The organism is Anaerobacillus sp. 1_MG-2023 (assembly GCF_030547345.1).
Taxonomy (GTDB): domain Bacteria; phylum Bacillota; class Bacilli; order Bacillales; family Guptibacillaceae; genus Guptibacillus; species Guptibacillus hwajinpoensis_B.
This window is the reverse complement of sequence record NZ_JAUORD010000008.1, coordinates 1-57,671: the sequence shown is the minus strand read 5'-3', so window position 1 is coordinate 57,671 and position 57,671 is coordinate 1. Positions and strand designations below refer to the sequence as shown.

Below are 57,671 nucleotides of genomic sequence, written 5' to 3'. Positions count from 1 at the left end.
AGAGCGGAATTAGTCCATTCCTCCCTCTCATCTCTTATACTTTATGTAAACGCATACATTGTACGGAAAGGGATGATTTCATGTATACATTTCTAGCAGGAATTGCACTTCTTATAATTGGTTATTTTACTTACGGAAAATTTGTTGAGAAAATTTTTGGCATTAAGGAAGCACGGCAAACCCCCGCCTATACGCATCAGGATGGCGTCGATTACCTTCCAATGAACACGAAGAAGAACTCCTTGATTCAATTATTGAACATTGCAGGAGTTGGTCCAATCTTCGGACCGATTCTTGGTGCACTCTACGGGCCAGTCGCTTTTCTCTGGATCGTGTTTGGCTGTATTTTCGCAGGAGCTGTTCACGATTACCTTACAGGAATGATCTCCATTCGTAACAGAGGCGCACACTTACCTGAACTTGCAGGAAAGTTTCTTGGAAAAGTGATGAAGCACGTTGTAAATGCATTCGCTGTGCTACTTCTCCTTCTAACAGGAACGGTGTTTGTCACAGCACCAGCTGGACTATTGAACAACTTAATGAACGGCTGGGCAACAATAGGTCTTATTCTAGGAGCAATTTTTGTTTACTATATCCTAGCTACATTGTTACCGATTGATAAAATCATTGGACGCTTTTATCCGATTTTTGGTGCACTTCTTCTTATTAGCGCACTCGGCGTTGGTGCTGGACTTGTGTTCACTGGCGCACCGATTCCTGAAATCACGCTAAGTAATTTCCACCCTGACAACGCACCAGTCTTTCCTTTACTATTCTTAACAATTTCTTGCGGCGCACTTTCTGGATTTCACGCTACACAAACGCCAATCATTTCACGTACTACGCAAAATGAAAAACAAGGTCGTAACATTTTCTACGGAATGATGATTGCAGAAGGTGTCATTGCGATGATTTGGGCTGCTGCTGCTATGAGCTTATTCAATGGACCGGTTGGGTTAAATGAACTCCTTGCTAATGGTGGACCGGCTGCGATTGTAAGTGAAGCTTCTACTCTCATGCTCGGTGCAATCGGCGGGACGCTTGCCATTCTTGGTGTCATTGTCCTTCCAATCACGTCCGGTGATACAGCCTTCAGAAGTGCTCGTATGATTATTGCAGACTACTTTAATTACTCACAGCGCAAAGTAACAAATCGCCTCTGGATCGCACTACCGCTTTTCGTTGTCGCATTTGGGCTTACGAAAATTGATTTCACCCTTCTGTGGAGATACTTCTCATGGGCTAACCAGTCTACAGCGATGATTGCCTTATGGGTTGGCGCGATGTACTTGTTTATTGCAAAGAAAAACTACTGGATTGCCATGATCCCAGCAATTTTTATCACAATGGCAACGACAACTTACATTCTCAATGCACCAATCGGCTTTCGCTTACCAATGAATGTCGCCTACATCGGCGCAACCATCATTACGATCGCCGTTATTGTAGCTTTCTTCTACTCTGCTCGTAAGCAACGCGCTGCCAACATTCCACTAGAAATCGATATCTCCGGTTGGGATAAGGATAGCGTCGCTTAGGGATACATTGAACAGAGAATCCCCTTTGACGGATAGCGTATTAAACCGAAAAGGTGTGATGATATGGGCTGCTGCCAATCGAAAGATAAAACGACTCTTGAAGAGGAAGAAGAACGTATTAATGAGAAGGGAAAAGAACAGCTCCCTCTCTTTGGAAAAGTGATTCTTAGCGTTTTGTTTCTTTGCGGAATTGCGCTAATCACCTATTTATGAAATTTTAAAAAGGGAGCGAGATCGAATCCATGATCTCGCTCCCTTTTTACTACTCAATCGAAAGATGCCGAACTCTTTCAGGGTTATACTCATTTAGCCAATCATTCGCTTCTTGAATAAGCCAACCCCCATACTGATCCAAAAAGTGAGTAATCTCTTCTCTTGAGGATGTAGGAAATACAGCGTATGTTAAGGCTTGTTTCATATAAGACTCTTTATGTGGATAAAAATTACTAAACAGCTTATAAGCTGGATAAAGGTCTCTTGTATACATTGGATCTTTCTCCATCACAAGCGCGAGACCGCTCCGGACAATAATTTTCATAATCCATCCGCAGCAATCCGCTATATCCTCACTATCTTCATTTCCAACAAGCTCGCTTTTTGCCTGAACGATGTGGTTTTCTAACTGAATCAGATGATCATTTGCAAGAGCTCTATCTGGCTTGAACCTAGGAATAGCTTTTGCCACATCTTTTCCATAAACACAGAGACTGGACGTTTTCAGCATGAATGGAATGATTGAAAAGGAAGTTAACCCCTCTAACTCTTTAGCTGAATGGAAACTTATCTCACACCCATTTAACCATGGAAATTCATCAACTAATTGTTGATTCAATAATTCTGCTACTTGCTCATTCCCGTTCTCTGTTAAAACAATGAGATCGAGATCAGACACACCTTCTATCCCTTTCCCCTTTGGCACTGATCCTCTTAAATAAATGCTGCTTAAAGGCATAGCTATAGTTAAATTCTCCACAGCACGATCGATCGCGTTTCGATAGTTTCTATTGATTTTCTCCCAAGACGTATCATTTACAAGGTACCCCTCATGATCGACTTGATAGAAAGACCCAATTTGTTTAATACCGTCCATTTCACCCCTCCTTCGTTCTATCCTTATCATAGCTACTTTATTTCTTTTATAAAAGAGCTGTTATTTTGTTTTATCTCCATTCCTGTCCAAACCTCACCTATTTGAATTTCATAAGGTAATAATGCACGATCTAAGAGTTTCCCGAATCTTACATTTAACAAGAAAAGAGGAATAACATGTCTTATCACGACGAATTTACTAAAAACGCTGGTAGGTGTGTAGCCATTCGATGTCATGATGGCAAAACGCATTACGGTTACATCGATCACTGTGACCGCGACAATGTCTACCTTCGCCCGATGGATGGCGAAAACGATGGGCCAGGCTTTGGTAGCCACTTCTTTTTCGGAGCGGCTCTCATTGCAGTCGGTCTTGCCTCCATCGCCGCTTATAGCTGGTCACCTTTCTTTTTCTGGTAAAAAACAAAGCGCTCAGATTTTGAGCGTTTTTTTACATAGACTTCTCATTTAATCATGTTTATTTTACCTTTTAAAATTAATTTTATATGTAAACCCTTCCATGTGATCTTTGTCACATATGAGCATTTTAATCCACGTTATATTAAGTATGTGAAAGACATCACATACAATAGATTGGTGGAATGAATATGAAAAACGAACGATATACAACGAGAGTGGCTGTCATTGGAACGGGATTTGTTGGAACAAGCTATGCCTTCGCCTTATTAAATCAAGAAGTTGTAAATGAAATGGTGCTCATTGACTTAAATAAAGAAAAAGCCGAAGGAGAAGCCAGAGATTTAAATCACGGGATGCCGTTTAGATCAGCTATGAGAATCTGGGCAGGGGATTACGAAGACTGCCGAGATGCTGATATTGTCGTGATTACAGCCGGCGCAAATCAGAAACCTGGGGAAACGAGACTTGATCTTGTTGAAAAGAATGTAAACATCTTTAGGGGAATTGTCACTGCTGTTATGGAGAGTGGTTTTGACGGACTATTTATCGTTGCAACCAATCCAGTAGATATCCTCTCTTATGCTACATGGAAATTCTCTGGACTACCGATGGAACGCGTTATTGGTTCTGGTACGATTCTCGATACCGCAAGACTTCGTTACTTAATCGGCGATCATTTCCAAGTCGATTCTAGAAATGTACATGCTTATATCCTCGGCGAGCATGGCGATACGGAGCTTCCAGTATGGAGCCACGCTACCATTAGTAGCCGCCCAGTAACGAAAATGATATCAGAAGAAGAGTTGCTAGTACTTGACGAGATTTTTACGAACGTCCGCGACGCAGCTTACCACATTATTAATCGGAAAGGCGCAACTTATTACGGTATTGCAATGGGACTTGTTCGTCTGACCAAAGCAATTCTAAGAAACGAAAGCTCTATTCTAACGATCTCTACGTTGATGCAAGGTGAATATGGCCTTAATGACATCTATATTGGCGCCCCAGCCATTATCGACAGAAACGGTATTCGAGAGATTGTAGAGCTTGATCTCACAGAAACCGAGATGAAACAACTGCATCATTCTGCAAGGACGTTACGCGAAGCAATGAAACCGTGTTTTGAGACGATGAAATGAATACCTACTATAACGCTTAAGAGGTGATCCCCTTGGAAACATGGACACAAGTATATGACCCATTTAATAACATCTGGCTATCCGCTTTTATTGCTCTTATTCCGATTATCTTTTTCTTTCTTGCTCTTACCGCTTTTCGAATGAAAGGGCATATCGCTGCTACAGTTACAGTGATGCTCGCTATCGTAATTGCGATCCTCTTCTATGATATGCCTATTACGATGGTTGCAGCAACTACTGGTTACGGATTTGCATTTGGCTTATGGCCAATCTCTTACATCGTTATTGGTGCTGTCTACCTTTATAAACTTTCTGTAAAAAGTGGGCAATTCGATATTATCAGAAGTTCCATTGTATCCATTACAGATGACAAACGAATCCAAATGTTGCTCGTCGCCTTTTCATTTAATGCGTTTCTTGAAGGCGCAGCTGGTTTTGGAGCACCGATTGCGATTACAGCTGCTCTTCTTGTAGGACTTGGATTCGAACCACTTAAAGCAGCGGGCCTTTGTTTAATCGCCAATACAGCTAGTGGAGCATTTGGGGCAATGGGCATCCCTGTCATTGTTGCTGGTCAAGTGAGCGGGCTCGCTCCAATGGAAATTGGTCAATTTCTTGGCACGTCTCTTCCATTTATCTCTTTCACAATTCCATTCCTACTCGTCGTCATTATGGATGGTTTGAAAGGTTTGAAAGAAGTATGGCCAGCAGCTCTTGTAGCCGGAAGTACTTATGCCATTACACAATGGGCAACAGTAACGTTTATTGGACCAGAGCTGCCTAACATCACGTCTTCAATCGTTAGTTTAGTAGCCGTAGCTGTATTCGTGAAGGTTTGGCATCCAAAAATGCAGCAAAACCATACGATTGACCCAGCTGAAGCACAGCTTGCTGTGTCTCTTGATCCAGAAGCTCAGCTAACAGCTGGACGAATTTTAAAAGCATGGTCTCCGTTCATTGCATTAACAGCAATGGTCACGATTTGGAGTCTAAAACCTTTCAAGAATTTATTTGTAGAAGGGGGATTACTTGAAGCAACAATCCTTCAAATTCCTGTACCCGGACTCCATAATCTCGTTATTAAAACAGCACCAATTGTAAGTGAACAAACACCCTACGGTGCGATGTTGAAACTTGATCTTCTTTCAGCAACAGGAACGGCTATCTTCATCGCTGCGATCCTATCCATCTTCATTCTTAGAATGAGTCCTAAAGCAGCGCTAGAAGCTTTTGTTGAAACAGTAAAAGAACTTCAAAAGCCCGTTCTTACAATTATGATGGTGCTAGGATTTGCCTTCATTGCGAATTATAGTGGCATGAGCTCCACATTAGGTCTAGCTCTTGCTGCTACCGGAGGTGTCTTCCCATTCCTGTCTCCACTTCTAGGATGGATTGGCGTATTCTTAACTGGTTCTGTTACGTCTAACAATGCTTTATTCGGAAACTTGCAACAAATTACTGCTCAACAAATTGCCGTTCTTCCGATTGTCCTCGTTGCTGCGAATACAGCAGGCGGTGTTATGGCTAAGATGCTCTCTCCACAGTCTATCGCTGTTGCAACAGGTGCGGTTGGCCTAGTAGGACGAGAAGGAGATCTCTTCCGGTTCACTCTCAAATATAGCTTCGTCTTTTTACTCATCACCGGGGGGATCACTTTTGCGCAAGCGATTTTCATAAGTTAACCATTTATTTTAGGAGTCAGGAAACTGACTTCTATTTTTTTGCTTAACTAAATTTAGACGATAATTTTAAAGACATGTCCACACCATTCAATCAGTTTGTCCATATACTGCTATCAGAAGATGGCTTTTGAGGAGTGAAATAAATGGGTTGTTTTATTAGAGGACCAGTGATCATTACAAACAACAGCGGAACGGTAGTTCAATGTGCACACACGATCTCCCCAATCTCCGTAAGTAATACGGTTAGCGGATCCGGTGGGGGCAATACAGGATCATTCATGATTGTAAATAATTTTTATAGCGTTGCAAAGGGAATAAAGTCCGGACAATAGGCATCATTATTCTTTTTATGAAGTAAAGCCAATCGATTAACGATTGGTTTTTTCAATTCCTAACGTAATGAAAGTTTCAGGAGATATGCGATAATGAAAAGGACTCTAATCCAATCTGAGAGGTGGTAAGTAACATGGAGAAATTTTTCTACGGAGAGAACGAAAATCAATTTGGCGAACTACGACTTCCAGAAGGAGAAGGACCTTTCCCCGTAGCAATCGTTATTCACGGCGGCTTTTGGAGAAAACCGTTCACACTCGAGATTATGAGAGAAGTGGCGGAAGATTTAACAGCGAGTGGATTTGCCACGTGGAACATTGAATACCGTCGAACGGGACAAGAAGGCGGAGGTTATCCAGGAACACTTACAGATGCTGCAGAAGCAACTGACTACATAAGGACACTTGCAGAATCCTTTCCGCTCGATCTAAACAAAGTGGTTACGATTGGACATTCAGCTGGGGGCCATCTTGCTACATGGATTGCTGCCCGTCACCGCATGGATAAAAATAGTGAGTTATTCATTACGGACACCCCTCTTCCTATTCACGGAGTGGTTAGCCTTGCAGGTGTGAACGACCTTGAGATGATGCATGGTGTGCATGAGTACAGAGATCAAGTCCTCTCTCTTAAACCAAATAATCCTACTGCAGAACTATTAGGTGGTTCGCCTAAAGAATATCCAGAGCGCTACAAAAATGCTTCCCCTGTGGAACTTCTTCCACTTGGTGTTCAACAGATTCTCGTTCATGGTGCGCTAGATATCAATGTTCCGATCGGGATTAGTGATTACTACCAGCGCGAAGCTGAGGGCGAAGGCGATTTTGTTAAATTGATCGAACTCCCCTCAGCAGAACACTTTGTGCTGACCAATACGACTTCATTTGCATGGGAAACGATTAAGGAAGAACTTTCACTATTAGTCGAATATTAAAATAAACGAAAAGCCGGGGAGCGCCCCGGCTTTTCGTTTATTTCTATACAGACTCTTTCGACTCAATCGGTTTGCCAAGGACGTTCTGATTGTAATTCTTACCCCACTCATACATGGAGTCGAGTATAGGCATCAATGTTTCACCTTGCTCGGTAAGGGAATACTCTACTTTCGGAGGGACAACAGGGTATACTTCTCGATGTACGATTTGGTCGTCTTCTAATTCTCGTAGCTGGTTGACTAGCATACGCTGTGTAATTCCCGGCATTAGTGACTTTAGCTCACCAAATCGCTTCGTTCCCTGCTTGCCTAAATGCCATAAGATAAGCATTTTCCATTTGCCTCCGATAACCGTAAGCGTTAATTCTTTTTCACAATAAAATGTTTTATCCTGGGTACGTGACATACGCATCACCTCCGTTTAAGCCTAGTATAACTCATAGTATACTTTTTGACACTATGTAAGTTTAATGTGCGTACTTACATTAATAGGTTGTAAGCAGTATACTTGCTACTACACCAACAGATCGATTATATTGGTGTCGGACAAGAGAGAGAGAAAGAAAATTATGGATTGGGAGTGAACGTATTATGAAATTACAGCTAGCATTAGACTTGGTAAACACAGAAGAAGGAATTGAACTTGTGAAAGAAGTTCAGGAACATATTGATATCGTTGAAATCGGTACGCCGATCGTCATCAATGAAGGTCTTCGTGCTGTCAAAGATATGAAAGCAGCATTCCCTAACCTTGAAGTCCTTGCAGACCTTAAAATTATGGATGCAGCAGGTTATGAAGTTATGAAAGCATCTGAATCTAACGCAGATATCATCACAATTCTTGGTGCTGCTGAAGATGAATCAATTAAAGGTGCTGTTGAAGAAGCGAAGAAACAAGGTAAGGAAATCCTTGTTGACATGATGGCAGTGAAAGATCTCGCAACTCGTGCGAAAGAAGTAGACGCACTTGGCGTTGACTATATTTGTGTCCACACTGGATACGATCTTCAAGCAAAAGGCCAGAATTCTTTCGAAGACCTTGAAACAATTAAAGGCGTCGTAAAGAACGCGAAAACAGCAATCGCTGGTGGCATTAAGCTTGATTCTCTTGAAGAAGTTGTAAAAGTACAACCAGACCTTGTCATCGTAGGTGGCGGTATTACTGGTGAAGACGACAAAAAAGCCGTTGCATCAAAAATGCAAGAGCTTATTAAAGGATAATCAATCATGCAGACTACTCACTATTTAGCTGAAATCATTGATGAGCTAAATCGTTCAGTAGATCTCATTGCTGACGAAGAAGCGGAACAGCTCGCTAACGAAATTCTCGAAGCGAACAAGGTTTTTGTTGCTGGCGGTGGTCGATCTGGCTTTATGGCAAAGTCTTTTGCGATGCGCATGATGCACATGGGAATTGATGCTTACGTTGTTGGCGAAACGGTTACACCAAACTTTGAAGAAGGTGATCTTATCATCATCGGATCAGGTTCTGGTGAAACGAAACAGCTCGTTTCCATTGCGAATAAGGCCGCCAATATCGGCGGAAAGATCGCTGCTGTAACAATTAATCCCGACTCAACAATTGGCGAGCTAGCAGACATCATCGTAACACTACCAGGTTCACCAAAGGATCAGTCAGGTGATTATGAAACGATTCAGCCAATGGGCTCTTTATTTGAACAGACTCTTTTACTTTTCTATGATGCGATCATTTTACGCTTTATGGATAAGAAAGGGTTGGATACGAATAAGATGTATGGAAAGCATGCGAACTTAGAATAGTGTTAAAATGCCTGTGAAACCTCTACTTTAGAGGTTTCACAGGCTTTTTTGTATGATAATCCACTCCACCTTCCTTTTATCCCCAACAAACCCATGACATTTATCATGGTTATGTCCTGACGTTTGTGTCTTACACCATGACACCAAATCCTCTATCATTAGGCTTAACGTTATTTCAACTATGCCTAACAAAGGGGTAACCATATGAATGAACAAAAACAAAAACAAAAAGAATTGAAAAAAAGTGTATCAACTTTCGCAAAACCCGACACGGTCGTAGGGGTACGACAGCTCTTGAACACCCTTCTTCCATTCTTATTGCTATGGTTTCTAGCTTATCAGAGCTTAAGCGTGTCTGCCTGGTTAGCCGTTCCACTTGCGATGATCGCAGGAGGATTTGTCGTTCGAATCTTTATTATTTTTCACGATTGCACACACGGCTCTTTCTTCAAGAGTCAAAAAGCAAACCGGATAGTTGGTACGATCTCTGGGATCATTACTCTCTTCCCGTTTGAAAAATGGAAACGCGAGCATAATATTCATCACGCAACAAGTGGAAACTTAGATAAGCGTGGAACAGGCGATATCTGGGTGATGACAGTTGAAGAGTATGCTGCGGCTACATTCTGGGGTAGACTCGCTTATCGGCTCTACCGTAACCCGATTGTGATGTTCGGGCTTGGTCCGATCTACCTTTTCCTTATCGCTAACCGTTTTAATCGCAAAGACGCGAAACGTAAAGAGCGTATGAGCACATACATTACCAACGCATCAATCGTTGCGATCTATTCCCTATTGATCCTGGCTATTGGATGGGAAGCGTTTCTAATCATTCAACTTCCAATTCTTTATGTTGCTGGGTCACTTGGAATCTGGTTGTTCTATGTTCAGCACCAATTCGAGGACTCTTATTATGAAGATGAAACAGAGTGGGACTTTGTAAAAGCAGCCGTGGATGGCAGTTCTTACTATAAACTTCCTAAACTTCTTCAGTGGGTATCCGGAAGCATCGGGTATCATCACGTGCATCACTTAAGTCCAAGAGTGCCAAACTATCATCTTGAAAAGGCGCATGAATCAACGCCTCCATTGCATAAGGCGACGACGATTACGTTATTATCAAGTCTTGAATCCATTCGATTCCGTCTATATGATACAAAGAACAAAACGTTCGTTACATTTAAAGAAGTAAAACCACTTCTTAAAAACCCTGCAAAGCTTGCGATGATGACTACGAAAAGACCAAGCTTCCAGGAAAAATAACATTACTGAAAAACCCATTCAGCCTGGATGGGTTTTTCAATATCTTTTAAGAGATTATACTAATGATAGATAAGTGACAGGCGAATACTGATGGTATATCCTGTAATTAAAGCACCTCGAAAGGAGATCCCTATGCAAAGCTGGTATCATATCATTCCTAAGAACACTGGGATCAGTTCTTACGTGTGGATTATTTTTTGTTTGCTACCCTTCTTTTTTATTTTCCGTTCTTCATCGGTTATAGAAATTACAATCGGCATCTTCGTCATTCTTTTATTTTTCTTATCCTATCGATTATCTTTCATATCAAATAGTAAATTAGTCTATTTATGGGTCAGCATTGAAATGGCCATAAGTATTGTGATGACGATCTTATTCGGTTATGTCTACTTCGCTCTGTTTTTAGCGTTTTTCATTGGTAGCATCGAAAATAAAGCAGGCTTTCTAACACTCTATATTGTTCATCTCACAACGACGATTGCAGCAACAGTGATTATATTCTTCACTCACGATGATACATTACTACCACAGCTCCCATTTATCTTCATCTGTGTGCTTGGAGTGGCTCTGCTTCCTTTTACCATTCGCTATCGAAACAAACAGCACCGCTTGGAGCAACAACTCCAAAACGCGAATGAGAAAATTTCGCAGCTGATGGTGATTGAAGAAAGAGAACGGATTGCGCGAGATTTACATGATACACTCGGGCAAAAACTATCGATGATCGGACTTAAAAGTGATTTAGCTAGAAAGCTAATTCCTGTTAAGCCTGATGCTGCTATTAATGAAATTCATGATATTCGACAAACAGCCAGAACCGCTCTAAAAGAAGTACGTGAAATGGTATCGAATATGCGTGGAGCAAGAGTTGAAGACGAGCTTTTACGCGTACAACAAATTTTACAGGCCGCAGAGATGGAATTTCATTTTGAAGGTAATCAACAACTTGAGAATACACCGTTACTCGTAGAAAATGTCTTAAGTATGTGTCTCAAAGAAGCTGTGACGAATATCGTCAAGCACAGTAACGCTTCATGGTGCAGAGTTCTGATTGAACAATCTCCAACAGATGTCCTCATTCAAGTCGAAGATAACGGTGATGGCATCCCAGAAGGAACAACTTCATTCAAAGGACACGGACTACAGGGGATGAGAGAGCGACTAGAATTCGTAAACGGCTCTCTTGATATTAATTCTTCAACAGGAACAACTTTAAATATTCGTGTACCAAATGTGATTCAACAAAAAGAACAGGAGGGATCGGTGTGATACGCATCGTGCTTGCGGAGGATCAGCGTATGCTACTTGGGGCGCTTGGCTCCTTACTCGATCTAGAAGAAGGAATGGAAGTTGTCGGTCAGTCGACGAATGGTGAAGAAGCGATTTCTTTAGTAAAAGAATTACAGCCAGACATTTGTATTATGGACATTGAAATGCCACTTAAAAGCGGACTTGATGCAGCTGAAGAACTAAGCAGTCATTCATGTAAAATCATTATACTAACAACCTTTGCTCGTGCTGGTTATTTCGAACGCGCTCGTAAAGCTGGCGTTAGTGGCTATCTTCTGAAGGATAGTCCGAGTGATGAGCTCGCAAACTCGATTCGAAAGATCATTGAGGGTCAGAGGATTTTCTCGCCTGAGTTAGTGGATCTAGCTTTCGGTAATGAAAATCCGCTAACAGAACGTGAGAAGCAAGTCATTCAGTTAATGGCTGATGGTAAAAACACAAAAGACATTTCAAGTGAACTTTACATCACCCCTGGAACGGTTCGTAATTATATTTCTGTGATTCTGGATAAATTAGAAGTAACAAATCGAATTGAAGCGATATCGCGATTTAAGGAAAAGGGCTGGTTCAAGTAATGAACCGGTCCTTTTTTTAGAAATGTTTTTTCATGTTAGTTACAAACTTTTCCTTCTCGATGACGAACAAGAGCAAGATACACCCTTTCATGATCCCCTTCTTCGATCTCTACCATGACGATATCACGTTCTCTTAGTTGCTAATTGTAGCGTCGTAATGGCTGATGAAGGGTATGCTTCATTTAAATAGAAATAACAAAATTCTACTTTAGTAAAGCAGAATTTTGTTATTGGTCTTATAAAGATCTACCTAACTTTCTTCTACCTAGTCCATCACCTAAGCACGATTCATATCTCCTTCATACACTAAAGAAGATCCTATGAAAGGAGATGATTTCATGAGTTATGGTTACGGATGTGGAAACCAGGTAGGCGGCGCTGGATACGGCGGCTGTGGAAACCAGGTAGGTGGCGCTCGTTACGGGAATGGCTTCGCGTTGATCGTTGTTTTGTTCATTCTTCTTATTATCGTTGGCGCTGCGTTTGTTAAAGGGCAAGATTGCTAATTTTTATATCACAACCATCAGGGAGAATTCCTGGTGGTTGTTTTTTTGTCCTTCTGTTCACATCCCCTTCAGAAATATTTGGAAAAAGAACGTTCATACTGGATCGTTTCTGATAAAATACACTTGTTAGTAACTACCATTTAAAAGGAGAGCACCTGATATCAGGTGCTCTCCTTTTAATCTATTCCTATCGCTTCATTCACTGACTTATCCCTTTCTCAATTACAGTGAACCAATTTCATCCTTAATTGAATTTGTTCCAGTTACAACCTGAAATTCTTTCCCAATGGTTGCATCATTTTCAAGAGTGGCCACAATGACACTTGCCACATCTTCTCGAGGAATTTCATTTCTCTCTACTTCGTAGGCTGCATTCACTTTGCCAATTCCATTATCATTTGTTAATAAACCTGGATGGATAATTGTATAATCCAGATCAGTTGCTCTTAACCATTTGTCTGCATAATGTTTAGCGACCACGTATGGTGAAAATGAAGAAGGTGCAGACTGGATGGCTTCACGAGATGTATCAAAAGAACTGATCATAATAAAACGCTTCACACCAGCTTGTTTTGTAGCCTCAATTGTTTTTACAGCACCGTCTAAATCAACAAGAACGGTTTTGTCTGCTCCAGTGTTTGGTCCAGAACCTGCTGTGAATACAACAGCATCTACGCCTTCAGCAGCTTTTGCTAGAGCGGGGATGTCTTCTTCCAAATCAACTACCGCTGTTTCAGCACCTAAATCTTTAAAGTAGGAAGCTTGCTCCTCTTTTCGAATCATAACTTTCGCTTCTAAGTCTTTATGATCTTGAATAAATGAAACAAGATGCTTTCCAACCTGACCGTTTGCTCCAACAATAAGTACTTTCATTCTTTACTACACCCTTTCTAAGTATATTAAGCTATCAAATGATCATTAGCACAATGTTATCCATTCTTATAAATGGTTTCGTAACATCACTTCTCTACACTAGTTATACCCGTTAACTCAATACGTAAAGCATAAGAGTTTAGTAAAATGGATAAATCTTTCTATTAAATTAGCTTATAAGTATTCTAAAAGTGTGGGGAAGTCTCACGGAATTGACCATGAGCAGCCCAATGAATTTAACTAGTTCTCTATTATATCGATTATGATTTAACCTTCTACTCGTAATTAATACATTAATTACTTTTTTCCATTTACTAATCCCTCCCCCTCTATCTCATGATTTCTAGTAAAATGGGAAAGGAAACTAGTAAGGAGATGAAAATCACATATGTCATATAAAATGATTGTATTAGATTTAGACGATACATTGCTCAATGCTGATCAAATGATTTCTGCTCGAAGTAAAGAAGCTCTTATGCAAGCTCAGCAAGAAGGAAACAAAGTCGTGCTTGCGTCTGGACGCCCAACATTCGGAATGGTTCCATATGCCGAGGAGCTCCTTCTTGCAGACTATGGGAGTTATATGCTTTCTTTTAATGGCGGAAAGATTATTAACTGTCATTCCAAAAAAGATTTCTTCAGTCAGACATTATCTGTCGAAGCTGTTCAACGACTTTATGAAATCAGTCTTCGAGAGAACGTCTATATCCATACTTATGTCGAGAATGAAATTATTACCTCCGAAGAAAATCCCTACACAACAATTGAGTCTGATCTAACAGGTCTACCAATCACTGTCGTCGATTCGTTTATCGATCGTGTTACAGAACCGGTGGTAAAAGTTCTGATGGTTGGTGAACCGGAGCACCTGAAGAAAGTGGAAACTAAACTTCAAGCTGAGTTAGGTGAAGAATTCAGCGTGATGCGTTCTAAGCCTTACTTTCTCGAGTTTACTGATAAAGGGATTACGAAAGGCACGAGCATCGAGAAGCTTATTAACGAACTCGGTGTTAAACGGGAAGAAGTCATTGCAGTTGGAGACAGCTATAATGATCAAGAAATGATTGAATTTGCAGGCCTCGGTGTTGCAATGGGTAATGCTCCCGATGACATCAAAAAGATTTCCGACTATATTGCAGATACGAACGAGAATGATGGTGTCGCAAAAGTGGTTGAAAAGTTTCTTTTGAAGGGTCAGCTTATAACAAAATAAGTTACTAAAAAGAGAGGCGGGGATTACCGCCTCTCTTTTCTATTATTTGATGTGCCATAAACTGTTTTTTGAAAGAGGTAAACTCGTAATGAAATCGAAAATATATAGTAAGTGGATAAATAAACCCGAAACAAGGGTGGCTCCTTCATTTTCATTAATTGTAACCGTTTTATAATACGCGGTATTAAAATTATTTTGTAAAAATTAGTGCATAACTCTTCCAAAATGATTATTAATTTATTATAATTATAATCTAATAGAGGTTATAATTAATTTTCTTAAATTCGGAAGGAGATTGAAATATGGATAAAAACGAAATGCATGACAGTCAAGCTGGGAAGTGCCCTGTCTCTCACGGCCAAACAAAGGAAGATAGCGCCATCACCACAACTAAAGTGAAGACTACAAATAAAGACTGGTGGCCGAACCAGTTAAACTTGCAACTACTTCAACAGCACGACCGCAAAAGCAACCCAATGGGTGAAGAATTCGATTATGCTGAAGAATTCAAAAAACTGGACTATTATGCACTGAAGCAGGATCTTCGTGACTTAATGACAGACAGCCAGGACTGGTGGCCAGCTGATTACGGACATTATGGCCCTCTCTTCATCCGTATGTCATGGCACGCAGCCGGTACATACCGTACTGGTGACGGACGTGGCGGCGGCGCTACAGGTTCACAGCGTTTTGCACCGCTCAACAGCTGGCCTGATAACGCAAGCCTTGATAAAGCACGTCGTCTCCTTTGGCCAATTAAGCAAAAGTACGGAAATAAGATCTCTTGGGCTGATTTACTCGTCATCACGGGTAACGTTGCTCTTGAATCAATGGGCTTGAACACATTTGGTTTTGCCGGAGGCCGCGAAGACGTGTGGCATCCAGAAGAGGATATCTATTGGGGTACCGAGAAAGAATGGCTCGGTGACAACCGTTATTCAGGCGACCGCGAGCTCGAAAGCCCGCTAGCTGCTGTTCAAATGGGACTTATCTATGTAAATCCAGAAGGACCAAACGGCGAACCAGATCCGCTAGGAAGCGCACGTGACATTCGTGAAACATTTGCCCGTATGGGAATGAATGATGAAGAAACAGTTGCCTTGATTGCTGGTGGTCACACGTTCGGTAAAGGGCACGGAGCAGGAGACGCTGAAGCTAACGTTGGAGCCTCACCGGAAGCTGCTGATATTGAAGAGCAGGGACTTGGTTGGAAGAACTCTTACGGAAGTGGTAAAGGTCGAGACACAATTACAAGTGGTGTAGACGGCGCATGGACCGCTAATCCAACAAAATGGGATAACGGATACTACGACTTACTATTCGGATATGAGTGGGAATTAACGAAAAGCCCTGCAGGAGCTCACCAATGGAAACCAGTGAATCCTAAACCAGAGCACCTTGCACCAGATGCTGAAGATCCTTCAATCAAAGTGAATACTATGATGACAACAGCAGATATGGCGCTTCGTGAAGATGAAATCTATGAAAAGATATCACGTCGCTTCCACGAGGATATCGAATATTTCGCTGATCAATTTGCACGTGCATGGTTCAAATTGCTTCACCGTGACATGGGACCGAAAGAAAGATACCTTGGCCCTGAAGTACCACAGGAAGATTTGATCTGGCAGGACCCGATCCCGAATGTGGATTACGAATTGACTGCTGCTGAAGTTGAAAACCTGAAAGCTAAAATCCTGGACTCCGGATTAAGTGTCAGCGAGCTTGTGACAACAGCTTGGGCTTCTGCAAGTACGTATCGCGGTTCTGATTATCGCGGTGGTGCTAATGGTGCACGTATCCGCTTAGAACCACAAAAGAACTGGGATGTAAATGAACCAGAACAATTATCAAAAGTCCTATCCGTATATGAGAAAATCCAAAGCAAACTTGATAAAAAAGTTAGCCTTGCTGACTTGATTGTTCTTGGTGGTAGTGCAGCTGTAGAAAAAGCGGCAAAAGATGCTGGTGTTGACGTTACTGTTCCATTCGCACCAGGACGCGGGGATGCAACGCAAGAGCAAACAGATGTTGAAAGCTTTGACGTATTAGAGCCAATGGCTGACGGATTCCGTAACTATCAGAAGAAGGAATACACGTTAAGTCCTGAGGAACTTCTAGTCGACAAGTCACAGCTTCTCGGTCTAACTGCTCCTGAAATGACCGTTCTTATTGGTGGTATGCGCGTACTCGGGACAAACCACAAGGGTACGAAGCATGGCGTGTTCACTGATCGCGTTGGTACACTAACAAACGACTTCTTTGTAAACCTACTCGACATGGGAATTCAATGGAAGCCAGCTGACTTTAATGAATACGAAGGACGCGACCGTAAAACAGGCGAACTCGTCCGCACTGCTTCACGCGTTGACCTCGTCTTCGGTTCAAACTCCATCCTCCGTGCTTACGCAGAAGTCTATGCACAAGAGGACAATAAAGAGAAATTCGTGCGCGACTTTGTGTCGGCATGGGTGAAGATTATGAATGCCGATCGTTTTGATCTGAAAACGAGTAAGGATAAGATGGCGTCTAACGCTTAATAAATCATAAAAGCACCATCTCAACCGCTTCTAAGCGTTTGAGATGGTGCTTTTTTTCGATCGTCTTTCTATTCCTGATGTTTTCACTCGTAAATCTAACTTATTTTTCTAATGGCAAACGAGAACTGAGAATCTCACTTTTGCTTTTTAACATATATGCATTTCTTTTACTAGAGTAGTCAATGATCATATCTTCTTTGAAAAAGGATTCGTGCTTAACTCCTAAAATCACAGGCTTATAATTAGTCTCTACCAACTTCTCACCTGTCTGTGCTTTATTGGATGACAAAGCTTTAAATGTAATCCAGTCGGCACCAATGCTACATCCACCTAAACTAGGATTAAGCTGAAAAGCTACGTAATCCTCTGTAGTTAACTGTTCAATTGCAGCGTCCGTAAACGTAATAGTCAAGGTCCTCACTCCTTCAAGAATACAATAATGCTTCACGCCTAAACCATATCACACCGCTATATCCGATTCAATTTAATTGCACTCTATTCGATTGCACAAAATATATTCTCAACAGTCATTACAATTATAAAGACGTATCTTCCTATAAATCGACCTCTTTATTGCAACTAATTAAAATCCCACCTTAACTCTGGAGTTAAGGTGGGATTTAGTGAAGTTTATTATAGCTCTAGTACGGCTACGCACTCCACGTGCGTCGTATGTGGGAACATATCAACAGGCTGAACTTCCTTCGTTTCAAACCCGCCATCTTCTAAGATGCGTAGATCACGAGCGAGCGTAGCCGGATTACAAGATACGTACACAACTTTCTCAGGCTTCATATCAATAATCGTTTGTAGCAGCGCTTCGTCGCAGCCTTTACGTGGTGGGTCAACGACAATCACGTCAGGCTTGATGCCCTGCTCTTTCCAGGCCGGGATGACGTTTTCTGCTTCGCCAACCGCAAATTCTGCGTTTGTGATGCCGTTTAGCTCGGCATTTCGCTTCGCATCTTCAATCGCTTCTGGTACGATTTCAACGCCGTATACCTGCTTTGCTTTTTGCGCGAGGAAAAGAGAAATCGTCCCGATGCCGCAATAAGCATCGATGACTGTTTCATTTCCAGTGAGTCCAGCGTATTCAAGCGCCTGATCGTAAAGGACTTTCGTTTGATCCGGGTTTACTTGATAAAACGAGCGTGCTGAAATCGCGAATTTAATGTCGCCGATCGTATCGTAAATGTATGGTGAGCCCCACAGGACGCGGGTTTCGTCACCGAAGATCACGTTTGTGCGCTTTGGATTTACGTTTTGAACGATCGATTTCACTTTTGGAAGTTGCTCAGTGATGTCTTTGATGATGTTTTTTCGATTCGGCAAGTCTTTATTCTTTGTGACAATAACGACCATGATGTCGTCCGTTTGCTTCCCGTATTTTGCAACAACGTGTCTAAGCGTTCCGCGATGAGAGCGCTCGTCGTAAGCGCGGATGCCGTACTTTTCAGCGATCTCTTTCACAACGCGAAGAACTTCGTCGTTTTCCTGCTCCTGGATCAAACACTGATCCATGTCGATAATCTGGTGGCTGCGCTGCTGGTAGAAGCCAGCGACGATTTTACCGTTCTGTTCACCAACAGGAACCTGCGCTTTGTTACGATAGCGCCATGGGTCTTCCATACCTATCACAGGATGAACGGGCACATCGATCTTCGCGATGCGTTCCATCACGTCTTGAACTTGCTTGTGCTTGAATCTTAGCTGACTATCATACGTAATATGCTGGGTCTGACAGCCGCCGCATTGATAGAAAATCGGGCATGGCGGCGTGTTACGGTCTTCGCTCTCAACTTTCACATCAAGAATCTTTCCGAAGCCGTAACCTTTCTTCGTTTTGATCACTTTCACGTTCGCTGTTTCGCCAGGGATACCGTACGGGACGAAAAGCGTGTAACCGTCTATTTTCGCAACCCCTGCTCCGTCATGGGAAAGGTCTCTGAACTTTACTTCAACAACGTCATTCTTTTTTACAGGTACTTCTTGATTACTCATTTGGTTTCCGTCCTTTTCCGTTCAATTTCATGTACAAAAATTGTACCACAGTGTGAATGGATCGCGAAATGTAACAGCGCGGTGCTTTTTGCACGTGAAGCGAGCTCGATTTCATGGTTTATTGGCCAAACCCAAATTTCCTCCTCCACTCCCAGATCCTCCACTACAACAGAAAAAGCCAGAGCTCTCAGTCTCTGACTTCTCCCATTCACTTCTACTCACCTGAAATCGCGCGCTTGTGCGCGGCTTCTTCTTCATTTGTATGTTTTTCGCTCGTTTCTTTCGGGACGATCATTGTGATGTGACGATATAAGTTCGTAAACTCTGCTGGAAGTGGGCCGCCGTACTCTCCGTCCAGGTTGAGCTGCATTTTATCGACTGATTCTACTTTGATGTGACTTGCTTTTTTGTAGACCACATTCGGATCATTAATATGATCACCACGTAGCGCACTGCTTGCGATCCGAATGAATTCTGCGATGTTCGTCTTTTTCAAAATCATGAGGTCGAACAGTCCATCATTCAATGACGCATGAGGGGCTAGCTTTTCAAATCCGCCGATGGAGTTTGAGTTAGAGACTAGAAAAAGCATAATTTCATCTTCAAAGAGTTTTCCATCATATTCAATCCGAGTCCTCGCCGGGCGAATGGATGGAAGCATTTCGATGCCTTTCATATAATAAGCTAGCTGGCCAAGCATTGTTTTAAGCTTACTAGGCACTTCATACGTTAATTCAGTCAGACGTCCGCCACCTGCGATGTTGATAAAGTAATGTTCGTTTACACGACCAATATCAATTGGCATTTCAAGGCCGTTGCATAGGACATCCATAGCACCTTCAACTGTGCGAGGAACGCCAATCGCTCGTGCGAAATCGTTCGTTGTACCAACTGGAATAATCCCCATTTTCGGACGATACGGCTGCTCAGCGATGCCATTGATTACTTCATAAATCGTTCCGTCTCCACCCGCAGCAATGACAAGATCAAATCGTCTTTCTACAGCGATGCGCGCTGCTTCCGTTGCATCCCCTTCACAAGTGGTTGCATGGGCAGACGTCTCGTATCCATTTACTTCAAGGCGTTCTAAAATATATGGCAGCGAGCGCTTCACTTGTTCTCTACCGGACGTTGGATTATAAATTAGTCTTGCACGTTTCATCCTTCATCATCCTATCTTCTCTATCTTAATTCTTTCATTCTGATTTGCATGTATGGTTACTTTTTTGATTTGGTTTGGACAACAATCGTACGCGTTCTCTTAAGTAATGTCTTCTTTTATTTATATGATAGTCGCAAACAAAAAACGCCCACATTCTCGTGACCGTTTTCCACCGCTTAACCTTCTGTTCTGATTATAGGCTTTTCCCTAAAAAAAAGCAAAGCCGAAAAAATGCGGATGAGTGGAACAAGCTTGCACTTCTATATAGACAATAAAAAAACCCTCCGCAATGGGAGGGTTTCACAATTTATCGCTTATCCATTTCTTCAACAATGAGTTTGTTTACCATTGGAGGATTTGCTTTTCCTTTGGTTGCCTTCATCACTTGACCAACGAGGAAGCCGAGTGCGCGGTCTTTCCCGTTTTTGTAGTCTTCGATGGATTGTTCGTTCTCGTCAAGAATACCTGAAACGATTGAACGAAGCTCGCCTTCGTCAGAAATCTGAACAAGGCCTTTGTCTTTAACGATCTGTTCAGGATCGCCGCCTTTTTCGATAAGATCTTTGAATACTTTCTTCGCGATCTTAGAAGAAATTGTTCCTTTCTCGATTAGAGAAATCAGTTTGCCTAATCCTTCCGGAGTTAGGGCAACTTCATCAATTTCTTTATAGTTCGCATTTAAGTATGCCGATACTTCCCCCATCAACCAGTTTGAGGCTTGTTTAGGATCAGCCCCCTGGTCAATCGCTACTTCGAAGAAATCAGACATTTTCTTAGACTGAGTGAGTACCATCGCATCGTACTCTGGAAGATCATATTTCTGCACATAGCGCTCACGACGAGCATCTGGAAGTTCAGGAATATCTTCGCGCACGCGGTCCATCCACTCTTTATTAATCGCTAGACGAACAAGGTCAGGCTCTGGGAAGTAACGGTAGTCGTCAGATCCTTCTTTCACACGCATCAGAATTGTTTTCTTGCCAGCTTCGTCATAACGACGCGTTTCCTGGCCGATCACGTTTCCTGCTAGAAGTTCTTTCTCCTGACGTACTTCTTCGAATTGAAGACCTTTTTGTACGTTAGCAAATGAGTTCAAGTTCTTAAGCTCAGTTTTTGTACCAAACTCTTCTTGTCCATATGGGCGAAGAGAAAGGTTCGCATCACAACGAAGAGATCCTTCTTCCATTTTACAGTCAGACACTTCCGTATATTGAAGAATCGCTTTTAGCTTCTCAAGGTAAGCATACGCTTCTTCAGGTGTACGAATATCCGGTTCAGATACGATCTCAACTAGAGGTGTACCCTGACGGTTGAAGTCAACAAGAGAGTGGTTCTCTCCATCAACGTGCGTGAGCTTACCAGCATCTTCTTCAAGGTGAAGACGCGTAATACCGATACGCTTTGTTTTGCCGTTTACTTCAATATCAATCCATCCGTTTTCACCGATTGGCTTATCATATTGTGAGATCTGATAAGCTTTCGGATTATCTGGGTAGAAATAGTTTTTACGGTCAAACTTCGTATCTTGTGCAATTTCACAGTTCAATGCCATTGCCGCACGCATCGCATAATCAACAGCTTGTTCGTTCATCACTGGAAGAACACCAGGATGACCTAGACAGATCGGGCAAACGTTCGTGTTAGGCGGCGCACCGAAATTCGTTGAACAATTACAGAAAATCTTTGTGTTTGTCTTCAGTTCTGAGTGAACTTCCAGACCAATAATAGTTTCAAAATTCATTTTCAGTCGTCACCCCTTACAGCTCTGGTTTAGCCTTATGATGATCCGTTGCTTGCTCAAATGCATGAGCTACGCGGTAAACGGTCTTCTCATCAAAGTGCTTTCCGATTATTTGAAGTCCAACAGGTAGGCCATTTGATAAACCACAAGGTACGGAAATCGCAGGAACGCCTGCAAGGTTAACCGGGATTGTGAGAATATCATTCGCATACATCGTTAGCGGGTTATCAATCTTCTCGCCTACTTTAAAGGCTGGTGTCGGCGTTGTAGGTCCGATAATCACATCGTAGTCCTCGAATACTTTTTCAAAGTCATTCTTGATGAGCGTACGAACTTTTTGTGCTTTCTTATAATAAGCATCGTAATAGCCAGAGCTAAGTGCAAATGTACCAAGCATAATACGTCGCTTCACTTCGTCACCAAAGCCTTCGCTTCTTGTTTTCTTATAAAGATCAAGAAGGTTCTCAGCTTCAGCACGAACGCCATAGCGGACGCCGTCAAAGCGAGCAAGGTTAGCTGATGCTTCTGAAGAAGAAAGAAGATAGTATGTCGCTACAGCATATTTAGAGTGAGGTAGAGATACTTCCTCCCAAGTTGCGCCAAGCTCTTCAAGCTTTTTAAGTGATTGAAGGACGCTGTTCTTCACGTCTTCATCTACACCTTCAGCAAGGTATTCTTTCGGTACAGCAATACGAAGACCTTTTACATCGCCAGTTAGGCTAGAAAGGTAATCTGGAACGTCAACGTTCGCTGATGTTGAATCCATCTTATCGTGACCTGCAATAGATTGAAGAAGATAGGCGTTATCTTCTACGGTGTTTGTGATTGGTCCAATTTGATCGAGTGATGATGCGAACGCGATCAAGCCAAATCGAGAAACGAGTCCGTAAGTAGGTTTTAATCCTACAACACCACAAAAAGCAGCTGGCTGACGGATTGAACCACCTGTATCAGAGCCAAGTGAGAAGAAAACTTCTCCAGCAGCAACAGATGCAGCTGAGCCGCCGCTTGAGCCACCAGGTACATAATCGGTGTTCCATGGGTTACGCGTGCCAAAGAAGCCAGAGTTCTCATTAGAAGAACCCATCGCGAACTCGTCCATATTCAATTTGCCCACAGTGATGGTTTCCGCTGCATTTAAACGTTCAACCACTGTTGCATTATGTAATGGGTCAAAGTTGCTTAGAAGCTGGCTTGACGCTGTTGTACGAAGTCCTTTTGTAACAATGTTATCTTTCACACCTACAGGGAGACCAAAAAGAAGCCCTCTTGCATCTTCTGTACCGAGCTTTTCATCAAGCGCTTTTGCTGATTGCATTGCTCCTTCTTCATTTAACGTCATGAATGCTTTTACCTTTTCATCGACCGTATGAATACGATCAAACGAGGTTTGAACAAGTTCACTGACGGATAATTCTTTCTTATGAAGCAAGCTGTGAAGCTCACTTATGCTTTTATCAAACAAGGACGTTGCCTCCCTTACTCAAATATTGATGGAACTTTTACTTGACCATTCTCTTTATCAGGTGCATTCTTCAATGCTTCCTCACGAGATAACCACGGCTGTACTTTGTCTTCACGAAGTACATTTTTTAAATCGAGAACATGCGTTGTAGGCTCAACGTTCTCTGTATCTAATTCATTCAGCTGCTCCGCCATTGAAATAATGTCATCAAGCTGAGTTGTAAACTTCTCGACCTCTGCCTCATCCATTTCTAGTCTAGCGAGGTTCGCTACATGCTTAACCTCTTCTTTGGTAATTCTGGACATCACTTTCACCTCCACAAATTTCGAACAACCTGCAATATATAGATGATACCAAAAACAAGCTTCATTAAGCAACAGAACGCCGTCTGTTCCAATTTTAAACAAACGTTTAATTAAGTCGAATTAATCAAACGTTTGTTTAACTTCTGTTTTAGGGCTTGCGTCTATAGCTTGTCCCATTCTTATTTCAAAAAAAGACTCACCCCTTATTGGGATGAGCCTCTTGAATAAAGCTGATTAAAATTCAGATGTCTTAGCTGCTTCAAATTCATCTTCAATCTCTTTACCAGGTTCTTTACCTACAAAGCTGAATGCCATAACAGCGATCCATGCAAGAATAAAGCCTGGAATCAATTCGTAAAGGTCGAATAGTCCGCCTGATAATTGAGCCCATAGAATAACGACTACTGCACCCGTGATGATACCAGCAAGGGCACCATTACGCGTCATACGTTTCCAGAATAGACTCAGTATAATAACAGGCCCAAATGCGGCACCAAAGCCGGCCCACGCATAACTTACAAGATCAAGAACACTGCTATCAGGGTTGTAAGCAAGTAGAATAGCAAGTAACGCAATCGCAAGAACCGCGATACGACCTACCCATACAAGCTCAGTCTGACTAGCATTCTTACGAAGGATCGCTTTATAGAAGTCCTCCGCAACAGCACTTGAAGATACAAGAAGCTGAGAGTCAATTGTACTCATAATCGCAGATAGGATTGCAGCAAGCAAGAAGCCGGAAACCCATGGATTAAAGAGCACTTGTGTAAATTCAATAAAGACTGTTTCCGAGTTCGGAAGGCCCGCATCGAAATAGGCAATACCGATGAAACCAGTAAAGATTGCACCAAACAGTGAAAGAACCATCCATGACATACCAACAAGGCGTGCTTTAGGAATCTCTTTCGAAGATTTAACTGCCATAAAACGAGTGATGATGTGAGGTTGGCCAAAGTAACCAAGTCCCCAACCAAGCAGGGAGATAATCCCCATAAAGCTCATACCAGTAAAGATATCGAGATAAGTTGTATCCGTTGCACCGACTTGATTAACTGTTTCGCTCCAGCCACCCATTTCATTTAGGGCAACAATTGGCACGACAACAAGTGCAAGGAACATAAGTATTCCCTGGAAGAAATCTGTCCAGCTTACCGCTAAGAAACCACCAAGGAACGTATAAGAAATAATAACAAGTGCACCGATCCACAATGCGCTTTCATAGCTCATTCCGAACGAGCTTTCAAACAGGATTGCGCCCCCAACAAGACCTGAAGACGTATAGAACGTAAAGAATACAAGAATGACAATTGCTGAAATCACGCGTAGTGCTTTCGAACTATCACGAAAACGGTTTTCAAGGTAATCAGGAACCGTAATCGAATCATTCGCCACTTCTGTATAACGGCGAAGACGCGATGCAACAAACTGCCAGTTCAGGTAAGCTCCGATTGCGAGCCCAATCCCAATCCAAATTTGACTCATACCACCTGCATACATTGCACCAGGTAGGCCTAGTAAGAGCCAGCTACTCATATCTGATGCTCCGGCACTAAGTGCGGCTACAGATCCACCTAATCTTCTTCCTCCAAGAACATAATCAGATAAGTTACTTGTCATTTTGTAAGCAATTAATCCAATTGCGAGCATACCGACAAGGTACACTATAAATGTGACTAACGTTGGCGTCTCAATACTCATCGAGTACTATTCTCTCCTTTCGGTAAAAAAAGTTATTATTGATAATACGACTAATAAAGGCATTGGTATAAGTAGCCAGAACCATGTTGCGGTAGTTAAGGTATATTCCACACTTTCACCCCCTCCAAAGTCAATATTCACAACTATGCATTTTTGCTGTGAATTCAAATTATTCCAGTAGACCATTAGTCCTTTACAAACCAATGATTACTATATCACAAAATATTTTTCTGAACAATGCAAATATTATAAGATAAACTTTTCAATGAATAAAAATACATAATGAAAGAGATTTCTCTTCTTTTAGCAACTTTTATGTCATAAGTATTCAAGAAAATTTATTTAAATTAATTGACCAATATTTCCCTCATCTACATACTCTAGTAACATTTACCCACTATTTTGTAATGTTAATCTTCAAATTGAAATATTTTTTTATAGATTGCCGCGTTCCCCTTCTTTTCATACCTCCATAATGCTAATTATCACAACTATTTTTTCCATGTAATTTTCACCCTTCCCACTCCAATACCTTTTTAAGACTTTTTACTATAATGAACAAAACAAATCGGAAAGATTACTGTTTGCAAAACGTAATCATTACGATATAATGAGTGGCAGAGAAACTTACGGAAGGGAAAATCACTTATGAATAATCGCTTTTTTAAATTAGCGTTATTATTATCTATTTCTACGTTTATCCTTGTCGCTTGTGGTCAAGATGAGTCAGACTCTAAAGCGGATGGAAAGCTTACCATTTATACAACACTTTATCCTCTTGAATACTTTGCCGAACGGATTGGAGGAGAAGATGTAACGGCTGAGTCAATCATTCCTCCAGGTAGCGATGCACATAGCTTCGAGCCAACAACTAGAACAATGGCCGAATTAGCTGAAGCAGATTTGTTTATATATAATGGTGCAGGTATGGAAGGGTTTGCTGATGCTGCACAAGATACGCTAAGCAATGAGGATGTCATGGTTCTTGAGTCTGCTAAAGACATCCATCTAGATGAATCCGAAGAAGAGCATGAAGAGCATGAGCACGAAGAGCACGCCGACCACGACCATGGTGATATGAATCCCCATATTTGGATCGATCCAATTCTTGCAATAGAGCAAGCTGAAAATATTAAAGATGCTCTAATCGCTCTCGATCCTGATCAGAAAGAAACATTCGAAACTAATTTTAGTTATTTGCAAGAAGAATTATTAGCCTTGGATCAATCCTTCCAAGAAATGGCTGATCGTGCAGATAAGAAAGAATTTCTCATCTCTCATGATGCTTATAGCTACTGGGAAAGTCGTTATGGCCTTGAACAATTAAGCGTCTCGGGTCTTTCTCCTTCTCAAGAACCTACTCAAAAACAATTAGAAGAAATTATCGAAACAGCAAAAAGCCACAATTTGAAGTATATGCTTTTCGAACAAAATGCTACCCCCAAGCCTGCTAAAGCAGTTCAAAAAGAGCTTGGACTCAATACGCTTCGCATCCATAATCTATCTGTTTTAACCGAAGAAGATATCGAAAATAACGAAACATATTTCACATTAATGGAAAAAAACATTCAAACACTCCAAAAAGCCTTGTCTGAATAACAAAAAACCTCCCAGTGTTTTTACACTGGGAGGTTTTTTGTTTATTGATAAATATGAACAAACGGTTCTTCTTCGTTAGGATCTTTCACAATCATACTTTCTGTTTCTCCGTTATTTGTGATGTAGATGGAGACCGGAAGCTCCTGAGGAAATGTATCATTTCGTTTCTTGACAAGACCGTTTACGAACTGTGTAAACGAAATGACCTCCGCTTTGCTATAGAATTGGATTGGTATTTCAACCTTCAATTGTGTAAGCTCATCCTGTTTGTAGAACCCGGTGCCAATGACACCTACAAAGTTTGGAAAGAAATCCTGGATTTCACGTGTGAAATCATCAAACTTCTCTGCTTCAGCAGGGTACTCGTCGGAGGCTGCAGAGGAAGGAAAAGCAACGTACTTCTCATTTAAATCCTTCCAAGAATCCGGGCTGGATTTCCCTTCTCCTACAATGGTGCTCGCCACAAAGTTTCCTGGGACAACTGATTGTCTTGGTTGCTCTAAAAACAGAGTGAACATGATAGGTACGTCATGCTCAGCACGAATTTTCTTCACAATTGGTTCAATCGATTCCTTCGCCTTAGAAATCACTTCTTCTTTCCCTAGTTCCACTGAACCAGTATATTTCAGGCCATTCTCATCAAGAACTGAATAAGGATATTCAGAATAAAGCGATAAGGCAATCGAGATTCCGCCTAGTTGTAACTCGTCATCTTTGTTTTGAACATAGTAATCTTGTTCATGTATATAAGATAAGAATTTAGGGTTTTTCTTCTCTGCTTCAATTACTTGCTCATAATTAGCAGGATTTTCTTCCACTCCGAGCTGTGGATTAAGTCCCTCATTTACTTCCTTCTCTTTATCTTTTTCAGCTTCTTCTTTCGTTACACCATTATCTCGATACAGCCAGCTATGAATTTGCTCTGTATCAAAAAGCTGACCTTCTTTAAAGAAATATTTCTCAGGATCAAATTGCTCTTGAGAAAGTCTGATTAAACCCATCTCAAGCGCATCAACATCGAGACGGTTATCAACGCCAGCCGTGATTAATCCCCTAACTTGTGAAGTATCAAGAGAATTTTTATCCCCATCCTTCTCAAGTACTGAACGATAATACGTTTCAGATGTTTTGATATCTTCACTAACAATCATTTCTTCGCTATCTTCGCCTTCTGAATCATTCACTTTCACTGTATCGTCCTGATCGCCCTTCATAAAACTTGGAACACAACCGGATAATACGAGCGAAAGGGCCATGATACTAACGATGAACGTTTGCTTCTTTGGCATTACTTCCCTCTCCTCATTCGTTTAACTCTTCAAGGAACCTGTTCTCACTCCACACGTCAATGCCAAGAGACTCTGCCTTTTCAAGCTTAGAACCAGCATCTTCCCCTGCAATGACAAGATCTGTGCTCTTACTTACACTACCTGTCACCTTTGCGCCTTGTTCTTCAAGCTTCTTCTTTGCTTCCCCGCGACTCAACTGTTCTAACTTACCAGTGAGTACAATTGTTTTGCCCGCAAACACGGAATCAATGTCTTCTACCGCAACTGGCTTAGGCCCTTTATAGGTCATATTAACGCCAGCTTCTTTTAATTCTTCAATTAGTTCATGCACTTCTTCGTTTTGAAAATATCGCACAACAGAATCAGCCATTTTCTGTCCCACTTCATTAATTGCTTCAAGATCTTCTATATTTGCTTGAACAATACTGTCCATAGAGCCAAATTGTTGTGCAAGAGTTTTCGCAGCTTTTGCACCGACATGGCGTATCCCAAGACCAAACAACAGTTTTTCTAATGAATTATTCCTTGAGACGCTTATCGCCTCAAGAAGGTTGGAGACTGACTTCTCACCCATTCGCTCTAACTCAATAAGTTGATCGTGTGTCAGCTGATAGATATCTGCTACATCATGAATTAATTCCTCTCGAAACAGCTGAGTAATCACCCGTTCACCTAGTCCATCAATATTCATTGCATTGCGTGAAACGAAATGAATGAGTCCTTCACGGAGCTGAGCTGGACATTTTGGATTAATGCATCGAAGTGCGACCTCTTCTTCTAATCGAACGAGATCACTATCACATTCAGGACATTTTTCAGGCATAGAAAATGCTTTTTCTTCACCTGAACGACGATCTTCAAGCACTGAAACGACTTCAGGAATAATGTCTCCTGCTTTTTTCACAACGACATAGTCTCCAATTTTAATATCCTTCTCACGAATCAGATCCTCATTATGAAGAGATGCACGCTGCACGGTTGTCCCAGCAACGAGTACTGGTTCTAAAACAGCAGTGGGAGTGACGACACCAGTTCTGCCCACATTAAGCTGAATATCCAAGAGCTGCGTTACAACCTCTTCAGCAGGAAACTTGTATGCAATGGCCCATCGTGGACTTTTCGCAGTAAATCCTAGCTCCTCTTGTTGATTGAGGGCATCTACTTTCACAACAATCCCATCGATCTCGTATGAAAGATCAGGACGTTTCTCTGACCAACCACCGATGTAATCAATAACATCATCAATCGTGTTACATCGCTTCCATTCTGGATTGGTTTTGAATCCTAGCTCTTTGAGAAAATCAAGGCCATTTGAATGTGAACTAATTTCCCTGCCTTCAACCGTACCTACACCGTATACAAAAATAGACAAGTTGCGGCTAGCAGCAATCTTTGGGTCAAGCTGGCGAAGAGAACCAGCCGCTGCATTTCGAGGATTTGCAAATAAATCCTGATCATTCTTCTCACGTGTTTCATTTAATTTCATGAAGGATGGCTTTGGCATGAACGCCTCACCACGCACCTCCATGCTAACATTTTCGCTTAAACGAAGTGGGATAGCTGGAATGGTTTTCAAATTCTGAGTAATGTCCTCTCCTACCGTGCCATCCCCACGTGTGGCTCCACGCACAAGAACTCCATCTTCATAAATAAGTGAAACGGCAAGACCGTCTATTTTTAACTCGCATACATACGAAAAGTTTTCGCCAATTCGATCACGTACACGTCGGTCGAAGTCCTTCAAGTCCTCTTCACCAAAAGCATTACCAAGGCTTAGCATTGGTACTCTGTGTTCAACTTTTTGAAAGCCTTCAAGCGGCGTGCCACCGACGCGCTGAGTTGGAGAATCTTCCGTTTTAAGTTCATGATTCTCTTCTTCCAGGTTAATTAATTCATTCATCATCCGATCATACTCGGCATCAGGAACGGTCGGCTGATCTAGAACGTGGTACTCGTAATTGTACTGATTTAAGAGCTGACGAAGCTCTTCGATGCGCTTTTGCTTTTCTTCCATCGTCAAACCTCACCTTCTAAAATGACTATTGCTTTTCAATAGGCGCAAACTTCGCTAACAAACGCTTAATTCCTACCGGGTTAGGGAAAGCAATATCAAGCTCAGTCGAGTCACCCTCACCCTTAACGCTAACGACCGTACCAACGCCCCATTTACGGTGACTTGCTTTATCTCCTACTTTCCAATCGAGTGAATCTCCACCTGTTGAAGTAAGTTGAGGACGTCTAGGCGTCTTAGGAGTAGCAGGTCTTGAAGAAGGTCGGGAACTAGTCCCACCAAACGGTGTAGCTGGCTTTTCTTGACCTTGCTTCTCAAGTAATTCTTCTGGTATCTCTCCTATGAAGCGGGACACAGGGTTCGCGTTTGTTTTTCCGTAGAGTGTTCTAAGACGAGAATTTGTCAAGAAAAGCTCTTCTTCTGCTCTTGTAATACCAACATATGCTAGACGACGCTCTTCTTCCATCTCCTCCTCCTCAAATAGGGAACGACTATGCGGGAATACTCCTTCTTCCATCCCAATGAGGAAAACAACGGGAAATTCCAAACCTTTAGCTGAATGGAGCGTCATAAGTGTAACAGCTTCCCTCTGCTCACCTTCATCCTCATCTAACTTATCGATATCCGCAACGAGCGCAAGGTCTGTTAGAAAAGCGATTAGGCTTTTATCTTCACTTGCTTTCTCAAATTCTTGTGTAACAGAAAGAAATTCATCAATGTTTTCAAGTCGTGTTTGTGATTCGATTGTATTCTCATTTCTTAACGCATCACGATACCCTGACTTATCAATTACTTCCTCAACAAGTTCAGATACGGCTAGATATTCCTGCATTTGTGACCAGTTTGCCATTTGATTACCAAATGATTTAAGAGTCTTAGTGAAACGAGCGCTTAACCCGATCTGCTCGACTTCTTGAAGAGCTGTAAAGATAGAAATATCCTGATTAGCCGCATATTGTGCTACCTTGTCCATTGTCGATGCACCAACACCACGCTTTGGAACATTTACAATTCGAAGTAAGCTAATATCATCATCTGGATTAGCAATGAGACGGAGGTATGCTAGAACATCTTTAATCTCTTTACGGTCGTAGAACTTTGTACCGCCGACAATGTTGTAATGGATGTTCGACTTATTTAAAATTTCCTCAATCACACGCGACTGGGCATTCGTACGATAAAGAATCGCTATTTGTGAATTCGTTCTCTGTCCGGTATTCACCATATCAAGGATTTTCCCTGTTACGAAACGACTCTCATCATGTTCATCGTTTGCCTGATAATAAGTAATATGTGGCCCATCATCATTATCCGTCCAAAGCTTTTTAGGCTTTCTATTCGTATTATTTTCAATAACCACATTGGCCGCTTGTAGAATTTTCTTAGTTGAACGATAGTTTTGCTCAAGGAATATCGCACGTGCACTTGGATAGTCCTTCTCAAAGGAAAGAATGTTCTGTATATCTGCACCACGCCAGCGGTAGATCGACTGATCAGAATCACCAACTACGCAAAGGTTCTGATATTTCTCAGCCATGAGTTTAACAAGGATATATTGTGCCTTGTTTGTATCTTGATACTCATCAACATGAATATACTGAAATTTACGCTGATAAAACTCGAGTACTTCCGGCACCTTTTTGAACAACGTGATCGTCCGCATAATCAAATCATCAAAATCAAGCGCCTGGTTTTTACGAAGCTGCTTCTGATATTGCTCATATGCATCAGCAACAACACTTTCGTAAGGCCCCTTTGCATTCGCTTTATAATCTTCAGGAGTTTCGAGTTCATTTTTTGCAGAGCTAATACTGCCAAGAATCCCTCTAGGCTCAAATTTCTTTGGATCTACGTTCTGCTCTTTCAAAATCTTCTTAATAACAGTCAGCTGGTCCCCAGAATCAAGAATGGTGAAGTTGCGGTTAATTCCAATCCGATCACCGTCTCTTCTTAAAATACGTACGCACATAGAGTGGAATGTCGAGATCCAAATATCTTCCGAGACTGGTCCCGTAATCGAATTTACTCGTTCTCTCATTTCTCGCGCCGCTTTATTCGTAAACGTAATCGCAAGAATATTCCAAGGAGATACCTGTTTCTCCACAAGAAGATACGCAATACGATACGTCAGCACTCTCGTTTTTCCACTACCTGCTCCAGCCATAATTAAAAGCGGTCCATCCGTGTGCTTGACCGCTTCTTGTTGTTCGGGATTTAGCCCGTTTAGTAACTTATCAACTATTCGTTGCATGTTTTCGCACTCCTCACAAACGTATGTTCTTGTTTCTTATTTTACCTGATCGACAGGAGAGAATCAATTTCCTTTCACAGCAGCAACAGTTTTTATCGCCTGCTTCATATTATCGTATATGACGTTCCCGACAATAATCGTATCTGCAGAAGCTGCCATTTCTTTCGCTTTCTCAGGAGAGTCAATTCCGCCACCATAAAAAAGTTTCGTATCGTCAAGAACCTGGCTCACTTTCCGAACAAGTTCTGCATCTCCATATGTTCCGCTATATTCAACATAAAAAATGGGCAGTTTGAACATTTTCTCTGCCATCCGAGCATAAGCAAGAACATCAGCTTCATCTAGATTAGTATGAGCAGAAGTTAACTGAGCAACCTTAGAATCCTGGTTTAAAATACAATATCCTTCCATCACAATTTCATCCCAGTTCATGATTTCACCAAAATCTTTCACAGCTTCATGATGTAATCCGGTCACCCATCGGCTATCTTCCGTATTCAACACTGTCGGAATAAAATAAAAATCAAATCCTGGTGTCACTGCCTCAACAGTGGATACCTCAAGAGCACATGGTACCGCGTAACGGCGAATTCTAGCAAGTAAATCTAAAGTCCGATCAAGCGTAACGCCATCACTACCACCAACAATCACCGCATCCGTCCCAGACTCACAAATCGCCTCAAGATCATAATCCTCTATCTCCTTATTCGGATCCAGCTTAAACACATGCTTCCACTCTCGAAAATCAAACATCCTAACCCTTCCTCCCACTTTTCCTCATAAATTGGATTATATCAAAGAATACATGAAAAGCGGAAGTGGGCGTTTAGGTCCGACAAGCGCTGGAGCCCCATAAAAAGAACACGGTCTTTGTGTTCATTTTATGGGGTGAAGCGATCGAGAGGCTGGGCGCTGTAGCTGGATAATGAAAAGCGGAAGCCTCCGTTTAGACCCGCCAGGCACTGGAGCCCTCCAAATTGAACACGGTCTTTGTGTTCGAGTTGGAGGGTGAAGTGACAGAGGGTCTGGAGGCTGCAGCTGGATCATGAAAAGCGGAAGTGGGCGTTTAGGTCCGACAAGCGCTGGAGGCATTTCATTTGAACACGTCCTTTGTGTTCGGATGAAATGGTGAAGCGATCGAGGACCTGCCCACTACAGCTAGATCTACAAAAAGCGGAAGCGCTCGTTTAGCCTTCACAAACATCTGCAACCATTTAAAATCCATAATTCCGCGATTTCCTCGATAATTCCGCGATAATCTAATTTTATCCGCGAAATCGATCATTATTTCCGCGATTTCTCAAATATATCCGCGAAAAGACAAATATCCACCAACACGCCAACCAAAACAAAAATGAGCCGGAAGCCGGCTCATTTTCTACTCTTTATTGTGAACACGATCAAGCGTCATTTGATAGCCATCGTTTCCATAGTTTAAGCTGCGCTTTACTCTGGAAATCGTTGCGGTGCTTGCGCCTGTTTCTGTTTCAATTTTATGATACGTAAACCCTTCACGTAGCATTCTTGCTACTTCCAAACGCTGAGCAAGCGATTGTATCTCATTTACAGTCGCTAGATCATCAAAGAATAAATAGCATTCTTCAAGATCTTTCAATGAAAGAATCGCTTCAAAAAGTTGGTCAAGTGTCTTACCTCGAAGTTTATCAATTTGCATTCTAAATCCACTCTCCTTACTTAAGTATGTTTCGTCTATATGTTGCATTCTGTAACGTTCATCTTGATGTGCTATTTTTACAGCTTTATATTCATTTTAACAATTCAACCGAATAAAATCATGCACTTCACTCCGTTAAGAGGTTACTTTGTTATAGTTTAACGCATTATCGAAGGAAAAAGTACCATTTTCCTTTTCACATCATAAATTCCTTGCTGCGTCAATCGAATAAAAGGTAAATGTGTTGAAGAAAAGAACAACAAGCTATAAACGGGATCTTTATATAAGTAGCCTCTATCTTCTAGTTCTTGTATCATTCTCTTTTCAACTTTGATTAGTTCTTCAAGTGGAAGATCAGACATTTTGCCCATGAGAGGAAGTTTAATTTCGGATATAACTTCTCCATCTTCTACAAGAGAGATCCCCCCACCAATTTCATTTATTCGATTAAAAGCTGTCATCATATCCGCTTTATTTTTCCCAATGATAATAAAATCACCCGTATTTGAAAAGCTGCTTGCAAACCCTTTCACTTGATTAGCGAAGCCTTTAATGATCGTATTTACACGCCATTTCCCTTCACGACTGAGAAGCATCATAAAGCTTTCATCAGAACCTGAAGGTAGCTCTTCAACGGACGTCTCGACAGAGAGATTATAAGGCTTTGTAATAACAGCATTCACCATTTCAATTCCTGCCGGACCAGAGAAAGTTAAATCGTTTGATTGGATTTCCCACGAATTATCAAGTGGAGAAAGCCCATGACCTTCCCAATCAAAAGACCAATCCTGTTCTACTTCATCACGATCGCGCTTTAACCATTTTCCACGCGCTAGAACAGAGACCGGAAGCGGATCTTCTTTTGATGCAAGAATATTAATGTGAGCCACTCTACCCGGTGCTATCATACCATGCGTATCGCTTATACCGTAATGGTTTGCAACATTATATGACACCATAGAATACGCATCTTCTGAAGGGACTCCTTTCTCAAGTGCTATTGCAATTAACTTGTCCGTTGTGCCATTTTCCAGAAATGAAGGCGTCGATCCATCTGTATTCATCATAACGCGGTCAAAGGAAGTAACTCCTTTCTTCAGCAATGATTCGAGAATGACAGGTAGATCAGGTCTTATCGAAGAATAACGGAGGGACGTCATCATACCCATCTCTAAGCGACGAATCGCCTCCTCTCCTGTCATCGCTTCATGATCACACGAAACGCCAAGAAGCCCCATCTTCGTTAATGTTGCGAGAGAAGCACCAGGGAGATGTCCTTCCACTGGTTTACCGAGTCTTCTCGTCTCCTGCATCCATTCTAATATTTCATCATCTCCTCCGAGAACATCAGGCCATGCGGTAAGCTCTCCACCCTGTATCACAAGTGGGTGGGCCAGCCATTCCTTCATATTTTTATTCGTAATGGCCTCTTCATCGAGAAGCTGTGTTTGAGAATCATATCGCGCCCACCAATACATCGAAACGGGATACTCATCTAAATTCTCAATCAATGTAAGCGCTTTCTCTTTTGTCAAACCTAGAAGGAATAAAAGGTTATCATTCATCATTGTTGTTGTCCCCCGCTGCGATGCATATCGCGCAAGTGTAAGGGGATTATATAGTTGAAATGGATGTGCATGTGGTTCAATATAACCTGGCACGAGATATTTCCCATTACAATCAATCCATTCAGTTGACGGGTGCTTTTCAGGGAGATCATCGCCTACGTACACAATACGATCTTCATAAACCCATATATTCGATGTAATCCATTTTTTAAGTCCATTATTTAAATATGTTGCATTGTAAAAAACGATCGATGGAGGCAGTTCTCCAGACACTACTTGAACGTGTTGTCGTAATTGCTGCTTTGTCCATAAATTTTTTCGTTTTGCCAAAACCATCACCCGCTTCAAGAAGTTTTCTTTATTTTAACATAATTTCGACACGTTGCTACTTTAGATTTGTGAATGAAGAAAGGAGTTTTTCAATTGAAGCCAAACATTAGTATGATGAATGCCTTTATTCGACTGGCTACTGGATTCACACTTCTTGCTTATTCAACCGCAAAGCTTTCGAAAGAAGAATCCAAATCAGCCTGGATAATCGCCGCAATCGGTGCCATGAAAGTAGCTGAAGGACATACGAGGTATTGCCCCATCGTTGACCTCATGACTCCCGATGAAAAACTTGATGCAGATGAAACGGCACTTGAAAGAGTGATTAATCCTTCTTAACGTTTTCATAAAAAAACTTCCCTGCATTCAGGGAAGTTTCATCTACCTTATCAAAAGGAGGTCTATTTATGCTCGAGTATATAACAGATACATGGTTAATTTATACGATGATTATTGGAAGTATCGTTGCGATTACATTCGCCTACATTAGGAAGAAACGTGTGAAATAGCGCGATGCCCAATGTCTGTTCGATAGAAGCCTTCCGTTACTTTTACATTTTCTAATTCTTTATATACCACCTGACTCGCTTCTCTCAAATCATCACCTGCAGAAGCAACAAGTAGTACACGACCTCCGTCTGTTACTAGCTTTCCACCGATTTGTTTTGTTCCGGCATGAAAAACAAGAGACTCTGATCCAACCTGATCAAGCCCAGTAATCGCCTTGCCTTTCTCATAGCTACCTGGGTAACCACCTGAAGCAACGACAACACCAATAACGGACTGTTCGCTCCATTCAAGCTTAGGTGTTTTACCCTCGAGGAGATCAAGGATAGCCTGGACGAAGTCTGATGTCATTCTTGGGAGAACGACTTGCGTTTCTGGATCACCAAAGCGCGCATTAAATTCAATCACTTTCGGTCCATTAACTGTTAACATAAGGCCAGCATAGAGAATTCCGGTAAAGGAGCGGCCATCTGATTTCATTCCTTTTGCTGCAGGACGTAAAATCGTCTCAACCGCATGATCCACAGTATCTTGAGAAATTTGCGGAACAGGAGAATAGGCTCCCATCCCTCCTGTATTTGGACCCTCGTCACCATTGAAAGCACGTTTATGATCTTGAGAAATAACAAGTGGGTAAACACGATCACCTTCGACAAGAGCCATTAAAGAGAATTCCTCACCCTCTAGAAATTCTTCTACTACAACACGTTCACTAGCAGCACCAAACTGATTGTTCTCCATCATATCATGAAGGCTTTCAAGTGCTTCCTCTAGTGACATTGCCACCACAACACCTTTACCTGCAGCAAGTCCGTCTGCTTTTAGGACGATCGGCGCCCCGACTTTTTCAACATAAGCTTTCGCTTCGATATAGTCAGTGAAGGATTTAGAAAATGCGGTAGGAATGTTATGCGCAACCATTAATTCTTTAGCAAACGTTTTACTTCCCTCAATCAAGGCTGCTTCCTGTCTTGGGCCAAATACACGCAGTCCTTCCTCCTCAAAGCGATTTACAATCCCGTCGAGAAGAGGTTGTTCAGGGCCAATAAGCGTTAAATCAATGTTTTCCCTTTTTGCGAAGGCAACAAGTTCCTCATGATCACTCTCTTCAATTGCCACAAGCTGACTAACATCCGTCATACCTGCATTACCAGGAGCGACAAAGACTTGATCAACAAGGCTGCTTTCCGCCGCTTTCCATGCCATTACATGCTCGCGGCCACCGCGACCAATTACCAATACCTTCACTCGAAAAACCTCCTCTTAATGTTTAAAATGACGAATGCCAGTAAAGACCATTGTAATGCCGTATTCATTCGCTTTCTTGATGGAGTCCTCATCGCGAATGGAGCCGCCAGGTTGAATAATAGCTGTTACGCCAGCGCGACCTGCTGCTTCAACAGTATCATCCATTGGGAAGAAAGCATCTGAACCCATAACTGATCCCCTGCTCTTCTCACCTGCTTGCTCGATGGCAATATTCGCAGCACCTACACGGTTCATTTGTCCTGCACCAATTCCAATCGTTTGGTCATTCTTCGTTAGAACGATAGCATTTGATTTCACATGTTTCACAACTTTCCATGCTAACTTCAGTGCTTCCCACTCTTCTTCTGTCGGTTCACGATCGGTTGGAACCGAAATATCAGCTTCATCGAATCCATAACGATCACGCTCTTGAAGTAAAAGGCCACCATTAACGGAAGTTAACTGATGTTCAATCGCAGGAGAGGCAGAAACATCAAGCTTCAATAAGCGAAGGTTCTTTTTCTTGGTTAACACAGCTAAAGCTTCTTCTGTAAACGAAGGTGCCATAATAATTTCAAGGAAAATTTCTTTTAACTTAAGCGCTGTTGCTTCATCCACTTCACGATTAATCGCGACAATTCCACCGAAAATCGAAGTGGAATCAGCTTCATATGCTTTTTGATAAGCTTCTACAACCGTTTCACCAGTACCAACTCCGCACGGGTTCATATGTTTCACAGCTACAACAGCCGGCTGATCAAATTCCTTCACAATATTAAGCGCCGCATTGGCATCGTTAATATTATTATAAGAAAGCTCTTTACCATTTAACTGCTCTGCTGAAGCAAGTGAAGCTCCAGTATATAAAGGTTTTTTATAGAAAACAGCTTTTTGATGGGGGTTTTCACCATAGCGAAGCGTTTGTTTCCGTTCAAATGTTACCGTAAGTGACTCAGGTTCTTCTTCTCCTGATTGAGCAGTTAAATATTCCGAAATCACAGCATCATATGAAGCTGTATGGCGAAATACTTTTGCGGCAAGCTCACGACGAAGAATTCCGGTTGTATCACCATTTTCTTCAACTTGTCGCAAAACCCGATTGTAATCAGAAGGATCCACTACAACTGTTACGTCCCGATGATTTTTTGCAGCAGAACGAAGCATCGTCGGTCCGCCAATATCAATATTTTCAATTGCTTCTTCATAAGTAACATCTGGTTTTGCGATTGTTTCCTGGAAAGGATATAAATTCACAACAACAAGATCAATTGGCTTGATATTAAGATCATCCAACTGTTTCTGATGAGCTTCATTATCACGCACAGCTAGAAGACCACTATGTACGTTTGGATGAAGGGTTTTTACGCGACCATCTAGAATCTCTGGGAAACCAGTTACGTCAGAGATGCCAATCACGTCTACACCAGCTTCTTCTAGAGCACGCTTTGTCCCCCCTGTTGAGATCACCTCAACCCCTTTGTCCGCAAGTCCTTTTGCAAATGCTGTAATATCTGTTTTATCAGAAACGCTAATCAACGCCCGTTTAATAGCCATAATGATTCCTCCTACTACCTTTTGTTTTTTTCCTAAAGAAGGGAACGGATGACGGCAGGGTATAAAAGATGCTCTACTGCCTGGATTTTACTTGCCAGGTCATCCTTCGTGTCGCCCTCATCAATCCGAACACTGTCTTGATCAATGATTTTTCCGGTATCCATTCCCTCGTCCACGAAATGAACGGTTACGCCTGTGATTTTAACACCTGCTTCAAATGCTTGTCCGATTGCGTCCTTTCCGGGGAAAGAAGGAAGAAGAGATGGGTGGATATTCACAATTCTTCCTTCGAAGCCTTGAAGCAATGTTGGACCGATTAACCTCATATAACCTGCGAGAATAATCCACTCAATACCAGCATCATGTAACTGCTGAAGAATAAATGTTTCAAAGTCAGCTTTCGATTCATACGATTTAGGATAAAAGGAAAGGACAGGAATGCCAAAGCGTTCTGCCCTTTTTTCAACCTTAGCTCCAGGACGATCACAGACTACGAGTGCCACTTCTGCTTCAAGCTGTCCCTTTTCAATCGCTGCGGCAATCGCTTCAAAGTTCGAGCCGCTCCCAGATGCGAATACGGCTAGCTTCTTCACGACAAGTCACCGCCTCCGAATTCGATTCCTTCTCCCTTTACAACGCGTCCAATCATGTAAGCACGCTCACCATCCTGCTCAAGTGCTTTGATGACATTAACCGCAACATCTTCTGGAACAGCAAGGACCATCCCGATACCCATATTAAATGTTGTAAACATTTCCTTACGAGCGAGACTTCCCTTCTTTTCGATCAAATCAAAAATAGGAGGAACCGGCCATGAACCATAATCAATTTGTGCAGCCAGCCCTTCAGGAAGCATACGCGGAATATTCTCTTCAAAACCTCCGCCTGTAATGTGTGCAATCCCATGAACAGTGTTAGATTGAAGAACATTTAGAACAGGTTTAACATAGATACGCGTCGGTGTCAGCAAAGCATCTCCAAGCGTCATACCAAGTTCGTTATATGACGCTTTCAAATCCATATCATTATCCTTGAGAAGCACTTTACGTACAAGGGAAAAGCCATTACTATGAATACCGTTTGATGCGAGGCCAATGAGAACATCACCTTCTGTCACATTCTCTGTTGTAATCAACTGAGACTTCTCTACAGCGCCAACTGTAAAGCCAGCAAGGTCATAATCATTCTCTTGGTACATGTCAGGCATTTCAGCCGTTTCACCACCAATGAGTGCACATCCTGCCTGTGAGCAGCCTTCTGCAACGCCTTTCACAATTTGTTCGATCCGCTCTGGTGCAAGCCTACCGGTTGCAATATAATCCAAGAAATAGAGCGGTTCTGCGCCTTGTGCGACAACATCATTTACGCACATCGCAACACAATCAATCCCAATTGTGTCGTGCTGATCGAGTTGGATCGCAAGCATGAGCTTCGTGCCTACTCCGTCCGTCCCTGAAACGAGAACTGGCTTCTCATAATTGAGTTCTGACAGATCGAACATGCCACCAAAGCCACCAAGTCCTCCCATAACTCCCTTACGCATCGTTTTTTTCACATGCGGTTTAATCCGATCTACCGCTTCATAACCTGCTTCTATATTAACGCCTGCCTGCCTGTATGCTTGTGCCATAACGGCCTCCTTCAGTTAGACTTTTTCGTAAGGATGTACGGTATCAGGATAAATTTCAGTCGGATAATTTCCTGTAAAACAGCCAAGGCATTGACCGCACGATGAGCCGTCTTCTTCTCTTCCAATCGCTGTAGTCATCCCATCCGTTGTCAGAAACGTCAGGGAATCGGCTCCAATTTCTTCACACATCTCATCTACACTCATCTTCGCCGCTATTAATTCACCCGAATTGGATGTATCAATGCCGTAGTAGCATGGGCTAATAATTGGTGGCGCACTGATTCGAACGTGTACTTCTTTTGCCCCCGCTTCTCGAAGCATCGTCACGATTCGTCTGCTAGTTGTACCACGTACAATCGAATCATCGACAATAACAACACGCTTACCTTCAACAACTCCTCGAACAGGCGAAAGCTTCATTTTCACACCACGTTCTCTCAACTCTTGAGAAGGTTGAATAAAGGTTCTGCCAACATAGCGATTTTTAATTAATCCCATTTCATATGGAATACCAGATTCTTCAGCATAGCCAATTGCTGCTGAAATACTTGAGTCCGGCACTCCGGTTACAATATCTGCCTCAATCGGGGCTTCTTTAGCGAGTTGCTTACCAAGCTGTTTACGTGCTGTGTGAACGTTAATATTCTCAATGTTACTATCCGGTCTAGAGAAATAAATGTATTCCATCGAGCAAATCGCACGTGAGATTGAAGACGAGAACCTCTCTGATTCAAGTCCGTTCTCACTAATAATCAAAAGCTCACCTGGCTGCACGTCACGGATATATTCCGCACCGATTAAATCAAACGCACACGTTTCTGAAGCAACAACATAAGCCCCTTCTAAAATACCAAGTGATAGTGGTCTTAAGCCATGTGGATCTAGCGCCACCATCATTTCTTTCTCTGTCATCATAATAAAGGCATAAGCACCCTTCACCATTGTAAGAGCATTCTTAACCTTTTCACGCTGACTCAAGTAGCCGCTTCGTTTAATAAGGTGAGCCAATACCTCTGTATCTGAAGTCGTCTGAAAAATGCTTCCCTGTCCTTCAAGCTGATGCTTAAGAGCATTCGCATTTACAAGGTTTCCGTTATGCGCAAGCGCAAGACCATCATTCTGCGAGCGAAATACAAGGGGTTGAACATTCTCATATCCGCCGCCACCCGCTGTCGAATATCTCACATGACCAATCGCACCATTGCCTTTAAGCTGATCAAGATCACCAGGTCCAAACACATCATTCACTAGTCCAAGTCCTTTATGATGATAGAGGCGATCACCGTCAGTTGTGACAATGCCCGCTCCCTCCTGGCCACGATGCTGTAAACTATGCAGTCCGTAATACGTTAGCGAAGCAGCATCAGGGTGACCCCAGATACCAAATACGCCACACTCTTCATTTAAGCCTTTGATTTCACCAAACATGGAATAGCTCCTTTCCAGGCTGCTTCAAGCTCTTGAACCGGAGCATCGAAAATATGCGTTTCATCTTCGTGCATAATCGTTAATACGCCAGTACCGGTTACTTCACCGATCAGCTTCGCTCCTGTACGCTGCTCAAATGCCTGCTGATGTTCCCCCTTGATGGTTACAAGAAAACGAGATTGTGTTTCACTGAAAAGATCTGTTGTCGTATCTCCGTCAATCCGTACATTAGCACCAAATTCTGTTCCAATGAGCGATTCCGCAAGTGCAACACTAAGGCCACCTTCTGCGAGGTCGTGAGCTGATTCAACAAGTCCATCTTGAATCGCTGTTAGAAGTTGGTTTTGACGTTCTTTTTCAATTTCAAGATTAAGTGTAGGAGCTTGACCTGAGATCTTACCATCAAGATACTTTTGAAGCTCACTACCGCCAAAATCTTCTCCCGTTTCACCTAGCATATATATTAAGTTTCCTTCTTCTTTAAAGGCTTGTGTTGTCACATGATCCAGATCGTGGACAAGGCCAACCATTCCAACAACCGGTGTTGGATAAACAGCGATGCCGTTTGTTTCATTATAAAGTGAGACATTCCCACCAATAACTGGTGAGTTCAGCATACGACACGCTTCACTCATTCCGTCTGTCGCTTTCTCAATTTGCCAAAAGATCTCTGGCTTCTCAGGGTTACCGAAGTTTAAGCAATCTGTAATCGCTAGTGGCTCGCCACCCGAGCAGACAATGTTACGCGCTGCTTCTGCAACTGCAATTTGACCGCCTACTTCAGGATCAAGATATAAATAACGGGAATTACAGTCCGTTGTCATCGCTAACCCTTTGTTTGTTCCACGCACTCGAACAACAGCGGCATCTGACCCAGGTGACACAACTGTATTTGTTCGCACCATATAGTCGTACTGATCAAAAACCCATTCCTTACTTGAAATTGTCGGCTGACTTAACAAGGTATAGAGCATTTCCTTCGCGTCTTCCACATTTGGAATTGGCTTATGAAGCTGCTGATTTTCAATATAATATTCTGGGATACGAGATGGTTTGTGATAAACAGGTGCTTCCTCTGCTAATGCATCCACAGGAACGTCCGCAACGACTTCTCCTTTATGAAGGAGACGGAATCGCTTATCTTCCGTTACTACACCAACCTCTTTCGCTAAAAGACCCCAGCGATCTGTTATAGCTTTAATTTCATCTTCATGACCTTTTTTCACAACAACGAGCATACGCTCCTGAGATTCAGAAAGCATCATTTCGTATGGCGTCATTCCTTTTTCACGCTGTGGCACTTCATCAAGATTCATTTCAAGTCCCATGCCTGCCTTACTCGCCATTTCGGAAGCTGAAGACGTTAGTCCAGCTGCTCCCATATCTTGAATACCGACAAGTGACTCGCAGTGAACAAGTTCAAGGCATGCTTCAAGCAGAAGCTTTTCCATGAATGGATCCCCAACTTGAACGGCAGGACGCTTTTCGTCAGAAGCATCTGTCAATTCTTCAGATGCGAAGGTTGCGCCTTGGATCCCGTCACGTCCCGTGCTCGCGCCAACGTACATGACCGTGTTCCCAGCTCCTGATGCGATCCCTTTCTGAATGTCTTTATGATCAATTAAGCCAACACACATCGCATTTACAAGAGGATTTCCATCGTAAGAAGAATCGAACTGAACTTCCCCACCAACTGTTGGAATACCAATGCAATTTCCGTATCCTGCAATACCGGCTACAACTTCCTCAAAAAGATACTTCACTTTTGGATTGCTCAGCTCTCCGAAACGAAGCGAGTTAAGAAGGGCAATAGGACGTGCACCCATCGAAAAGACATCACGGATAATGCCGCCAACTCCTGTTGCAGCACCTTGATACGGCTCGATAGCTGACGGGTGGTTATGGCTTTCAATCTTAAATACCACCGCCTGTTCATCACCTATATCAACGATTCCAGCTCCTTCACCAGGACCTTGAAGAACGCGCTCACCCGTAACAGGGAATTTTTTTAACACTGGCTTTGAATTCTTGTAGCTACAGTGCTCCGACCACATAACAGAAAATAGCCCCGTCTCCGTATAGTTCGGTGTACGGCCGAGAATCGCTTCCACCATACCGAACTCGTCATCTGTTAAACCCATCTGACTATAGAGCTTTTGGTCTTTAATCATCTCAGGTGTTGGTTCATGCATGTGTGACATGGGATTCCCTCCAGTTGCGTAGTATCGATTTAAATAGATTTAATCCATCTGCACTTCCTAAAAGCTCATCTACCGCTCGTTCAGGGTGAGGCATCATCCCGAGGACATTGCCCTTTTCGTTTACGATTCCAGCTATATCTTCCACTGATCCGTTCGGATTATCCGCGTATGTGAAGGCAATACGGTTTTCATTCTTCAGCATAGTAAGTGTTGTTTCGTCGCAATAGTAGTTACCTTCACCATGTGCGATTGGAATCGTGATTTCTTCTTCTTTTTCATAAGTTGAAGTGAACATCGTTTCATTGTTTTGAACGCGAAGTGTAACCGGTCGGCACATAAACTTCAAGTTCTTATTTCGTTTCATCGCTCCTGGTAACAGACCTGCTTCCAAGAGAATTTGGAATCCATTACAAACACCTAGAATTGGCTTCCCTGCTTCAGCTGCCTTCACGACCTCAGTCATAATCGGTGCAAAGCGTGCAATGGCACCACTTCGAAGGTAATCGCCGTAAGAGAAACCGCCTGGGAGAAGGATCGCATCATAGTTTGCTAGATTTTGCTCATCGTACCGGACATAAACCGCTTCTTCTCCAAGCTCATCTTTGATGGCGTGATACATATCCACATCGCAGTTAGAACCCGGGAACACAATCACCGCAAATTTCACTGTGCGACTCCCTCCTCGATTTCGTAGGTGTAGTCTTCAATAACCGTATTCGCAAGAAGCTTTTCGCAAATTTCTTTAATTCGCTGATCCAGGTTTTCCGTATCTTTCACTGTGAGTTCCATGTATTTCCCGATCCGTACGTCTTCCACTTCATGATATGAAAGACTGTGCAATGAATTCTTTACGGCACTTCCTTGTGGATCTAGAACACTTTCTTTTAACGTTACATAGACTTTTACTTTGTACATGATTCGGAGCCCCCCCAGGCGAGTTAAAATTTGTTCGTACGCTTCTGTCAAATTTCCAATATCTCTTCGAAACACGTCTTTATCTAGTTTCTCATTCGTTTTACTATCCCATAAGCGGCAAGTATCTGGAGAGATTTCATCCGCCAACATAATCTTGCCTTCCGGTGTTACACCAAACTCTAATTTAAAATCAACGAGCTTCACGTCACGCTCAAGGAAGTATTCGCGTAATAGCGTATTGATCTTTAACGCGCGTTCTTTTAATTCTTGAACGGTTTCTTCTGTTGCAAGTTCAAGTTCTAACACATGATCAAGCGTAAGAAGAGGATCACCAAGGTCATCATTCTTGTAATAAAATTCAACGATCGGCTGTTTTAGTAACTTCCCTTCTTCCACACCCGTGCGTTTGGAAAAGCTCCCAGCTGCGATGTTTCGAACAACCACTTCGAGTGGAATGATCGAAACGCGTTTCACAAGCTGTTCAGTAGAAGAAAGCTTTTCAATAAAATGACTTTGGATTCCAGCACTTTTTAAATAATCAAAGAGCAGGCTTGTAATTTCATTGTTCAGGCGACCTTTGCCTGTAATTGTTGCTTTCTTCTCCCCGTTATAAGCGGTTGCTGAGTCTTTATACTCGACCCAGACAACCTCCGCTTCATCTGTTGCATAAATTCTCTTCGCTTTTCCTTCGTACAACAATGTTTGCTTTTCCATGGTGATCCCCTCCGATGCTTAATTAAAGTCCGAGACGTTCAAAAATCATATCCACCGGCTTTAGGTGGTAATTGTAGTCAAAGCAATCTTCAATTTCTGCTTCACTCAGCTGATCTGTAATCTTAGGGTCAGCTTCAACAAGCTCTCTAAATTGAATGCCTCTTTCCCAAGCATCCATTGCTTTTGGTTGAACAAGATCATAGGCAGCTTCACGTGCCATGCCTTTATCAATAAGAGAAAGAAGAACGCGCTGGCTGTAAATCAAGCCGTATGTTCTTGTCATGTTGCGCTTCATGTTCTCAGGGAAGACCGTTAGTTTCGAAACAATTCCTGCAAAACGATTCAGCATATAGTTGAGCGCAATCGTTGCATCCGGAAGAATAACGCGTTCTGCTGATGAGTGAGAAATATCACGTTCGTGCCAAAGAGCAACGTTCTCGTAAGCTGTCGTCATATAGCCACGAATCACACGCGCCATGCCAGTCATGTTTTCAGAACCAATCGGGTTACGCTTATGCGGCATTGCGGATGACCCTTTTTGTCCTTTTGCGAAAAACTCCTCTACTTCACGAGTTTCGCTCTTTTGTAGACCACGAATTTCAACAGCAAACTTTTCAATGGATGTTGCCACAAGTGCTAGAGCCGACATGTAATGAGCATGACGATCGCGCTGAAGCGTTTGGGTTGAAATCGGTGCTGGTTCTAAGCCAAGCTTTTCACAAACATACTGCTCGATAAATGGATCGATGTTGGCATATGTTCCAACTGCACCAGATAGTTTGCCGAAACGAACGTTATCTGAAGCTGTTTTGAATCGTTCAAGGTTACGCTTCATTTCTTCATACCATAGCGCCAATTTCAGACCAAATGTTGTTGGTTCTGCGTGGACACCGTGCGTTCTTCCCATCATGACCGTGTATTTATGTTCCTGCGCTTTAGCCTTTAGGACTTCAATGAACTTCTCAATGTCTTTAATCAGAAGGTCGTTCGCTTGATTCAACTGATAAGACAGTGCTGTATCAACGACATCCGTTGATGTTAAACCGTAGTGAACCCATTTCCGTTCTTCTCCAAGCGTTTCAGATACCGCTCTTGTGAATGCCACAACATCATGGCGCGTTTCCTCTTCAATTTCGTGAATGCGATCGACATTGAACCCGGCATTTTCACGGATCTTTTGTACATCTTCTTTTGGGATAATGCCAAGTTCTGCCCACGCTTCGCATGCTAGGATCTCGACTTCAAGCCACGCGTTATAGCGGTTTTCTTCTGTCCAAATGGCTCCCATCTCGGGGCGGGTATAACGTTCAATCATTGTAAGTCCTCCTGGTCTCTTGTCTTTACTGCCATAACTTCCATGAGTTCATTCGCTTAATTGCTTCTTCTGTTGAAGGTGCAAGAAAGTTAATGTGTCCCATCTTCCGATTAGGCTTTGCTTCGTCTTTCCCATATAAATGAAGCTTTGCATCACCGAGCTCTTCTATACTGTCCATTAGCGGTGTGACGTGCTGACCGAGCAAATTCCCCATGACAACCGGCTTTAGAAGTTCAGTGCTTCCAAGTGGTAGTCCACATATTGCTCGAATATGCTGCTCAAATTGCGATGTCTCACATGCCTCCATCGTATAATGACCAGAATTATGTGGTCGTGGTGCAAGCTCATTTACATAAATCTCATTATCTTTAAGAAACAGCTCAACTGCAAGTGTACCGACAAGCTGTAGGGTATTTGCAATCTTCTTTCCGATTCCATCCGCTTTCGTAATGACCGCTTCGTCTACTCGAGCTGGTACGATGGTTTGATGAAGAATGTTGTTCACATGAATGTTCTCACCTACAGGGAACGTTGTTGTTTCCCCAGTTACGCTGCGTGTCACAATCACTGACAATTCTTTTTGAAACGGTACCCAACTCTCCAGAATGCAAGGTACATTAGGAAAAGAGAGAGCTTCAACATCTTTTTCTGTTTTTAAAACCCACTGGCCTTTTCCATCGTAACCACCAGTACGTGTTTTAAGGACTGAAGGGAAACCGATCTTCTCGAGCGCATCCTTAAGATCTTGATGAGAATCGACCGCTTCAAAAGGTGCTACTTGAAGTCCCGACTTCTGAATCGCTGTCTTCTCAACATAGCGATCCTGCGTTACGCGAAGCAATTCTCCACCCTGAGGCATATACGCATTTTCTTCCAACCACTTTGCAGTATCGTGTGTAATGTTTTCAAATTCATAAGTGATCACATCACTTAGATCAGCTAGCTTACGAGCGCCATCCAAATCATCATAACCACTAACCACTTCATGATCAGAGACCTGGCCACAGGGAGAATCTTTTTTCGGTTCGAGAACGGCGATTTGGTAGCCCATCTCTCTTGCCTTTAACGCCATCATTCTTCCTAATTGTCCACCGCCTAGAATCCCAATTGTGCTACCGGGTAAAATGGTTTTCCTCATAAGCTGTCACTACTTTCGAGTACTGTTTCTTTCATCTGATTTCGATAGTCGCTAAGCTTCTTCTCGATCGTTTCATCACCCGTACTTAGTATTTGCGCAGCTAGTAGTCCTGCATTTTTCGCTCCCGCTTTTCCAATCGCAACTGTCGCAACAGGCACGCCACCTGGCATTTGCACGATTGATAGAAGCGAATCTAATCCATTTAACGTCCGCGATTGTATGGGTACGCCGATGACTGGCAGTGTCGTTTTAGCAGCGACCATCCCTGGTAAATGAGCGGCACCACCTGCTCCCGCAATAATGACGTTCAAACCGCGTTCTCTTGCTGATTCTGCATATTCAAACATCAATTCCGGCGTTCTATGGGCCGAAACAACTTTTTTCTCAAATGGCACTTGAAGCTCTTCTAGTATGTCACAGGCATGCTTCATCGTATCCCAATCTGAAGTGCTTCCCATGATGACGCCAACTTTTGTGTTCATGCTATTCCTCCTTAAATGAAGGTGCTAATTAATCAAAATAGTGTGAAAATAACAGAAAAGCCCGAGATAGAATTCTTCTATTTATTTAGAAGAAGCTTCTACCTCGGGCGAAAACACATCCATCCTGTTCTGCGAATGCAAAACACGACTTTCCCCCTCATAGTCCGACGATTCATGGTCGTCAGGTAGAAACTTATGGGCCATATTCCCAAGATTATATGAGGTATCCTTTTTGCTCCTCTTACATAGTAACAAGAGCGACGTTCAACTGTCAACGAAAATCGAACGATGTGTTTTGTATTTAGTCTAATGTTCGGTTTTTACTTTAACTTTCCTTCAAAAACAATTTTCTGACCGCATAGCTCAGGTTCTTTAGAACCCTTGCCTTCTTTAAAGACTGGTTCTTCCCGGCGTCTAACGGGCATGTACCCTTCGTCGTCCATTCGTTTTAAGCAGTCAGAAAGTGATTCATTTTCTTTAACTTCAAACTTCTTTTTCTTCGCTTTCTTTTCCATACATTACCTCCGAATTTTTCTAACCCAGAATCCACCCTGGAAGGTACGGGGCTCATAAGAGATAACGAAGGCTTTAGGATCAAGTTCCTCAATAGCCTGATAAAGCTTACGCTCCGATTTACGCGATGTTAGAACTTGCATGACAAGACGTTCTCCCTGACGCCCGTGCGCAAGATAATGTGTAACACCGTAACCGACATCTCTTAATTTATTGGGAATATCATCTTCAAGCTTTGTTGTAATGGCATTCACTGTAATATAACCAAGCGCAAGGTATTCTTCAATCTTCATGCCAACGATAATTCCTACACCAAAACCAAGGGCGTATGCAATAACGTTTTGAATTTGCCCTAGATTATCGAGGACGAGACCAAGCCCTACAACATATATCGCTATCTCAATTGTTCCTGTAACAGCTGCAAGGTATCGCTGACCTTTAAGTGTAAGTATCGTACGCATCGTGAGAAACGATACATAAAAGATATTGATAACAAAAATGGTCAATACCATGCCAAGACCTGTATCCAGCATGTCCATCCTCCTTTTCCCTTATCGTTCAAACTCGAACTTTCCCTAGCATAACACGAGGAAACCTGAAACCGCATGCGATATTTATCGAATTTGACTAATAATTTTCGACTATTTTTTCCAAACTTCCCCTATTTCTTTCCCATCCACTCCTTAAAAGGTTTTATACCAGCGTGACGTTCTTTTAACATTCCACTTTTCGGTGCATATACTGGCAAAAAGCCCAGGAGGTGACCTCATGGGAGACCATTGGGGACAAATGTATGACTGGCGCAATAAAATGAATAAATTTATGGGAGATGATTTTTGGACGGATTTTCAGGATATGTTCGTATCAAATGGACCTCTCGTTAATCTCTATGAAGCCGGAAACGAACTCATCTGCACAGTTTATCTTCCTGGAATTAAGAAAATCGATGATGTTGACGTGTATATCCATTATCGGACACTTAAAGTAAAAGGCCAAACAGCGATGAACCTTAAAGGCTATCGTAATGTTCAGGAAGAATATAAGCACGGTCCCTTCGAACGCATCGTTGAGTTACCATTCCCCGTTCGCGAAAAACCGATTGATGCGAGTTACAGTAGGGGCATACTCTTAATTCATCTTCACCGACTTATTGAATCGAAGGAAGAGAAAAAACGATTAAAGATTAAAGACGTAGAATCAGATGAAACCTAAAAACAGAGGCGATCGATAAGCGATATCGATCGTCTCTGTTTATTATGAATCACTTTATAAAAAGCTAAATAATCCATCAGTTATACCAATACGATAAATATAATAGAATCCAAACCCGACCGAGAGAATCCCAGTCACTTGAGTTAATCGATGGTTGAGCTTTAACTGCTTCCTCGTTGCGACGAACGGAAGTCCAAGAATGGTTGTAAACCCGAGCATACCAACACATGTCCCTACACCGAACACTAGTATATAGATAGCTCCTTGAAACATCGTTTCAACCGTACTCATCGTCAACAAAACCATCGCGGCACTTCCAGCTAATCCATGGATAAACCCGATCACTCCAGACTGTACGTATGTTTGGTTTCCTTTCAATCCTGTATTTGCCGTTTTTGTACGTAAGGTTTTTATCCCTAGAAATACGAGCATAAATCCAACAATCATCTCAAGCGACATCGCCCATGTATCTGTTATCGTCGTATTGAAGAGAAATAGAAGCATTCCTACTAGGAAAAGCGTGGTGGTATGCCCAATCCCCCAATACACTCCAGCTAATGAAGATTTCCACAAACTACGTGTTTTACTCGCAATGGTCGATACGGCTATTACATGATCTGGTTCAATAGCATGTTTGATTCCAAGTAGAAATCCAATCACTAAAATTGATAATAAACTAGCGTCCATTTTTTCCTCCTATATACACTACTTCCGCCAGGAAATCGCATTCCTATTGTAAATGGTGTTATGAATAAACCTTTCGATAGCAGCAAAAACCTTCTCAATATGTGCCGTTCGCTTCGCAAGAATTCGGAAACAGCACCCCGGAACCTGCAACAACGATATTCCGTATTGAGTATCACCGAACGAAGCAAGGTACTCTCTTAACTTCTCTATCCACTCCTCTGTTACGTTCGAATGAATAAAGTACAATGAACCGATATGTGTGTTCCCCTCTAACTGAAGCAACCTCTTCATATCTTCTTCAGGCTTCAACCGCAAATGATCATATACTTTGAGGTTCTTATTCTGATAGATTTTCACCTTAGAGGTTATACACTCATAAGGAAAGAGGACGCCATCCTTTGACCATCCCGGCGTTACAATGTCTGTCAAAAAGAAAACAGCACTTTCATCCATGTGAACTTCTGTTTCTTGCGTAAAGCGAGCATCCCGATAAGCAATGAGCGGATCCAGCTTCATATGTAATTCACTATGCTCTTCTAATTTATAGAACGCTTTTTGTATAACTTGCTTATTTGGTGTTTTGTAAACCTTAGTGGAAGCCTGGGTTGTAACAGCTAACCGAGCCTTCTCCTTCACAAGAATCTCCGTATAATACGTATCACCGTCTACATATCCTCCACCTACATGAATCATTTGCAACAGAGGAAGTCCATCCTCATTGTAAGTAGGGCGTGAAATCTTAAAAACACCGTTATAGTAAGCATCCGAAAGCACGGATTTCCCGTATCGATCAGTTGCTTCTATCTTGAGATAACCTGTGTAGGTCACTGCTCAAGTCCTACAAAAAACGCCTGTTCCTTAATCCACTGTACAACATCACTAACGCCAGTTTCATTCTTTAAGTTAGTAAAGAAAAATGGACGATCTCCTCTTGATTTCAACGTATCCTCTCGCATGATATCAAGATTGGCGCCAACATATGGAGCAAGATCCGTTTTATTAATAATAAACAAATCCGACTTAATCATCCCCTGACCGCCTTTACGGGGGATTTTCTCTCCCTGCGCCACATCTATAATATAAATCGAAAAATCAACAAGCTCAGGACTGAAAGTTGCAGCTAGATTATCGCCACCACTTTCAACAAAAATGAGATCAAGATCTTCATGACGTTCATTCAATTCATCAATAGCAGCAAAGTTCATCGATGCATCTTCTCGAATCGCCGTATGCGGACATCCTCCTGTTTCTACGCCGATGATGCGGTCCGAAGGCAAAATCCCGTTCTTATTCAAAAACATCGCATCTTCTTTCGTATAAATATCATTTGTGATGACAGCCATACTAAATTCGTTATTCATCGCTCTTGTTAAGCGATCCACTAATAGTGTTTTGCCAGCGCCAACTGGTCCGCCAATTCCTATTCGTATAGGCTCACTCATTTTTCAATCATCCTTTCTTCATTAACTCATAAATAGACGAACATTGATCGCCTCATGCTTCATTTGTGCAATTTCAAGGCCAGGAGCGCCTATCCCAAAGTCACTGTCTTCAAGAGACATGATCTGCTTCACACAATCTGTTAAAAGTGGCTGAATCGAAACAAGAATTTGCTGTCCTTCTGTTTGACCAAGCGGGACGCCTCGAACGGCGTTTTGAACGAGTGACGAAGCAGTTGCAAATCCGTAGCATGAAACCGCACTTTCAACATCAATACCAAGGTGATAACATACAATCGCAAATACCAGTGCCCCATGGCCGTACACCTTTTTCTCCTTCATTGCATCCATATACTGATTAAATATCGCGTTCGGATAAAGGGCGGAAACTACCTTAACTAAGCGATTACCAATTCTTCTGTTCCCTTCTCGGGTCTCCCTAGCCATCCCCAACGCATACAGTGATTGATCCAGCTCCCATAGACGATCCGTGTCATCCACTTCTAAGGCTTCATACGCTAATCGACAGGCAAGTCCATCCGTATAAACTAGCTGGTTCATTAAAAAAAGCTCAAGAACTTGTTGAAATGTAGAAGAGTCATGAATGGTGCCATTTGCAATATATGTTTCAATTCCAAACGAATGCGAAAAGGCCCCCGACGGAAACTGAGAATCACTTAATTGAAGGATCGGAAAGAGTGCATTAGTCATGCCCAATGTATTTAAAAGCTACTTTCATTTTTCGTTTTTCAATCACATGAGAGATATTTAATTCTGTTAGCAACTGAATAACTAGATAATCATGCTGCACAATCATCTCATCTCCTTCAAATTGTGCTGGCAAATGGCGATTGCCTAGCATATGAGCGACTTCTCCCATTTGTTTCAAAGAATTAGGATAAATAACGATCACTTCATCTTCCATCACACTGACAATAATCATATTGTCATCCGCACGATACAGAATATCACCATCGACTAAATCTTTTGGCTTAGAAAGTTTAATCCCAAGCTCTTTTCCGTGATCGGTCTTTACTCGCTGAATTCGTTTCACAAGTTCATCACTTCGAAGATAAACTCTTTCTACATGCGGTAGCGTATCCTTTTCGTCACGAATGTTTCCTTTTATCTCACTAATGATCATCTGTTTACCACCTCAAAATAGAAAGTATCTTTGTGCAAGCGGTACGCTCGTTGCCGGTTCGCACGTAACTAGCTCACCATCCACCAAGACTTCATACGTTTGCGGATCCACCTGAATATCAGGAGTCTCACCGTTGTACTTCATGTCTTTCTTTTTTAGCTTACGAATATTCTGAACAGGACGAATGATTTTCTGCAGCGAAAGCTGGTTATGAACACCCTTTTCAATAGCCGATTGTGATAAAAAGGTAATGGAGGTTCTGAATTTCGCTTTCCCGTATTGGCCAAACATCGGCCTATAGAGAGCTGGTTGAGGAGTAGGAATGGATGCATTCGGATCCCCCATTACACTCCAAGCAATCATCCCCCCTTTAACGACCTGTTCGGGCTTTACTCCGAAAAAACCAGGTTTCCATAGAACAAAGTCCGCTAGTTTCCCTACTTCTATGGACCCCACCTCGTCTGATATACCATGGGCAATGGCCGGATTTATCGTGTATTTCGAAATATAACGTTTCACCCGCTCATTATCGTTTTCTGAACCCTTTGGTAATGCCCCACGTTGCTTTTTCATTTTATCCGCCGTTTGCCACGTTCTTGAAATCACTTCTCCAACTCGTCCCATTGCCTGTGAATCTGAACTAATAATGCTGAAGACACCCATGTCATGCAAAATATCTTCTGCAGCAATGGTTTCTTTTCGAATCCTTGAGTCAGCGAATGCCACATCCTCCGGTACGGAAGAATCAAGATGATGGCAAACCATCAGCATATCAAGATGCTCCGCAATTGTGTTTGTTGTAAATGGTCTAGTAGGATTCGTCGAGGATGGAAGGATATGCTCATAAGAAGCGGCTTTAATAATATCTGGGGCATGTCCCCCACCTGCGCCTTCTGTATGGTATGTATGAATGACGCGCCCATCAATCGCGTTCAACGTATCTTCTACAAAACCGCCCTCATTTAATGTATCGGTATGAATCGCGACCTGAACATCATATTCATCCGCCACGGTTAATGCCGTGTCAATGGAAGCTGCCGTCGTTCCCCAGTCCTCATGAAGCTTCAAGCCTATCGCACCCGCTTCTATTTGTTCGCGTAAAGCTTCTTCACCTGAAGCATTTCCTTTGCCCAAAAACCCAAGATTAACAGGGAAAGCTTCTGCTGACTCAAGCATACGGTGAATGTTCCATTCCCCTGGAGTACAAGTTGTTGCATTTGTCCCAGTCGCTGGACCTGTCCCTCCTCCAAGCATCGTTGTAATTCCAGACTCGATCGCGGTTTCGATTAATTGTGGACATATAAAATGTATATGAGAATCAATTCCACCTGCTGTTACAATCATTCCTTCTGCCGCAATAACCTCTGTAGAAGCACCAATCACTATATCAATGCTGTCCATCAAATAAGGGTTACCTGCCTTTCCAATTGAAGCAATATGACCATCCTTCACACCGATATCCGCTTTATAGATCCCCGTATAATCAATGATCAACGCATTCGTTACAACAAGATCTACAGATTCGCCTCTCGTAGCAAGTGGATGTTGACCCATTCCATCGCGAATCACCTTGCCGCCACCAAATTTCACTTCATCACCATAAGAAGTTTCATCTCGTTCTACTTCAACAAACAATTCTGTATCTGCTAACCGAACTTGATCCCCAACCGTCGGACCAAACATATCAGAATACGCTTTTCTTGAAAGTTCAAAACTCATTGATCTACCTCTCTATCTAACGAACCGTTTGTTTTATTATTAAGTCCAAACACCTTTCGATCACCTGAAAACGCGACTAGCGTGACTTCTTTAGCATCCCCAGGTTCAAAGCGGACAGCAGTACCTGCAGCAATATTTAAATGCATCCCAAAAGCAAGGTCACGTTCAAACTTTAAAGCATCATTTACCTCATAGAAATGAAAATGAGATCCAATTTGCACTGGCCGATCGCCAATATTGGTTACCTCAATTTCAATGGATTCTTTCCCAACATTACATGTAACAGAAGAAGATCTTAACTTATATTCACCTGGAATCAATGCTCAGAACCCCTTTCATATAATTGGATCGTGAACGGTTACTAATTTTGTTCCATCTTGAAAAGTAGCTTCTACCTGAATATCTGTGACCATTTCTGGGATACCTTCCATTACATCTTCTCTTGCTAAAATCGTTCTTCCATACTGCATCAATTCTGCAACGCTCTTCCCATCTCTCGCCCCTTCAAGTACTTCATATGTAATAATCGCAATAGCTTCCGGGTAATTGAGCTTTAACCCTCGCTCCTGTCTTCTTCTCGCCAAATCTGCCGCCACAACGATCATCAATTTTTCTTGTTCTCTCGCCATTAGCTTCAAAGAAATTTCTCCTCCCGCACATAGAAACCGAAAATTAAGATAATTCATATTATACATAAAATAGTAAGTTAAAAAATATGTTTTGGATGTTTTGTGTTAAAATCTTATTTTAAGTTATGCCTTCTCTTCTACCTAAAATCCTTAACATATAAGGTTTTGACTGCGTATACAATTTCTATTTCCTAGATGAAATCATTTGAAAATAATATGTTAGATTAACTGACAATCAGCAAGATCAACATAAAAAAAAGAAGCAATTCGCTTCTCCCATCATCCTACTTATGAAATATTACTCGTTAGATTTCCAAGTTTTAATGTAGTTTTTTGAGATGCAGGACTTTTAATACGAGGATGGTGAATGAATCAGGTGAATAACTTAGAAATGAAAGGTGATTCCGAGATATTTTATATAATTCCGTGCTTTTCCATGATAATCCCACGAATTTGAGATTTATTCCGCGAACGTGAAAAAACATATAAAAAAGCGAGAAACCATTTGGTCTCTCGCTTCTCTTCATTGCCCAGCGACGTCCTACTCTTGCAGGGGGAGATCCCCCAACTACCATCGGCGCTCGAGCTTAACTTCCGTGTTCTCATACGGGGCGCGATAAGCGGCGAACTTCTTCGTCAGCTGCGCGATGCCAGATCCTCATGGATCTCACGAATATCCACTCCGGTCTGACATCACTTGCTTCCTCGAATTTCTTGCTTCTCCCACCCCTACGAAGCTTTCGAAGAAGTTTTTGATTGTCTTTCCAGCAGCTTTTTCTCTTACGAGCTTTCAACATTTTTTGAATACAAAAAAGCGAGAAACCATTTGGTCTCTCGCTTTTCTTAGTTGCCCAGCGACGTCCTACTCTTGCAGGGGGAGATCCCCCAACTACCATCGGCGCTGAAGAGCTTAACTTCCGTGTT

55 protein-coding genes, 1 rRNA gene, 2 pseudogenes and 1 riboswitch are annotated in these 57,671 nt (G+C 42.2%); of the genes and pseudogenes, 19 read left to right on the top strand and 39 right to left on the bottom strand.

Features of this window, described 5'->3' with window-relative positions:
* Window positions 1–80: 80 nt before the first annotated feature.
* Together Q4550_RS14265 and Q4550_RS14260 are read left to right on the top strand one after the other, a co-directional pair.
* Window positions 81–1,538, top strand: a complete 1,458-nt coding sequence (locus Q4550_RS14265; RefSeq protein WP_303533737.1) for a carbon starvation CstA family protein — start codon at window positions 81–83, stop codon at window positions 1,536–1,538.
* Window positions 1,539–1,601: 63 nt separating this feature from the next.
* Window positions 1,602–1,751: a hypothetical protein gene (locus Q4550_RS14260; protein ID WP_283153130.1), complete on the top strand. Its 150-nt coding sequence runs from the start codon at window positions 1,602–1,604 to the stop codon at window positions 1,749–1,751.
* 49 nt (window positions 1,752–1,800) lie between these two features.
* Here the strand turns inward: Q4550_RS14260 and Q4550_RS14255 are convergent, their stop codons facing one another.
* The gene (locus Q4550_RS14255) at window positions 1,801–2,628 is read right to left on the bottom strand and encodes a nucleotidyltransferase (RefSeq protein ID WP_303533731.1); all 828 of its coding nucleotides are present in this window, start codon (window positions 2,626–2,628) and stop codon (window positions 1,801–1,803) included.
* Window positions 2,629–2,804: 176 nt separating this feature from the next.
* Between Q4550_RS14255 and Q4550_RS14250 the strand changes: the two genes are divergently transcribed.
* The 5 genes from Q4550_RS14250 (at window position 2,805) to Q4550_RS14230 (ending at window position 7,135) form a co-directional block, all read left to right on the top strand.
* Window positions 2,805–3,047 carry a hypothetical protein gene (locus Q4550_RS14250; RefSeq protein WP_303533730.1) on the top strand — a complete coding sequence of 81 codons (243 nt, stop codon included), beginning with the start codon at window positions 2,805–2,807 and terminating at the stop codon, window positions 3,045–3,047.
* A 188-nt stretch (window positions 3,048–3,235) separates the two neighbouring features.
* On the top strand, window positions 3,236–4,186 hold the full coding sequence (locus tag Q4550_RS14245) for an L-lactate dehydrogenase (RefSeq protein ID WP_483298562.1): 951 nt from the start codon (window positions 3,236–3,238) through the stop codon (window positions 4,184–4,186).
* 32 nt (window positions 4,187–4,218) lie between these two features.
* Window positions 4,219–5,868, top strand: a complete 1,650-nt coding sequence (locus tag Q4550_RS14240) for a lactate permease LctP family transporter (RefSeq protein WP_303533727.1) — start codon at window positions 4,219–4,221, stop codon at window positions 5,866–5,868.
* A 143-nt stretch (window positions 5,869–6,011) separates the two neighbouring features.
* Window positions 6,012–6,200 carry a spore germination protein gene (locus Q4550_RS14235; RefSeq protein ID WP_194222395.1) on the top strand — a complete coding sequence of 63 codons (189 nt, stop codon included), beginning with the start codon at window positions 6,012–6,014 and terminating at the stop codon, window positions 6,198–6,200.
* A 134-nt stretch (window positions 6,201–6,334) separates the two neighbouring features.
* On the top strand, window positions 6,335–7,135 hold the full coding sequence (locus Q4550_RS14230) for an alpha/beta hydrolase family protein (protein ID WP_303533725.1): 801 nt from the start codon (window positions 6,335–6,337) through the stop codon (window positions 7,133–7,135).
* Window positions 7,136–7,178: 43 nt separating this feature from the next.
* On the opposite strand, the gene Q4550_RS14225 is transcribed toward Q4550_RS14230, so the two are convergent.
* Window positions 7,179–7,541 carry a winged helix-turn-helix transcriptional regulator gene (locus tag Q4550_RS14225; protein ID WP_303533723.1) on the bottom strand — a complete coding sequence of 121 codons (363 nt, stop codon included), beginning with the start codon at window positions 7,539–7,541 and terminating at the stop codon, window positions 7,179–7,181.
* A 185-nt stretch (window positions 7,542–7,726) separates the two neighbouring features.
* Between Q4550_RS14225 and hxlA the strand changes: the two genes are divergently transcribed.
* From hxlA to Q4550_RS25180, 6 genes and pseudogenes are all read left to right on the top strand, one after another.
* Window positions 7,727–8,356: a 3-hexulose-6-phosphate synthase gene (hxlA, locus tag Q4550_RS14220; protein WP_194222397.1), complete on the top strand. Its 630-nt coding sequence runs from the start codon at window positions 7,727–7,729 to the stop codon at window positions 8,354–8,356.
* A gap of 6 nt (window positions 8,357–8,362) precedes the next feature.
* Window positions 8,363–8,917: a 6-phospho-3-hexuloisomerase gene (hxlB, locus tag Q4550_RS14215; protein WP_194222398.1), complete on the top strand. Its 555-nt coding sequence runs from the start codon at window positions 8,363–8,365 to the stop codon at window positions 8,915–8,917.
* 204 nt (window positions 8,918–9,121) lie between these two features.
* The gene (desA, locus tag Q4550_RS14210) at window positions 9,122–10,180 is read left to right on the top strand and encodes a Delta(5) desaturase DesA (protein WP_194222399.1); all 1,059 of its coding nucleotides are present in this window, start codon (window positions 9,122–9,124) and stop codon (window positions 10,178–10,180) included.
* Between the two features lie 132 nt (window positions 10,181–10,312).
* A complete protein-coding gene (locus Q4550_RS14205) occupies window positions 10,313–11,449 on the top strand; it encodes a sensor histidine kinase (protein ID WP_303533718.1) in 1,137 nt (378 codons plus the stop codon).
* Window positions 11,446–12,045, top strand: a complete 600-nt coding sequence (locus Q4550_RS14200) for a response regulator (protein ID WP_303533716.1) — start codon at window positions 11,446–11,448, stop codon at window positions 12,043–12,045. The genes Q4550_RS14205 and Q4550_RS14200 overlap by 4 nt, the downstream gene beginning before the upstream one ends.
* 419 nt (window positions 12,046–12,464) lie before the next feature.
* Window positions 12,465–12,551 (top strand): annotated as a pseudogene (locus Q4550_RS25180) (YjcZ family sporulation protein); the annotation flags it as partial.
* A 222-nt stretch (window positions 12,552–12,773) separates the two neighbouring features.
* On the opposite strand, the gene Q4550_RS14190 reads toward Q4550_RS25180, so the two are convergent.
* Window positions 12,774–13,424: an SDR family oxidoreductase gene (locus Q4550_RS14190; RefSeq protein WP_303533710.1), complete on the bottom strand. Its 651-nt coding sequence runs from the start codon at window positions 13,422–13,424 to the stop codon at window positions 12,774–12,776.
* A gap of 388 nt (window positions 13,425–13,812) precedes the next feature.
* On the opposite strand from Q4550_RS14190, the gene Q4550_RS14185 reads away from it, so the two are divergent.
* Both Q4550_RS14185 and katG read left to right on the top strand, forming a co-directional pair.
* On the top strand, window positions 13,813–14,637 hold the full coding sequence (locus Q4550_RS14185; RefSeq protein ID WP_303533707.1) for a Cof-type HAD-IIB family hydrolase: 825 nt from the start codon (window positions 13,813–13,815) through the stop codon (window positions 14,635–14,637).
* Window positions 14,638–14,939: 302 nt separating this feature from the next.
* Window positions 14,940–17,177: a catalase/peroxidase HPI gene (katG, locus tag Q4550_RS14180; RefSeq protein WP_303533704.1), complete on the top strand. Its 2,238-nt coding sequence runs from the start codon at window positions 14,940–14,942 to the stop codon at window positions 17,175–17,177.
* Window positions 17,178–17,277: 100 nt separating this feature from the next.
* Here the strand turns inward: katG and Q4550_RS14175 are convergent, their stop codons facing one another.
* From Q4550_RS14175 to putP, 7 genes are all read right to left on the bottom strand, one after another.
* Window positions 17,278–17,589: an iron-sulfur cluster biosynthesis family protein gene (locus Q4550_RS14175; protein WP_303533702.1), complete on the bottom strand. Its 312-nt coding sequence runs from the start codon at window positions 17,587–17,589 to the stop codon at window positions 17,278–17,280.
* 221 nt (window positions 17,590–17,810) lie between these two features.
* Window positions 17,811–19,178, bottom strand: coding sequence for a 23S rRNA (uracil(1939)-C(5))-methyltransferase RlmD (rlmD, locus tag Q4550_RS14170; RefSeq protein ID WP_303533700.1), 1,368 nt, complete (start codon window positions 19,176–19,178; stop codon window positions 17,811–17,813).
* A 214-nt stretch (window positions 19,179–19,392) separates the two neighbouring features.
* Window positions 19,393–20,340, bottom strand: coding sequence for a diacylglycerol kinase (locus Q4550_RS14165; RefSeq protein ID WP_194222420.1), 948 nt, complete (start codon window positions 20,338–20,340; stop codon window positions 19,393–19,395).
* 307 nt (window positions 20,341–20,647) lie between these two features.
* Window positions 20,648–22,081: an Asp-tRNA(Asn)/Glu-tRNA(Gln) amidotransferase subunit GatB gene (gene gatB, locus Q4550_RS14160; protein WP_303533697.1), complete on the bottom strand. Its 1,434-nt coding sequence runs from the start codon at window positions 22,079–22,081 to the stop codon at window positions 20,648–20,650.
* Between the two features lie 16 nt (window positions 22,082–22,097).
* Window positions 22,098–23,546 carry an Asp-tRNA(Asn)/Glu-tRNA(Gln) amidotransferase subunit GatA gene (gatA, locus tag Q4550_RS14155; RefSeq protein WP_303533695.1) on the bottom strand — a complete coding sequence of 483 codons (1,449 nt, stop codon included), beginning with the start codon at window positions 23,544–23,546 and terminating at the stop codon, window positions 22,098–22,100.
* Between the two features lie 14 nt (window positions 23,547–23,560).
* Complete coding sequence (gatC, locus tag Q4550_RS14150; protein ID WP_226616418.1) at window positions 23,561–23,851, bottom strand: Asp-tRNA(Asn)/Glu-tRNA(Gln) amidotransferase subunit GatC; 291 nt, start codon at window positions 23,849–23,851, stop codon at window positions 23,561–23,563.
* A gap of 234 nt (window positions 23,852–24,085) precedes the next feature.
* Window positions 24,086–25,549 (bottom strand): sodium/proline symporter PutP, encoded by a 1,464-nt coding sequence (putP, locus tag Q4550_RS14145; protein WP_303533693.1) that lies wholly within the window; start codon window positions 25,547–25,549, stop codon window positions 24,086–24,088.
* A gap of 648 nt (window positions 25,550–26,197) precedes the next feature.
* Here putP and Q4550_RS14140 point away from each other — a divergent pair.
* A complete protein-coding gene (locus tag Q4550_RS14140) occupies window positions 26,198–27,148 on the top strand; it encodes a metal ABC transporter solute-binding protein, Zn/Mn family (RefSeq protein ID WP_303533690.1) in 951 nt (316 codons plus the stop codon).
* A gap of 41 nt (window positions 27,149–27,189) precedes the next feature.
* On the opposite strand, the gene Q4550_RS14135 is transcribed toward Q4550_RS14140, so the two are convergent.
* The 6 genes from Q4550_RS14135 to Q4550_RS14110 all read right to left on the bottom strand — a co-directional run bounded on the left by Q4550_RS14135 (window position 27,190) and on the right by Q4550_RS14110 (window position 36,278).
* A complete protein-coding gene (locus Q4550_RS14135; RefSeq protein ID WP_303533687.1) occupies window positions 27,190–28,437 on the bottom strand; it encodes a CamS family sex pheromone protein in 1,248 nt (415 codons plus the stop codon).
* 13 nt (window positions 28,438–28,450) lie between these two features.
* Entirely contained in the window at window positions 28,451–30,451 is a 2,001-nt protein-coding gene (ligA, locus tag Q4550_RS14130; protein WP_303533684.1) for an NAD-dependent DNA ligase LigA, read from the bottom strand.
* Between the two features lie 25 nt (window positions 30,452–30,476).
* Window positions 30,477–32,699: a DNA helicase PcrA gene (gene pcrA / locus Q4550_RS14125; protein ID WP_303533682.1), complete on the bottom strand. Its 2,223-nt coding sequence runs from the start codon at window positions 32,697–32,699 to the stop codon at window positions 30,477–30,479.
* Window positions 32,700–32,762: 63 nt separating this feature from the next.
* Window positions 32,763–33,452: a heptaprenylglyceryl phosphate synthase gene (gene pcrB / locus Q4550_RS14120; RefSeq protein ID WP_303533680.1), complete on the bottom strand. Its 690-nt coding sequence runs from the start codon at window positions 33,450–33,452 to the stop codon at window positions 32,763–32,765.
* Window positions 33,453–34,077: 625 nt separating this feature from the next.
* On the bottom strand, window positions 34,078–34,374 hold the full coding sequence (locus Q4550_RS14115) for a YerC/YecD family TrpR-related protein (RefSeq protein WP_136948324.1): 297 nt from the start codon (window positions 34,372–34,374) through the stop codon (window positions 34,078–34,080).
* Between the two features lie 158 nt (window positions 34,375–34,532).
* Window positions 34,533–36,278 carry an adenine deaminase C-terminal domain-containing protein gene (locus Q4550_RS14110; RefSeq protein ID WP_303533675.1) on the bottom strand — a complete coding sequence of 582 codons (1,746 nt, stop codon included), beginning with the start codon at window positions 36,276–36,278 and terminating at the stop codon, window positions 34,533–34,535.
* Between the two features lie 87 nt (window positions 36,279–36,365).
* On the opposite strand from Q4550_RS14110, the gene Q4550_RS14105 reads away from it, so the two are divergent.
* Together Q4550_RS14105 and Q4550_RS24615 are read left to right on the top strand one after the other, a co-directional pair.
* Window positions 36,366–36,611, top strand: a complete 246-nt coding sequence (locus Q4550_RS14105) for a YgaP family membrane protein (protein ID WP_303533673.1) — start codon at window positions 36,366–36,368, stop codon at window positions 36,609–36,611.
* 68 nt (window positions 36,612–36,679) lie between these two features.
* Window positions 36,680–36,781, top strand: a complete 102-nt coding sequence (locus Q4550_RS24615; protein WP_336622850.1) for an EYxxD motif small membrane protein — start codon at window positions 36,680–36,682, stop codon at window positions 36,779–36,781.
* On the opposite strand, the gene purD is transcribed toward Q4550_RS24615, so the two are convergent.
* The 14 genes and pseudogenes from purD to Q4550_RS14035 all read right to left on the bottom strand — a co-directional run bounded on the left by purD (window position 36,759) and on the right by Q4550_RS14035 (window position 50,450).
* A complete protein-coding gene (gene purD / locus Q4550_RS14100) occupies window positions 36,759–38,027 on the bottom strand; it encodes a phosphoribosylamine--glycine ligase (protein ID WP_303533670.1) in 1,269 nt (422 codons plus the stop codon). The two genes, Q4550_RS24615 and purD, sit on opposite strands and share 23 nt — an antisense overlap.
* A gap of 15 nt (window positions 38,028–38,042) precedes the next feature.
* Window positions 38,043–39,581: a bifunctional phosphoribosylaminoimidazolecarboxamide formyltransferase/IMP cyclohydrolase gene (gene purH / locus Q4550_RS14095; RefSeq protein WP_303533668.1), complete on the bottom strand. Its 1,539-nt coding sequence runs from the start codon at window positions 39,579–39,581 to the stop codon at window positions 38,043–38,045.
* 32 nt (window positions 39,582–39,613) lie between these two features.
* On the bottom strand, window positions 39,614–40,174 hold the full coding sequence (gene purN / locus Q4550_RS14090) for a phosphoribosylglycinamide formyltransferase (RefSeq protein ID WP_303533666.1): 561 nt from the start codon (window positions 40,172–40,174) through the stop codon (window positions 39,614–39,616).
* Window positions 40,171–41,211: a phosphoribosylformylglycinamidine cyclo-ligase gene (purM, locus tag Q4550_RS14085; protein WP_303533663.1), complete on the bottom strand. Its 1,041-nt coding sequence runs from the start codon at window positions 41,209–41,211 to the stop codon at window positions 40,171–40,173. The genes purN and purM overlap by 4 nt, the downstream gene beginning before the upstream one ends.
* Window positions 41,212–41,226: 15 nt before the next feature.
* Window positions 41,227–42,639, bottom strand: a complete 1,413-nt coding sequence (gene purF / locus Q4550_RS14080; protein ID WP_303533661.1) for an amidophosphoribosyltransferase — start codon at window positions 42,637–42,639, stop codon at window positions 41,227–41,229.
* On the bottom strand, window positions 42,615–44,840 hold the full coding sequence (gene purL / locus Q4550_RS14075) for a phosphoribosylformylglycinamidine synthase subunit PurL (RefSeq protein WP_303533658.1): 2,226 nt from the start codon (window positions 44,838–44,840) through the stop codon (window positions 42,615–42,617). Before purL ends, purF begins: the two co-directional genes overlap by 25 nt.
* Window positions 44,824–45,507 carry a phosphoribosylformylglycinamidine synthase subunit PurQ gene (gene purQ / locus Q4550_RS14070; protein WP_303533656.1) on the bottom strand — a complete coding sequence of 228 codons (684 nt, stop codon included), beginning with the start codon at window positions 45,505–45,507 and terminating at the stop codon, window positions 44,824–44,826. Before purQ ends, purL begins: the two co-directional genes overlap by 17 nt.
* Window positions 45,504–45,755 (bottom strand): phosphoribosylformylglycinamidine synthase subunit PurS, encoded by a 252-nt coding sequence (purS, locus tag Q4550_RS14065; RefSeq protein WP_098446125.1) that lies wholly within the window; start codon window positions 45,753–45,755, stop codon window positions 45,504–45,506. Before purS ends, purQ begins: the two co-directional genes overlap by 4 nt.
* Before the next feature lie 9 nt (window positions 45,756–45,764).
* Window positions 45,765–46,469 (bottom strand): annotated as a pseudogene (purC, locus tag Q4550_RS14060) (phosphoribosylaminoimidazolesuccinocarboxamide synthase); the annotation flags it as partial.
* Window positions 46,470–46,491: 22 nt separating this feature from the next.
* Window positions 46,492–47,784, bottom strand: a complete 1,293-nt coding sequence (purB, locus tag Q4550_RS14055) for an adenylosuccinate lyase (RefSeq protein ID WP_303533653.1) — start codon at window positions 47,782–47,784, stop codon at window positions 46,492–46,494.
* A 25-nt stretch (window positions 47,785–47,809) separates the two neighbouring features.
* Window positions 47,810–48,922, bottom strand: coding sequence for a 5-(carboxyamino)imidazole ribonucleotide synthase (purK, locus tag Q4550_RS14050; RefSeq protein ID WP_303533650.1), 1,113 nt, complete (start codon window positions 48,920–48,922; stop codon window positions 47,810–47,812).
* A complete protein-coding gene (gene purE / locus Q4550_RS14045; protein ID WP_303533648.1) occupies window positions 48,919–49,404 on the bottom strand; it encodes a 5-(carboxyamino)imidazole ribonucleotide mutase in 486 nt (161 codons plus the stop codon). Before purE ends, purK begins: the two co-directional genes overlap by 4 nt.
* A gap of 140 nt (window positions 49,405–49,544) precedes the next feature.
* Window positions 49,545–49,646, bottom strand: a riboswitch (purine riboswitch).
* A 78-nt stretch (window positions 49,647–49,724) separates the two neighbouring features.
* On the bottom strand, window positions 49,725–49,919 hold the full coding sequence (locus Q4550_RS14040; protein ID WP_303533645.1) for an NETI motif-containing protein: 195 nt from the start codon (window positions 49,917–49,919) through the stop codon (window positions 49,725–49,727).
* 3 nt (window positions 49,920–49,922) lie between these two features.
* A complete protein-coding gene (locus Q4550_RS14035; RefSeq protein ID WP_194222444.1) occupies window positions 49,923–50,450 on the bottom strand; it encodes a DUF2179 domain-containing protein in 528 nt (175 codons plus the stop codon).
* Between the two features lie 235 nt (window positions 50,451–50,685).
* Between Q4550_RS14035 and Q4550_RS14030 the strand changes: the two genes are divergently transcribed.
* A complete protein-coding gene (locus Q4550_RS14030) occupies window positions 50,686–51,129 on the top strand; it encodes an Hsp20/alpha crystallin family protein (protein WP_194222445.1) in 444 nt (147 codons plus the stop codon).
* Between the two features lie 54 nt (window positions 51,130–51,183).
* Here Q4550_RS14030 and Q4550_RS14025 read toward each other — a convergent pair whose 3' ends face one another.
* From Q4550_RS14025 to rrf, 9 genes are all read right to left on the bottom strand, one after another.
* Window positions 51,184–51,816, bottom strand: coding sequence for a HoxN/HupN/NixA family nickel/cobalt transporter (locus tag Q4550_RS14025; RefSeq protein WP_303533642.1), 633 nt, complete (start codon window positions 51,814–51,816; stop codon window positions 51,184–51,186).
* Window positions 51,817–51,834: 18 nt separating this feature from the next.
* A complete protein-coding gene (locus Q4550_RS14020) occupies window positions 51,835–52,644 on the bottom strand; it encodes an urease accessory protein UreD (protein WP_303533640.1) in 810 nt (269 codons plus the stop codon).
* Window positions 52,641–53,258, bottom strand: coding sequence for an urease accessory protein UreG (ureG, locus tag Q4550_RS14015; protein WP_303533638.1), 618 nt, complete (start codon window positions 53,256–53,258; stop codon window positions 52,641–52,643). Before ureG ends, Q4550_RS14020 begins: the two co-directional genes overlap by 4 nt.
* A gap of 21 nt (window positions 53,259–53,279) precedes the next feature.
* Window positions 53,280–53,966 carry an urease accessory protein UreF gene (locus Q4550_RS14010; protein ID WP_303534001.1) on the bottom strand — a complete coding sequence of 229 codons (687 nt, stop codon included), beginning with the start codon at window positions 53,964–53,966 and terminating at the stop codon, window positions 53,280–53,282.
* On the bottom strand, window positions 53,959–54,399 hold the full coding sequence (locus Q4550_RS14005; RefSeq protein ID WP_303533635.1) for an urease accessory protein UreE: 441 nt from the start codon (window positions 54,397–54,399) through the stop codon (window positions 53,959–53,961). The genes Q4550_RS14010 and Q4550_RS14005 overlap by 8 nt, the downstream gene beginning before the upstream one ends.
* Before the next feature lie 12 nt (window positions 54,400–54,411).
* On the bottom strand, window positions 54,412–56,118 hold the full coding sequence (gene ureC / locus Q4550_RS14000; RefSeq protein ID WP_303533633.1) for an urease subunit alpha: 1,707 nt from the start codon (window positions 56,116–56,118) through the stop codon (window positions 54,412–54,414).
* Window positions 56,115–56,438 carry an urease subunit beta gene (locus Q4550_RS13995; protein ID WP_303533631.1) on the bottom strand — a complete coding sequence of 108 codons (324 nt, stop codon included), beginning with the start codon at window positions 56,436–56,438 and terminating at the stop codon, window positions 56,115–56,117. The genes ureC and Q4550_RS13995 overlap by 4 nt, the downstream gene beginning before the upstream one ends.
* A 15-nt stretch (window positions 56,439–56,453) precedes the next feature.
* The gene (locus Q4550_RS13990) at window positions 56,454–56,756 is read right to left on the bottom strand and encodes an urease subunit gamma (RefSeq protein WP_303533629.1); all 303 of its coding nucleotides are present in this window, start codon (window positions 56,754–56,756) and stop codon (window positions 56,454–56,456) included.
* Window positions 56,757–57,596: 840 nt separating this feature from the next.
* Window positions 57,597–57,671: ribosomal RNA gene (gene rrf / locus Q4550_RS25175) — 5S ribosomal RNA — on the bottom strand; the annotation flags it as partial.

Bases quoted from the DNA above. Each gene is read 5' to 3' on its own strand.
- Q4550_RS14035 (WP_194222444.1), bottom strand. From the start codon at position 50,450: ATGCTGGATACAGGTCTTGGCATGGTATTGACCATTTTTGTTATCAAT.
- purM (WP_303533663.1), bottom strand. From the start codon at position 41,211: ATGGCACAAGCATACAGGCAGGCAGGCGTTAATATAGAAGCAGGTTAT.
- purH (WP_303533668.1), bottom strand. From the start codon at position 39,581: ATGGCTATTAAACGGGCGTTGATTAGCGTTTCTGATAAAACAGATATT.
- Q4550_RS14140 (WP_303533690.1), top strand. From the start codon at position 26,198: ATGAATAATCGCTTTTTTAAATTAGCGTTATTATTATCTATTTCTACG.
- Q4550_RS14115 (WP_136948324.1), bottom strand. From the start codon at position 34,374: ATGCAAATTGATAAACTTCGAGGTAAGACACTTGACCAACTTTTTGAA.
- Q4550_RS14260 (WP_283153130.1), top strand. From the start codon at position 1,602: ATGGGCTGCTGCCAATCGAAAGATAAAACGACTCTTGAAGAGGAAGAA.
- Q4550_RS14005 (WP_303533635.1), bottom strand. From the start codon at position 54,399: ATGATCATTAGTGAGATAAAAGGAAACATTCGTGACGAAAAGGATACG.
- Q4550_RS14205 (WP_303533718.1), top strand. From the start codon at position 10,313: ATGCAAAGCTGGTATCATATCATTCCTAAGAACACTGGGATCAGTTCT.
- purL (WP_303533658.1), bottom strand. From the start codon at position 44,840: ATGTCACACATGCATGAACCAACACCTGAGATGATTAAAGACCAAAAG.
- hxlB (WP_194222398.1), top strand. From the start codon at position 8,363: ATGCAGACTACTCACTATTTAGCTGAAATCATTGATGAGCTAAATCGT.
- Q4550_RS24615 (WP_336622850.1), top strand. From the start codon at position 36,680: ATGCTCGAGTATATAACAGATACATGGTTAATTTATACGATGATTATT.
- Q4550_RS14245 (WP_483298562.1), top strand. From the start codon at position 3,236: ATGAAAAACGAACGATATACAACGAGAGTGGCTGTCATTGGAACGGGA.
- Q4550_RS14185 (WP_303533707.1), top strand. From the start codon at position 13,813: ATGTCATATAAAATGATTGTATTAGATTTAGACGATACATTGCTCAAT.
- Q4550_RS14030 (WP_194222445.1), top strand. From the start codon at position 50,686: ATGGGAGACCATTGGGGACAAATGTATGACTGGCGCAATAAAATGAAT.
- gatC (WP_226616418.1), bottom strand. From the start codon at position 23,851: ATGTCCAGAATTACCAAAGAAGAGGTTAAGCATGTAGCGAACCTCGCT.
- Q4550_RS14250 (WP_303533730.1), top strand. From the start codon at position 2,805: ATGTCTTATCACGACGAATTTACTAAAAACGCTGGTAGGTGTGTAGCC.
- Q4550_RS14025 (WP_303533642.1), bottom strand. From the start codon at position 51,816: ATGGACGCTAGTTTATTATCAATTTTAGTGATTGGATTTCTACTTGGA.
- Q4550_RS14265 (WP_303533737.1), top strand. From the start codon at position 81: ATGTATACATTTCTAGCAGGAATTGCACTTCTTATAATTGGTTATTTT.
- Q4550_RS14230 (WP_303533725.1), top strand. From the start codon at position 6,335: ATGGAGAAATTTTTCTACGGAGAGAACGAAAATCAATTTGGCGAACTA.
- gatB (WP_303533697.1), bottom strand. From the start codon at position 22,081: ATGAATTTTGAAACTATTATTGGTCTGGAAGTTCACTCAGAACTGAAG.
- Q4550_RS14040 (WP_303533645.1), bottom strand. From the start codon at position 49,919: ATGGAAAAGAAAGCGAAGAAAAAGAAGTTTGAAGTTAAAGAAAATGAA.
- Q4550_RS14010 (WP_303534001.1), bottom strand. From the start codon at position 53,966: ATGACTAATGCACTCTTTCCGATCCTTCAATTAAGTGATTCTCAGTTT.
- pcrB (WP_303533680.1), bottom strand. From the start codon at position 33,452: ATGTTTGATTTTCGAGAGTGGAAGCATGTGTTTAAGCTGGATCCGAAT.
- pcrA (WP_303533682.1), bottom strand. From the start codon at position 32,699: ATGCAACGAATAGTTGATAAGTTACTAAACGGGCTAAATCCCGAACAA.
- Q4550_RS14235 (WP_194222395.1), top strand. From the start codon at position 6,012: ATGGGTTGTTTTATTAGAGGACCAGTGATCATTACAAACAACAGCGGA.
- Q4550_RS14225 (WP_303533723.1), bottom strand. From the start codon at position 7,541: ATGTCACGTACCCAGGATAAAACATTTTATTGTGAAAAAGAATTAACG.
- putP (WP_303533693.1), bottom strand. From the start codon at position 25,549: ATGAGTATTGAGACGCCAACGTTAGTCACATTTATAGTGTACCTTGTC.
- hxlA (WP_194222397.1), top strand. From the start codon at position 7,727: ATGAAATTACAGCTAGCATTAGACTTGGTAAACACAGAAGAAGGAATT.
- purS (WP_098446125.1), bottom strand. From the start codon at position 45,755: ATGTACAAAGTAAAAGTCTATGTAACGTTAAAAGAAAGTGTTCTAGAT.
- desA (WP_194222399.1), top strand. From the start codon at position 9,122: ATGAATGAACAAAAACAAAAACAAAAAGAATTGAAAAAAAGTGTATCA.
- ureG (WP_303533638.1), bottom strand. From the start codon at position 53,258: ATGAGTGAGCCTATACGAATAGGAATTGGCGGACCAGTTGGCGCTGGC.
- Q4550_RS14190 (WP_303533710.1), bottom strand. From the start codon at position 13,424: ATGAAAGTACTTATTGTTGGAGCAAACGGTCAGGTTGGAAAGCATCTT.
- purK (WP_303533650.1), bottom strand. From the start codon at position 48,922: ATGAGGAAAACCATTTTACCCGGTAGCACAATTGGGATTCTAGGCGGT.
- katG (WP_303533704.1), top strand. From the start codon at position 14,940: ATGGATAAAAACGAAATGCATGACAGTCAAGCTGGGAAGTGCCCTGTC.
- Q4550_RS14165 (WP_194222420.1), bottom strand. From the start codon at position 20,340: ATGAAACGTGCAAGACTAATTTATAATCCAACGTCCGGTAGAGAACAA.
- ligA (WP_303533684.1), bottom strand. From the start codon at position 30,451: ATGGAAGAAAAGCAAAAGCGCATCGAAGAGCTTCGTCAGCTCTTAAAT.
- purE (WP_303533648.1), bottom strand. From the start codon at position 49,404: ATGAACACAAAAGTTGGCGTCATCATGGGAAGCACTTCAGATTGGGAT.
- Q4550_RS14255 (WP_303533731.1), bottom strand. From the start codon at position 2,628: ATGGACGGTATTAAACAAATTGGGTCTTTCTATCAAGTCGATCATGAG.
- Q4550_RS14110 (WP_303533675.1), bottom strand. From the start codon at position 36,278: ATGGTTTTGGCAAAACGAAAAAATTTATGGACAAAGCAGCAATTACGA.
- purB (WP_303533653.1), bottom strand. From the start codon at position 47,784: ATGATTGAACGTTATACCCGCCCCGAGATGGGAGCCATTTGGACAGAA.
- purF (WP_303533661.1), bottom strand. From the start codon at position 42,639: ATGTTTGGTGAAATCAAAGGCTTAAATGAAGAGTGTGGCGTATTTGGT.
- rlmD (WP_303533700.1), bottom strand. From the start codon at position 19,178: ATGAGTAATCAAGAAGTACCTGTAAAAAAGAATGACGTTGTTGAAGTA.
- Q4550_RS14135 (WP_303533687.1), bottom strand. From the start codon at position 28,437: ATGCCAAAGAAGCAAACGTTCATCGTTAGTATCATGGCCCTTTCGCTC.
- ureC (WP_303533633.1), bottom strand. From the start codon at position 56,118: ATGAGTTTTGAACTTTCAAGAAAAGCGTATTCTGATATGTTTGGTCCG.